Source organism: Oceanicaulis sp. MMSF_3324 (assembly GCF_030733545.1).
Taxonomy (GTDB): domain Bacteria; phylum Pseudomonadota; class Alphaproteobacteria; order Caulobacterales; family Maricaulaceae; genus Oceanicaulis.
Window position 1 is genome coordinate 1 of sequence record NZ_JASHIU010000016.1, and the last position, 46,860, is coordinate 46,860.

Sequence of the window (46,860 nt, forward strand, 5' to 3'; positions counted from 1 at the left end):
CGCCGCCTCCGGCGCCGGAATGTGAAGACGCCGGCTTCGTGGTGTACTTCGCTTGGGACCGTTCTGAGATCTCCAGCCAGGCGGCTGCCGTGATCAACCAAGCGGTCAACCAGGCTCGCGAATGCGGTGTGGCTTCCGTGAACATTGACGGTCACGCTGACCGTTCGGGCGCTGCCGCCTACAATGTGGGCCTGTCCGAACGCCGCGCCCGCGCGGTTCGCGACGAAATGGTGCGCCTGGGCGTGCCGGCGTCCGCCATCTCTCTCGACGCCTTCGGTGAAAGCCGTCCGGCCGTCGAAACTCCGGATGGCGTGCGTGAGCCGCTCAACCGTCGCGCTGAAGTGCTGATCGACCTGAACTAGGTCTGTCGCACTGGCGAAAGATTGCGGCCCGGGGCGTCATGCCCCGGGCCGTTTTCGTTTCAGGGCTTGCGCGATTTCTCGCAAGGTGAGGCGAGCTGCGGTGCAGCAGGCTTTGAGCAGGCGCCGCAGGGCTGGCATGACCGGGGCCGGGCGGGTTGACCGCGCCGCGCCCGCATCGCAAGTACCTGCCATCACCGACTTACATTTTAACGCCCGCCCGGTCCCGGCAGGGCGTTCTGAACAAGGACCTGGCCGATGAGCAAGCCGGATACTCCCTATCGCAAACGCGCGCTGGGCGACCGCGCGCTGAGCCCTGAAACCCTGATGATGAGCTATGGCTTTGACGCCAAGATGTCTGAAGGGTCCATCAAGCCGCCGGTCTTTCTGACCTCGACCTTCGCCTTCGCCACTGCGGAAGAGGGCGCCGCCTATTTCCGCATCATGGGCGGCAAGAAGGAAGCGGGCGATCCTGAAACCGCCGGCCTTCTGTATTCGCGTTTCAACAACCCGAACATGGAAGTGCTCGAAGACCGCCTGGCGGTTTTTGAAGGCTCTGAAGACGCGCTGGTCTTCTCTTCGGGCATGGGCGCCATCTCGACCGTTCTGATGGCGCACTCCAAGGCGGGCGACGTCATTCTGCAATCCACGCCGCTCTATGGCGGGACCGAAACGCTGATCCGCTCCATCTTGCCGCAATACGGCATCGACAGTGCGGACTTCTTCGCTGGCGCCTCGGAGGCGGAAATTCGCGAAGTTGTGGACGCGGCGATGAAAAAGGGCCGGATCTCGGTTCTGTATTGCGAGACCCCGACCAACCCCACCAATGAAGTGGTCGATCTGCAGCTCATGGCGAAACTGGCCGATGAAATCGGCGAGCGCCAGGGCCATCGTCCCCCCGTGGTCGTGGACAACACCATTCTGGGCCCGATCGGTCACAAGCCGCTCGAGCTGGGCGGCGACATCGTGGTCTATTCGCTGACCAAGTATATCGGCGGGCATTCCGATCTCATCGGCGGCGCCGCGCTGGGCAAGTCCGACCAGATGCTGCCGGTGCGCAAGCTGCGTTCGGGCATGGGCACCAATCTGGACCCGCACACCTGCTGGATGCTCGCGCGGTCGCTGGAGACGGTGACCCTGCGCATGCGCGCCGCCTTTGAGGGCGCGCGCAAGGTGGCGGAATACCTGCGCGATCATCCCAAGGTGAAGAAGGTCCGTTATCTGGGCTTCCTCGAAGAGGGATCGCGTGACCATGAGGTGCACAAGCGTCAGTCCGGCGACATGCACGGCTCCACCTTCGCCTTTGACGTCGAGGGCGGTCAGGATGCGGCCTTCCGCATGCTCAATGCGCTGAAAGTCGCCAAGCTCGCCGTGTCCCTGGGCGGCACCGAAACCCTGATCTGCCACCCGGGCAGCACCACCCATGCGGCGGTGGATCGCGAGCTTCAGGAGCGTCTGGGCTTTGATCCGGGCATGGTGCGCGTGTCGATCGGGGTCGAGAACCCCGATGATCTGATCGCGGACTTTGAACAAGCGCTCAAAGAAGCCTGAACAAGAAAGACTTCCATGACTGACATCTCCCTCGACCATGACGAACGCAAGGTGCTCGATTGGGTTGAAAGCCGGGGCGATCACATGATCGAGACGGTGAAGACCTGGTCGACCATCAATTCGGGCAGCCGCAATGCGGAGGGCCTGGAGACCATGCGCTCCGCCCTGTCTGATGCGTTCGCCGAACTTGAGGGCGATGTCAGCGCGGTCGAGCTCAAGCCGTCCACGACGGTCGAGCTCGACGGCGAGATCAAGGACGTGCCCTATACGCCGTCCATGAAGGTGTCCAAACGGCCCGACGCGCCTGTGCGCATCGTGCTGACCGGCCACCATGACACCGTCTTTCCCAAGGATAGCGGGTTCCAGGATTGGCGCCTGCTTGATGACGACACGATCAACGGGCCGGGCGTCGCCGACATGAAAGGCGGACTTCTCGTCATGCTGCACGCCCTTCTGGCGCTAGAGCGCAGCCCGTGGGCCGATCAGATCGGTTACGATGTTCTCGTGAGCCCGGATGAAGAGATCGGCTCGCTGGGCTCCGGCCCCGTACTGATGGAGCTGGGCTCCAAGGCGCATGTGGGCATGACCTATGAGCCGGCCTTGGCGGATGGCTCGCTGGCGGGCGCGCGCAAGGGTTCGGGCAATTTCTCGCTGCGCTGTCTGGGACGCGCCGCCCATGCGGGACGTGAACACCATCTGGGGCGGAACGCCATCGTCGCGGCGGCTGATTTCGCCCGGTCGCTGGATCTGCTCAATGGCCAGCGTCCCGATGTGACGTTCAATGTCTCGCGCATTGATGGGGGCGGGGCGCCCAATGTGGTGCCGGATCTGGGGATTTGCCGCTTCAATGTGCGGGTGAAGACCGAAGAGGACGCCATCTGGGCCAAGTCCGAGATGGAAAAGCTGGTGCGGGCCGCCGATGCGCGGGACGGCATCACCGCAGACCTTCACGGCGGTTTCACACGTCCGCCCAAGCCGATGAGCCCCGCCAACCAGCGCATGTTCGACTGGACGCGGACGGCGGGTCAGGCCATAGGTTTGGACATAAAGTGGGCCGATACCGGCGGCGTCTGCGAAGGCAATAATCTGTGGGCGTCCGGTTGTCCCAATGTGGACACGCTGGGTGTGCGCGGCGCCGACATCCACTCTGACCGCGAGATCGCGAAGCTGTCGAGCTTTGTCGAACGCGCCCAGTTGTCAGCGGTGATGTTGATGCAATTCGCGCGCGGACGGTTCAATGCGCAGGATGCCCGGGCTCTGTCAGAGGCCGGTTAGAACAAGGGGGACGCGCCATGCTCGTGGTGCGCGCCGCACGGTCTGATGACCATGCCGCATTCGTAGAACTCGCGCGGGCTGCGGGTCCGGGTTTCACCAGCCTGTCGCTGGATGACGAAGCCCTGCACGCCAAGCTCATGCGCTCGGAGCAGGCCTTTGAAGGCGTGCTGCAGGACCGTTCGGACTGCGTCTATCAGCTGATGCTGGAAGACTCTGTCACCGGGCAGGTTTACGGCACCGCGGCGGTGAAGGCCGAAGTCGGGGTTAAGAAGCCCTATTTCGATTTCAAGATCTTCACCATCGCCCAGTCGTCCCAGGAAGCGGACCGCCGTTTCGACATGGACGCCATGTTGCTGGTGAACGATTTCGCCGGCTGCACCGAAGTGGGCTCCTTGTTTGTGAGTGACGCCCTGCGCGGTTCGGGCGCCGGGCGCCTGACCTCTCAATGCCGCTACATGCTGGTCGCGGCGGATCGCTCCCGTTTTGGTCATCGCATGCTGTCTGAATTGCGCGGCGTCGTGGATGAAAAGGGCGAGTCCGTCTTTTACGAGCACGTCACGCGTCCCTTCTTCCGCATGTCGTTCCAGGAAGCGGATTCCCTGTCCGCCGCCACCGACAACCAGTTCATTCTGGACCTTATGCCGCGCTCGGCGATCTTTCTGGATCTCCTGCCCAGTGAGGTTCAGGCCGTCATCGGCAAGACCCACCCGCACGGCGCCAACGCCTTGCGCCTGCTGGAAGATGAGGGCTTCCGGTATGATCGCTATGTGGACATTTTCGATGGCGGGCCCCTGGTCAGCTGTGAAACCGACGATGTGCGCACGATCAAGGACAGCCGCCTGATGACCGTGGCGGACGGCGCGCCCGACAGCGAACGGATCCGCGCCCTGGTCTCGAACAATCAGATGCCCGACTTTAGATGTGTGCATGCAGAGGTGAGCGTCACCGGAGACGCCGTCTCGCTGGATGCCGACGCCGCCCGCGCGCTGAATATCAGCGCGGGAGACACCGTACGCCTGTGGACCAAGGAGCTTAGCTGATGGCGCATTCCGCTTATATCTCGGGACAATGGGTTTCTGGCGGCGGCGCCGCGATGAGCTCCACCGATCCGGCGACCGGCGATACGGTCTGGACCGGCAAGAGCGCCACGCCTGACATCGTCAAGGAAGCCTTCGGGTCGTCTCGCGCAGCCTTCGGCGAATGGGCGCTGACTCCGTATGAAGAGCGCCGGGCGGTGGTTGAGGCCTATGGCGAGATCGTCAAGGCGGAAGCGGATCATATCGCCCAGCTGATCAGCCGCGAGACCGGCAAGCCGCTTTGGGAAACCAAGGGCGAGGCGGGCGCCATGGCCGCCAAGGTGGGCGTGTCGATCGCCGCCCATGATGAGCGGGCGGGCCGGAAAGTCACCGAAACCGAGTTCGGTGAAGCCGTGCTTGATCACAAGCCGCTGGGCGTGATGTTCGTCCTCGGCCCGTACAACTTCCCCGGACACTTGCCGAACGGGCATATCATTCCCGCGCTGCTGGCGGGCAACACTGTGGTGTTCAAGCCGTCCGAGCTGACCCCGGCCGTGGGTGAATTCATGGCTCAATGCTGGGAGAAGGCAGGCTTGCCCGCCGGCGTGCTGAACCTGGTGCAGGGCGCGCGTGAAACCGGCGCTGCGGCGCTGGACGATCCCCAGCTTGACGGCGTGCTCTTTACGGGCAGCTGGAACACCGGTTCCTTCATTCACAAGAAGTTCGCAGGTCGCACGGGCGTGCAGCTGGCGCTGGAGATGGGCGGCAACAATCCGCTCGTGGTCTGGGACGCCGCCGACGCCGAAGCCGCTGCGCGCATCGCGGTGCTGTCGAGCTATATCACCGCGGGCCAGCGCTGTTCGTGCGCGCGCCGTCTGATCCTGCCGCAAGGCGCTCAGGGCGACGCTGTCGTGGACCAGCTGGTCGGGATGATCGGCAAGCTCAGCGTCAATGTCTGGAACGCCGACCCCGAGCCCTTCATGGGCCCGCTGGTTTCCGCCCAGGCGGCGAGCCATGTCCTGAAGGCGCAGGATGACCTGATCGCCCTGGGCGCCAAGCCCATCGTCAAATCCGAAGCCATGGCGCTGGGCGACGCCTTTGTCAGCCCCGGGCTTCTGGATGTGGATGGCGTGGACACGCCGGACGAGGAAGTCTTTGGTCCGCTCCTGCAGGTGCGCCGGGCGGACAGTTTCGAAGCCGCGCTCAAGGAAGCCAACAACACCGCCTATGGCCTGTCGGCCGGGCTGGTGTCTGACAGCGAGGACTTGTGGAAGCAATTCTGGGCAGGCAGCCGCGCCGGCATCGTGAACCGCAACCGTCCGACCCCGGGCGCGGCGTCCACCATGCCGTTTGGCGGGCCGGGCCAGTCGGGCAATCTGCGTCCGAGCGCGTACTATGCGGCGGACTATGTCGCCTATCCGGTGGCGACCCAGGCGGCGTCCAAGGTTGAGAAGATGCCGGTGAAAGGGCTTTAGGCATGAGCGCGGTGGAAGCCAATTTCGACGGCCTTGTCGGACCGACCCATAATTATGGCGGCCTTGCGCCGGGCAATCTGGCGAGCGCGAAGAACTCAGGCTCCATCGCCGCGCCGCGTGCGGGCGTTCTCGAAGGTCTGGCCAAGGTCAAAAGTCTGGCCGATGCCGGTCTGGTCCAGGGCGTGCTGCCGCCGCAGGAGCGCCCGTATATCCCGCACCTCAAAGCGCTGGGGTTCTCCGGCGCGAGCGACGGCGCGATCTGGGAAGCGGCGTATAAGGCCCATCCGGCCCTGGCGCTGAACATGCTGTCCGCCAGCTCAATGTGGGCGGCCAATGCCGCCACGGTCAGCCCCAGCGCCGATACGCAAGACGGACGCCTTCATTTCACGCCGGCCAATTTGCTGACCGCGCTTCACCGCTCCATCGAGGGTGAGCAGACCCGTCGCGCCCTGTCGGCGATCTTTCCCGATCCTGCGCGCTTTGCGGTGCATGACACGCTGCCTTATCAGTCCGCATTCGCCGACGAGGGAGCCGCCAACCATGTGCGCCTGTGCGCCGAGCATGGCGCGGAGGGCGTGGAGATCTTCGTTCATGGTCGTGATGCGTTTGAAGCCTGGGACGGGAAGTTTCCCGCGCGTCAGACCTTGCAGGCCTGTGAGGCGGTCGAACGTCGCCATGGCCTGAAATCCGCGCGCACCGTGCATATCCGCCAGTCGCGCAAGGCGATCGAGGCGGGCGCCTTCCACAATGATGTGGTCTGCGTCGGGACCGGTCCGGTGCTGTTCTTCCATGAGCATGCCTTTGAGGACAAGGCCGAGGCGCTGGACGCCATCCGCCGGGCGGCGGACGGTTTGTTCGAACCGGTCTTTGTGGAAGTGCCCGACGCCGAGGTGCCGCTGGCGGACGCCATCACATCCTATCTGTTCAACTCCCAGCTCCTGGTCTGGCCCGGTGAGGTGCGTCAGGTGTTGGTGGCGCCCAAGGAGACCGAGGAAACCGCCTCCACGAACGCCTATTGCCAGCGTCTGGTCGAGGGCAATTCCCCCATCGGCGCGGTCAAATTCGCCGATGTGCGCCAGTCCATGCGCAATGGCGGCGGGCCGGCCTGCTTGCGCTTGCGGGTGGTTCTGACAGAGGCCGAGCGGCAAGCCGTCAATCCCAAGGTGATGATGGATGATGCGCTGTATGCGCAGCTGACCGACTGGGCGAACACCCATTATCGCGAAGCGCTGAGCCCTGATGATCTGGGCGATCCCGCACTGGTGGATGAAAGCCGTCGCGCCCTTGATGCGCTGACGTCCATTCTGGGGCTGGGATCTGATTTCTATCCCTTCCAGCGACAGGGCGCCTGACCGCGTATCACGTCTGAAAGTAAAAACCCCGGCGCGCGCGCCGGGGTTTTCTTTTGGATGCCCGTGCGTTTAGCGCACGCAGAGCACGTCCACGAGGGCTTCATTGCCGCGCACGGGGCGGCGTTCACCCAGCGACCAGACCGAGCCCCGGGCCCGCTCCACGCCGTAATGAATGGCGCGGCCCAGTCCGCTGGCGCGGCACAGCCGGTCCGCCTCCTGCTCGCCGCACCGGCCATAGCTGCGGCCGTCACAGGCGGCGATCGCATACCCGTTCGTGGTGGGGCGGGCGAAGAACACCGATTGCACGCCGTTCACACCGCCCTCGATGCGGTCAGAGCCGTAGCCGGGACGCCCGGGATAGCCGTAATCATCATCATCACGGGGGCGGCGCTGATTGGTCGCCGAGCTGATCTCGCGATTGAGGTTGTAGGCGTTGAGATTGCGGACATCGCGATCAATCTCCACGCAGCGCCCGCCGTAATCGGCATGGCGGCAGAAAGTCCAGTTGCCCGAATGCACTTCGATGGACTGGGCGGCGTCGTTGAAACCCAGCCGGTTCAGATTGTCGACGGGCTCGATCAGCGTGACGCTGCGCCCGGTGAAGTTCGGGCCCGACCAGAGCGTGACGCCATTGTCCCGCGTGCGGCCCCGGCGGCCGCGGTCATGGACCGGACGGATCGAGCTGATGCGGTCATTGAACGCCCATTGGGTCATGTTCGGCAGATCGGAGTCGATCACCTGGCACGAGCCGCGATAGCTCGCATCCACGCAGACTTCCCATTGTCCGCCGCTGATCCGGATGGAGCTGGCCATGTCGTTGAAGTTCAGCCAGTCCAGATTCTCGGCATCGGTCTCGATGACCACCGAGCGTCCCTGATAATTGGGCTGGTCATACAGGGTAATGGATGCGTCGCGACCACGTCCGTGACGTTGGGCCTCGGCGAAGTCCGCAGTGACAACGAGACCGGCCAGGGCAGCGAGCAAAACAGGGGCGAAACGCATATCAGTCTCCTTACACTCAGATCAGACTATGAGCTTGCTTATGAAGCGTCCAACCTGAACCGGGACTGAAAGCGAAATCGCCCCTGTGTTCATCACAAGGCTTTAATAGCCTTGCGCGTTTCCGTCCTTGCGCATCTCACTGGCGCCATAGAGCACGCCGGTTTCGCGATCCCGCCAGATGGCCTGATAGCCGCCAAAACCGCCATCGGACTCCCCGATGACATGGCCGCGCGCTTCGAGCCCTTCGCGCACCTCGCCGGGCACGCCGCTTTCCAGATGCACCACGCCGACACCGGCGGTCTCGCCGGCTTCGCCGGTTTCCGAGGTCGAGCCTTCATGGCGCCAGCGTGCGGCGTCGCCCGCCTCCTGAACGTTGAGGCCGAAGTCGATGATGTTGGTGACGATCTGCACATGGCCTTGCGGCTGCATGCTACCGCCCATCAGGCCAAAGCTCATCACGCCCTCGCCCTCCTGAGTGATCATGGCCGGAATGATGGTGTGGAAGGGACGCTTGCCCGGCGCGTAGACATTGGGATGGTCCGGATCAAGGCTGAACAGCTCGCCCCGGTCCTGGAACATGAAGCCGAGACCATCCGGGACCAGGCCCGAGCCCATGCCGCGGAAATTGGACTGGATCAGCGAGACCATCATGCCGTTGCCGTCCGCAACGGTCAGATAGGTGGTGTCGCCATCCTCGAGGATCGCCGGATCGCCATGGGTGACGCTCTCCATGGCCGCGTCCATGGAGATGAGCGCGCGACGACGGTCCGCGTACTCTTCGCTCAAAAGGGCCTCGACAGGCGCCGGCGCAAAGTCGGGGTCCGCGTAGAACCGCGCCCGGTCTTCGAAGGCGAGGCGCTTGGCCTCGATCTGCACGTGCAGGGCTTCCGGGCTCATGAAGCCCATGGAGGCAAGGTCATACTCTTCAAGGATCTGCAGCATTTGCAGGGCGGCGATGCCCTGACCCTGCGGCGGCAGCTCCCACACGTCATAGCCGCGATAGTTCACGCTGACCGGGTCCACCCATTCAGATTGGTGATTGGCGAGATCCTCATAGCGGATCCAGCCGCCGATGCGCTGCATGTAGGCGTCGATCGTGCGCGCGATCTCGCCCTCATAGAAGGCGTCGCGACCGCCCTCGGCGATCTGGCGCAGCGTGTTGGCGAGGTCGGGATTGGTGAAGACCTCACCCTCGCGCGGGGCATCGCCATCTGCGGTCAGATAGGTGGCGCGGGCATTGTCGAACTCCTCGAACCCGCCCTGTTCAAAGCGGTCTGCGAGGATGGTCATGTTGCGATCCCAGTAATAGGCGATCGTCTCGGTGAGGGGAAAACCTTCCTCGGCATAGCGGATGGTGGGCGCCAGGACCTCGTCCATCGGCATCTCGCCAAACCGGTCATGCAGGGTGAACCAGCCATCCACCGTGCCCGGCACGGAGACGGGCATCGCGCCCAGCGGCGGGATGGCGCCGTCTTCACCGACGGTCTCGACAACCTCGTCATAGCTCAGCCCCATGGGCGAGCGCCCGGCGCCGTTCAGGCCATAGACCTGTCGGGTCTCGGGATCATAGACGATGACGAAGATATCCCCGCCAATGCCGTTGCCGGTCGGCTCCATCAGGCCCAGCGCCGCATTGGCGGCGATGGCGGCGTCCACGGCGTTGCCGCCGGACTTGAGTACATCCAGCGCCACCTGGGTCGCCAGCGGATGGGCGGTCGCGGCCATGCCCTGGGTGGCGGTCACCGGTGAGCGCGTGGCGAAATGATCGCCGCTGACCCGGTCGCCGGGATAGAAGGTCTGCGCGCCTGCTGACGCGCCGAATTCACTAAAAGCCATGGCGGCCACCATGCCCGCTGCTGCGATCTTGTTCATAGGCTTGCTCCCCTGGTGAGGGGCGGACGTCGAGGCCCGCCCGTTCGGAGCAAGTAGATAAGCCGCAGCGCCTGTGATCAAGGCCTAGTTGGGCTGTTCGCCGCCATCCTCCTCGTCCGGCGTCTCCTCGGAGCTGTCGCGCGAATTGTTCAGCAATTGCCCGAACAGGCCGCGCACGACATCCTCGGGCGTGGCGGGGCTCTCGTCTTCTGCTTCGCCATCGCCGGACTGACGCAGCAAGCGTCCGGCCTTCTGGCTCAGCAGATTGCGCGCGACGGCTTCAAAGTCGATGCGAGCGGAGACATTGTTGAAACCGCCCTCAAGCCGCACCGGAACTTCCAGACCCTGAAGGTCCAGCTGGCCGCCCTGACCGGTCAGGGACTGAACCGCACGCGGGGTCAGCCGATAGTCGATGCTCTGGGCCCCGAGATCGATTTGGCCATTGCCGAGCACGCGCAGCAGCGGGCTGAGCATTTGAAGGTCCTGATTGCTGACCACGCCATTGGTGACGGTGAAGCTGCCGCCCAGGGTGGAGAAATCGGTTTGCTCGGACTCAGCGAATGCGGTGGGCAGGGCGCGGTTCTGCAGCGCGGTCTGAACCGTGCGGATCATCTGGGCGAGATTGACGCCCTGAATGGCGCCGTCATTGAATTCGAACCGGCCCGTGCCCGAGAGCGAGTTCATGATGGCCGCCGGGCTGGCGCCATTAGCGGTCAGGTCCATGGTGAACCCACCATCGCCAATCAGCCGGTCAAACTGGGCGGCGGCCAGCAAGAAGGGCTGGGCCTGCAGGGAATCAAGGTTAGCGTTGAACGAGAAGCTGGGCGTATTGCCGCGCGCATTGATCACCGCGACCGCTTCGCCGGCGCCGCCATACAGCTGGAAGCGGTTCAAACGCGCCGTCAGCCGGCCCTGGTCCAGCGTGGTCAGGGCGGTCACATCGCTGACTTCGATGTCGCGGGCCTTGAGCTCATCTGCGCGAATGGTGATTTCGGTGTCCACGGTGCGCAGGGGGGCGAGATCCATCGGCTCGTCGCTCCACTCGGAAATCCCAGAGCCGCCAGAGCGGTTCGCGTCAGGCGCGCTCTCCGCCGGTATGTACGGCGTCAGGTCCAGAAGGGCTGTGCTCAGCTCGCCCGTAATGCGCGGACGTGCGCCCGAATAGTTCAGGGTCATGCCGCCACGGGCGTTGATGTCGTCAAAGCTGATGCGGGCATCGTTCAGGCGCACCAGGCCCGGCTCGCCCGAAACGGCCGAGCGTGCGCTGAACTGGCGGAAGATGTCGCCATCAGGCAGGTCGGCGCCCAGATACCGCGCCAGAGCGCGCAAGGGCAGGGTAACGTCCATTTCGCCGTCAAAGGCCAGCTCGGCGCTTTCAAGAAACCGTCCGTCCAGGGTGAGATCTGCGAGCGGGCCGTTCAACGTGGTGGAGAAGGCGGTTTCCTGGCCTTCGAAGAAGCCGCGCAACGAGCCCAGCTCGGCATTGAAATCCATGGGGCGGCCATCCGCTTCGAACGAGCCGCGCAGGCGCACGGGTTGATCCACGGACGGCAGGTCAATGGACAGGTCAAGCGCGTCGAAGCGCCGGGTCTGGACGCCGTCATCAAAGATCACCGCGCCGTTCTCGATGCGGACATCGCCAAAGCTGGCTTCAAAGGGCAGGGCGCCGGGGCGGCGCTGGAAGCCATCCTCCCCATTGGCCTGCGCTTCGGCTTCGGCATTGTCCCCGAAGGTCCAGTTGTTGCCGCTCGTATTGCTCTGAAGGCGGATGACCGGATCGACGAGCACGAATTCCTCGATTTCGATCTGACGCTGCAAGAGCGGGATCAGCGCGACGGAGACCCGCATCTCCTGCATCTGGGCGAAGGGCTCCTCGCCAAAGCCGGGGGCGTTGGCGATCCGAGCGTCCTGGGCGCGGACCTGAAGTTGGGGGAGAACCTGAAGCCGAATGTCGCTGGCGAGGATGACGTCCCGTCCGAGCGCGTCTGTCGCTGCGGTTTCCGTGCGCTCTCGGATCACATCGGTCGGGATAAGGGCCGGCGCCACAAAGGCGACGCCGATCACGAGGATAACCAGGGCCAGAAGGGCGATGAGCAAGCGGCGCATGAAGTAACTCCCCGAGAGCGCTTTTGGGCGGCGTCGATCAGGCTGAGCTTGCGGAATTCCCGCGATCAGCGACAATGATTTACCATATCGCTCAACCTGACCCCAGCCGGTAAGGGGTGGTGTGGGCGATTTCATGGCGAAAGCGCCTGAAATCAGGAATAGGGGACATGTAATGACCGAAGACGAACTCAACGCCCTGCCACGGGTCAATATGGGCCGTCGTGAATTGCTGGTGGGGCTGGCCGCCGGCACCGTGTTTCCTCTGGCCGGGTGCGCCACCGATGGCGGTTTCGGCGCGGCCCTGGTGTCTGACGCTCAGATCATGCAGGCCTCCCAAGCCGCCTGGGAGCAGGCTCGCCAGCAAGAACGCATCAGCCAGGACCGGACGCTGAACAATAGGGTGCGGCGCGTGGGCCAGCGCATCGTCCCGGTCTCGGGCCTGACCCAGTATCAATGGGAGTTCGTGGTCTTTGACTCCGACCAGCAGAACGCCTGGGTGCTGCCCGGCGGCAAGGTCGCCTTCTATCGCGGCATTCTTGAAACCATGCAGAATGATGACCAGGTCGCGACCGTGATGGGCCATGAGGTGGCGCATCTGAGCCGCAATCACGCCGCGCAGCGCGCCCGCCAGCAGGCGGCGGCCGGGCTCGGGCTCGCCGTGGTGAACGCCGGGCTCGGCGCCGCCAATGTCGAGAATGTCGATACGTGGGCCGGCATTCTGGGCACTGGCGTGACCTATGGGGTGCTGTTGCCTTATTCGCGCCAGCATGAGCTGGAAGCGGACATTCTGGGCGTCGATTACATGGCGCGCGCCGGGTATCGCCCGTCCGAGGCATTGGAGTTCTGGCAGGCCAAGGCGGCCCAGAACGCCCGTCGTCCGGTGGAGCTCATGTCGACCCACCCCTCGGACTCCACACGCATTGAAAACCTGCAGCGCCATATCGCCGAACAGGGCTATGCGTAAGGCGCTGATCACGGGTGCGCAAAGCGCAGAAACGGGTCTTGCGCCCCGCCGCGCCCGGCGCTAGTTTCCGCGCCCTGTCGTGAGGGCTCAGCCCCGACAGGGCGCAAAGCGTGCCGCCTTAGCTCAGTTGGTTAGAGCGCTAGATTGTGGATCTAGAGGTCCCCCGTTCGAACCGGGGAGGCGGTACCATTTCTTCTCGGAACCCGATCAAAACCGCTGGCAGTGGCGCCTTAGCCTCACAGGCGAATTGTGATTCTCAAGCCTCTGTTTTTGGAGGCTCAATCAAGGTCTTCCACAGCTTCCGCCCAAATCGTTAACGCGAAGTCTTGTGCCTGCGCAGAATTGAGACACCATATTTTCCAGCGCGAATCTCTAGTTGTGAGGCGGATATGGGACGGTTGAGTGCAGGCGGCGCCCAGTTTGTCATCATCGAGAGCGACCCGATTTATTCGGATGCGGCTCTGGATCGGATCTGTACGCGTCACGACATCGCCGCCAATAAACGCGGCGCGCTCAAGCGCGTTCTTGAGGAGGCCGGACAGGTCTATCTGGACCAGATGCAGCTTAGCGGTCGACCGACTCAGACCATCCGCTTGCGCCAGGATCTGCGCAAGGGGCTGTGCCTGCTGTCGGAATTGATGGAGCTCGTGCCCGACATGCATGAAGCCGGGCCGAGCGGCGCGGACTCTGCTCACGCCGCCGCCTTGCGTGAAGGCGATCGTCAGGTGAAGTCCGCCGCGACGCGCTCGCTGGGCTTGCTCGCGGATGCGCCTTCGACCCTGGGTTATCTCAAGGATGTGTACGAGGCGGCGCTGGAAAGCGCGGCGCGCGGCGCTCGCGGGGCGCCCGAGCGGGCTCGCACGATTGATCGCTGGCGCAGCCCGGTCATCGAGTTCTACACGCGCACGCTGGGGCGGGCCTGGATGGATACCGGCACCGAACATGATGGTGAACGCTTCATTCGCGACTGTCTCGCCGTTCTGGAAGATGGCGCGGCAAAAGCGGAACAGGATGAAGCGGCCTCCGAAGTCGCCAGCTGAGCCGTCAGGCTTTCTTCAAGGGCGACAAGGCCGCTATCTTTCGCTTGGCGTGTCCTGGCCTGAGCGTTCAGCGATCAAGGCCCGCGCCATCTCTGCGTTCTCCACTTCCTCAATCGACTCGATGCGGCAGCGTCCGCCATCTGGGACGACGACGTATTCCATGCTGGCGTTGCAGATGCGCGTGCGGTTCGGGAAGCTGAGCCCGACCTGCATGCCGTGTTCAAGTCCGTAACAGGAACGTCGCGTCGTCACGAGGTAATGGCGACTGGCGCCGCTATTGAGCAGCAGGTGCTGGTCATCCAGCGATGAATAGCCGTTGATGTTGAGGATGCGAACGCATTCGCGCGCCGGCTCTTCGGTCGCCTGGGCCTGAGCCGGGCCGGAAACCATCATCCCGGCTGCGAGCGCCGCCACTCCAAACAGGGTCGAAACGGTTGCAGCTTGCGCCATGGCTATGCCTTTCTTGTCGGAGTACATCAGACGCGCTGATGTCTTCTCGCCCAACGGGATCACCCGCCCCATGCCCATGCGCAGTCTAGCTCAAAATCTGCCCGATCACACCCTGATCGTCGGAGGCGGGGCGGTCGGACTGGCGTGCGCCTGGGCTTTGGTCCGGGCGGGCGCACAGGTGAGCCTCGTTGACGCCCAAAGGGTTGGACAAGGCGCGGTCTGGGCCTCTGGCGGCATGCTGGCGGCAGGTTTCGAGGCCTGTTTTGAACTGGAGCCCGAGCATCCGTTGGCGGAACCCTATGCAGCCTTCCTGCGCAGCTCACAACGGCTTTGGCGTGATTGGGCGCCAGAAGTACAGGCGTTGAGCCGCCAGTCTCTGGGCTATGAACAGCAAGGCTCGCTGACCCCGGCGTTCCAGGCGAGCGATAGGGCGCGTCTGGATCAAGGCGAGGCTCTGGCCAAGCGCTTCGGCGTGCTGACAGAGCGCGTGGATGCGCGCACGCTGGCCCAGATCGAACCGAGCCTCGCGCGCGGACACGGCGCCCTCGTGTTCCCGCAAGATGGTCAGATCGACAATCGGGCCATGGGGGGTGTGTTCGCCGACGCCATCAAGGCGAAAGGCGGCGAGCTGATTGAACAGGCGCGAGTGAAAACGCTCTTGCGTCAGGCCGGGCGTGTCTGCGGTGTAATTCTGGAAGACGGGCGGGAACTCCAGGCCGATTGCGTTGTGCTGGCGACGGGCGCGGAACGGTTCGCAGATCTGCCCGATTTTGCCCGCATGACGCCGGTCAAGGGTCAGATGATCCGCTTTGAACGCGCCCGTCATGCGGCCCCGAAGCGTGTGGTGCGCGCCTTGTCGATTTATCTTGCGGCCAAGTCGGGCGATCGACTGATCGCAGGGGCCAGCAGTGAAGCGGGGCTGTCCAGTCTGGACACCGATGAGGAGACGGTTTTGCGCCTGGCCCGCGCCGCGCAGGCAGCTCTCCCAGGGCTGGAAGGGGCAAGTGTTGTGGAGCAATGGGCCGGGCTTCGTCCTCAATCACATGACGCCATGCCGATCGTGGGCGCGCTGGAGCCCGGACTTCAGCTGGCGCTCGGGGCGTATCGGAACGGTGTTCTGGCGGCGCCGGCCATGGCGGTGATGTTGCTGGAGGCGCTGGGGGCGACGTCACGGACTGCGGCGACGGATTATTTCTCACCCGAGCGCCTCGCGCTGAGGTGTTAACGAATGTTTACCACATGGATGGCACTGTGAATGCCTAACGATTCGCGGTGGTCGCCATGTCAAACCCCATCAATCCAGCCGGCGCCAATGCCGTCTCTCCGTCCCGCCTCATTGCGCAGGCGGCCGAACGGACAGGGGCGGATTTCGACTTCCTGATGCGCACCGCCTCGCGCGAGAGCGGCTTTGATGCTGGCGCGCGCGCCGCCACATCGAGCGCAGCCGGTATGTTCCAGTTCATCGAACAGACCTGGTTCGCCATGGTGGCGCGCTATGGCGACCAGCATGGCATGGCCGAAGAGGCCGCCGCGATCCAGCAGAACGCCGATGGCCGGTTCCATATCGCCGATCCGGCGCGCCGTGACGCCGTGCTCAATCTGCGTTTTGATCCGCAGGCCGCGTCTTACATGGCGGGCGAACTGGCGGCCGAGAACGCGTCGCGTATTGAAAGCGCCATCGGGCGCTCCCCCAGCAGTGGAGAGCTCTATGCGGCGCACTTCCTGGGCGCGGGCGGGGCGATCCGTCTGATCGAGGGTGTGCAAGAGAACCCGCAACAGCGCGCCGATCAGCTCTTCCCCAACGCCGCCGCGGCGAACCGGCCTGTCTTCTATGACAATGGCCGGGCGCTGAATGCGGCCGAGCTGATGGAGAAGCTGACCGGAGAGGCGGCGACGCTGACCCGTGAAGTGGCGCAGGTGCAAGAGCCGAGCTCCCCCGTGACGGCCATGGCGTCGTCCTGGGCGCGGTTCGCACAAACGGGCTATGGCGCGGCGCGGATCGGTGATGGCGTGCTCTCGCCATCCGTTGTCGAGATCCTCGCCTCTCTCAAAGTACCGGAACGCTCGTCATCCGATTCATAAAAACAGTGATAACTCGCGCAACAGGTCGTTAACTTCTTGTTGAGACGCTAGGGGCGCGAACAGACCCAATATGAGGCTCGTAGTGCCATGACTGTTCAGACCCTGCGTGCGCGGCTGACCCGCGATGACATTCAGCGCCTGTCAAACGCCACTGATACCGAGGGCCGCGCCCTGGCGGCGCGCAAATTCTGCGCCCGCTTCGCTTCCGTCGATCTGAGCGAGGATGAGCGCGCCATCGGTTCCGAAGTCGTCCGTCTGCTGGCGGATGACGCCGCTGAAATGGTCCGACGTTCCCTGTCGGTGACCCTGCAACGCTCCACGCATTTGCCGTCCGATGTGGCGCGTAAGCTGGCTGAAGATGTGGACTCGATCGCCTTGCCGGTGATCGCCGGCTCGCCGGTGCTCAGTGACGAGGATCTTGTGCAGATCGTGCGCTCCTCATCCTCGCGTCGCCAGGCGGCGGTCGCCGCCCGCGCGTCAGTCTCGGAAAGCGTTGTTCACGAGATCGTCGAAGTGGGCGACCGGGAGGCGGTCAAGATCCTGGCGTCCAATAATGGCGCGCGTTTTGATGAACGCGGCTATGCCTCGACCCTGAATCGGTTTGATGGCGATGCTGATGTGCTGGACCAGTTTGTCCTGCGCGATGCGCTACCGGTGAACATCACAGAAAAGCTGATCGCTCATATCTCCGATCAGGCGATGCAGAAACTCGTCAACCGTCACGCCCTGCCGGCTCAGCTTGCTGTCGAGCTGGCGGAAGGCGCGCGTGAGCGTGCGACGGTTGATCTTGTGGAGCAGGCGGGCCTGTCGGATGAACCGCGCCGTTTCGTGCAGCAGCTGCAACTCAACGGACGCCTGACGCCGTCACTGATCCTGCGCTCGCTGTTCCGCGGTCATATGAGCTTCTTTGAGCATTGTATGGCCGAGCTGAGCGGTTTGGGCCATGAGAAGGCTTGGCTGCTGGTGCACGATGCGGGCAATCTCGGGCTTGAGACCCTGTTCAAACGCGCGGGCATGCCTGCGCGCATCCTGCCCGTGGCGCGGGCGGCGGTGTCGGCCTGGCATTCGCTGGAAATCGGCCCGAACGGCACGCCGGACATTGTCCGCTTCCGTCGTCTGCTGGCCGAGCGCATCCTGACCCAGTTCCAGGGCGTGCCTCAGGCCGAGCTCGACTACATCATGGATCGTCTGGACGCGGACGAGACCGAGCTCAATCGCACCGCCATGGCTGTCGCCAGCTAGGGCGCGAAGCGACCTTCGTACAATATGTGAGGAATGGGTCGGCGCGGATTAATCCGCGCCGACCAGTGCTACGACCTGGGTTTCCAGCTCTTCGGCGAGCTGTCGGCCGACCGGGTCATCTTCAGACCGGATATTCTGGATCAGGGCGGCGCGGATTGAGCTCGCATGGGCGCGCACCAGCGCGACCGGAGCGATCGAGCGGCGCTGTTTGGTCTCGATCAGCTTGGCGAGCGAACCGGAAATGCGCGAAATGATCGGAAATTCGTAGGTTGCGCCCAGGCCGCGCAGATCGTGCGCGCAGGTGAACAGCATTTCCCCACTCTCGCCCAGCAGGCCATCCTGGCTCACTGAATCCATGAGCGCTTCCATCTTGGTGACCTCTTCGGCCAGCCAGTCCTGGAACTGGTGCTTGATCTGGCCCAGGGCCATTTCCGCACGTTCAATCGCCGCCTGGTCGGCCGGAGGCAGCTTGCCGCCAACCTTGGCCTTGAGCATGTTCGGCGGATTAATGATCTCAACCGATTTGTCAGGTTTTGCCATGCTTAGGAGGCTCCGCTTCCTATCTCAACTCTTGACCCCGTAACGCACGCGACGGTCATCGTCGACATGCGTATCGAGCTTGCGGCGCCGGTCCGGTCCGAAAAAGCTCTTCGAATCCACAAAACGCCTCGGTTTTCTAAACATCGACGAAATGTGTTGGTAAATGCTTTCCGGACTGAACGGTTTCACCATGAATTCGGTCACGCCAGCATCGCGCGCTATTTTCACGCGCTCAGCGTCAGCATAACAGGTCAGCATCAGAATGGGCAGGGTGGGGCACGGACTTTTCGACGGATTGCGAACCCAGCGCACGAGCGCGAGGCCATCAACGGGTTTCATCTTCCAGTCGCAGATGAGCAGATCGATATGCTCGTGCTGAAGCACGTCGAGCGCTGTCCGGACATCGCCGGCTTCATAGATGCGAGCTGCGCCCATCGCATTCAGGATCGTGCGCAGAATGCCGCGCATCGCCGCATTGTCGTCGACAATGCAGACCGTCATCCGATCCAGGGTCAGATAGGCGTCGCTGGGCTTCACGCGCGGCTCCCTGCCAGTACGGTCGAGACGCTAGCAATCAGTCTTTAATGCGCAGTAAGCCAACGGGTCAGGTGGCGAACTGTTCCAGCAAGATGCGTTCGTCCAGAGCGCGGCCCTTGTCAAACAGCATGGTCAGGGTGTGCCCGGGCGCCTGGCAGATGGTCACCGTCTCTGCGTCGCGGAATTCCTTGTTGTCCGCCACAACCGCAACAGGACGTTTGCGCGGCTCGAGAATATCGAAACGCACCATGGATGACTGTCGCAACAACGCGCCGCGCCAGCGACGCGGGCGAAAGGCGCTGATCGGAGTGAGCGCCAGCAAGGTGGCGTCCAGCGGCAGGATCGGGCCATGTGCAGAGAAGTTGTAGGCTGTCGATCCGGCGGGCGTCGCCACTAGAACGCCGTCCGCGGCCAGCTCCTCCAGCCGGGTCTTGCCATCCACGCTGACGCGGATCTTCGCCGTCTGACGCGTTTCGCGCAGCAAGGAGACTTCGTTGATCGCAAGCGCTTCAAAGGTTTGTCCGCGCGTATCGCGGACAATGGCCCGCAGCGGATGGATTTCGGCGCGTTCGGCCTGGTCGAGCCTTTCGATCAGGTCGCCCACGCAGGGTTCATTCATCAAGAAGCCCACGGAGCCGAAATTCATGCCGAAGACGGGGATTTTCCGCCCCATGACCGAGTGCAGGGCGTCCAGCATCACACCGTCACCCCCGAGGGCGATCAGCACATCGGCGTCCAGAAGGTCGACTTCGCCATAGCGCTCGACCAGTTCGGCTCTGGCGGCTTGGGCGTCATCGCGATCGGAGGCGTGGTAAGCCAGGCGCATGGCGGATCCTGTCTGCTCGCCCTGAAAGCGGAAGGGAGGGGAGGGCTTAGTGGATTGAACCGTCTGCACTCATCCGGTGCAAGGCCTGACGTGCGCTGTCGCGGGAGTATTGCTGATAAAGCTCGCCCACGGCCCGTTTCGCCGAATTGGTCGGCAGGGGATGTGCTCGTCCCTGGTTGCAGAGCGCTTCGTAGAACAGGTGGGCGTGATCAATGTTCATCGCCATGGCGCGGGCGGCCAGGAGCGACACGCGCACCGGTGAGCGGCGCAGAGCCTGCCGCCAGTCGGCCGGCTCCAGGCCCGTCAGGCGGGCGATAGCGTGATCGGAAATGTCGGTGCGCCCATTCTGCGTGGCGCGCAGTACATCCTCGGCGTTCAGCGCTTCATGCTCTTGAAGCTGACGGCTGAGTGAATGACCGAGACCGTCAAGATCTTCCCCATCGTCATCTTTTTCCAATCCGGAGAGTCTGGGCAGCACTTCGGGACACACATCAGAAAGCAGACCATGAACAGCGTCACCGGCTAGAGCGTAAAGGGTTTGTGCAAACTCGACTTCAAGCTTGCCGCGCCCGGACAGGGCGTCCTGAAGCAGGCTGTCAGCCTTGATGAGGTCTGCGGTCTGCTCTGCACAATGCGCGTTCAGGTCTGCGCCCATATTGGCGAACAGTCTGGAGAGGCAGGCTGGCTCGCGAAAACTGCTGAGACGTTCTGCGAGCGCTTCGCTAATCGCTGAACGTTTCGCCAGGCTCATGCGTTGTTGAGGTCCCAGGCCCGCAAGGGCCATCAGATCCTGTTCCTTCAACCGCTCGGACTGTTCCAGAATGGGCGTCGAAATTTCAAAGGCGTCAAACGCCAGCGCCCGTATCGCCTCCAGTGGCGCCCAGGGGCATTGCGACAGCTTCAAGGCGGCGCGGGTTCGCACTCGCGCTTCGGCGGCGCGTAAAAAGCGCGTGAGGTGCGTGTCGATTTCACTGAGAACAGGTTCAGGCAGGGGACGAAGCGTGCAAAGGTCAGTGAGAGCCAACGCTTTACGCCCCGCCCGTTCAGAAGGCAGGGTTTGTCCTGTCAAAGGGTCTGAGGTCGAACGCAGCATTAACCCCTCATGCGATGTCGGCCTGACCGTACGATTCGTAATCGCCAGAATGACTGAATCTTAGTTAGTGAATCATTAGCAACGGCGGAGATCGATGTGCCTAAAGATATGAATGCAGTTGCTTTTAACGTTCTCAAGGAGCGCTTTAAGGGGGTTCGGTCTCAAACCGAGGCCCTGGCGGCAGTGTTTTCTGCAGAAGATCTGTGTGTCCAGACGATGCCGGACGTGTCGCCGGGCAAATGGCATCTGGCGCATGTGAGCTGGTTCTGGGAAACCTTTTTGCTCCAGCCGGCGCTGAGCGATTACACGCCCTTTGATCCGCGCTTCAATTATCTTTTCAACTCCTATTATGAAGCGGTTGGCGAGCGTCATGCCCGACCGGAACGGGGCTTTCTGACCCGGCCGGGCCTGGACGCCGTACTCGCCTATCGGGCCCATGTGGACCAGGCGGTCTGTGACTGGTTCGATCAGGCCGACGCGGCAACGGTGGATGACTTTCGCGCCGTGATCGAGACCGGCTTTGCCCATGAGGAACAGCATCAGGAATTGTTCCTGACCGATATCAAGCATGTCTTGTCGCGCAGCAGCTTTCCCGAAGCCGGATATCCGCGCGACGATGAAACGCCGCCGCAGATAGCTCCCGAGCAGCCCGATCCGGTCTGGATCGCGTATGAAGGCGGATTGTACGAGTTCGGTCATGAGGGCGACGGATTCGCGTTCGATAATGAGGGACCGCGTCACAAGAGCTGGCTTGAGCCCTTCGCGCTCGCCAGCCGTCCCGTCACCAACGCCCAGTATCTCGCCTTCATTGAGGCGGGCGGATACGAGCAGGCCCAGCATTGGTTATCTGAAGGCTGGGAGCGGATGCAGGCTGAAGGACGCCGCCATCCGTTCTACTGGCGTCACGGTGAGAGCGGTTGGAGCCAGTTCACTCTGCACGGCGAACGGCCTTTGCATCCTGATGCGCCGGTCTGTCATCTCGACTATTATGAAGCCAGCGCCTTTGCGAGCTGGGCGGGGTGTCGCCTGCCTGAAGAACGCGAGTGGGAATATGCGGCGCGCGAACTGGATCCGGGCCATGGGCGCTGGGCAGACCCGAAAGGCCTGCTGGAGCCGGCCGCGATGAAAAAGGGGTCCAGCCTGCAAGCCATGTATGGCGAGGTCTGGGAATGGACGCGCTCGGCCTATTCCGCCTATCCCGGATATGAACCGGCGGAAGGCGCAATTGGCGAATACAATGGCAAATTCATGTGCGGCCAGTTTGTCCTGCGTGGCGGCTCTTGTCTGACGCCGCCTAACCATGCGCGGCCGACCTATCGCAACTTTTTCCCGCCGGATGCGCAATGGCAGATGACCGGCCTGCGCCTGGCCAAGGACATCGCGCCGCGCTGAGCCTTGTAGAGAAGGCATGGGCAGAGGCCGGAAAATGCGGTAAACAGTGTTTACAAAACCGCCGAAGAGCGGACGCCGCCATCAGAGGGAGGAGCGTTATGGACGACGCCAGCCATATCTCAGTCAAGGATCAGGTCAGCGAGGACGAATGGAAGGCGCGGTGCGATCTGGCAGCGCTTTACCGCCTCGTACGCATGCATAAATGGGATGACCTCTTCTTCACCCATATTTCCATGCGCGTGCCCGGGCCTGACGAGCATTTCCTGATCAATCCGTTCGGTCTGCTGTTCGAGGATGTCACAGCATCCAATCTCGTGAAGGTGGACATTGACGGCAATGTCCTGCCGCCGTCGCGCTACGGCATCAATCCGGCAGGGTTCACCATTCACTCTGCGATCCACCATGCGCGCCCGGATGTGAAGGTGGCCATGCACCTGCACACCGATCAGGGCGTTGCGGTGTCGGCCCAGAAGCGCGGCCTTTTGCCGATCTCCCAGCTGGCCATGAACGTGATGAAGGATGTGACCTATCACGACTATGAAGGCATTGCGCTGGACGCTGACGAGAAAGAACGTCTCGTGGGGGATCTGGGTGAGAACAATCTGATGATCCTGCGCAATCACGGCACGCTGACGGTGGGGGACCATCCGTTCAATTGCTATTTGCGCATGTATCTTCTGGAGCGCGCCTGTTCGATCCAGACCAAGGCCCAGGGGTCGGGCGCGGAGCTGATCGAATGGGACGACGCCATGCAGACCCGCGTCTTCAAACAGGGCGAGGAGGGGGTCACCAATGAGCTCTTCCTGGAAATCGCCTGGCATGCCCTGCGCGGTCGGGTGGATCGCGAAAGCCCCGGCTATGATGTTTGACAATCCCCTCTGAGGGGAAAATTCTGGACCTTCCGCCACCTATGCGCTTGTATGCTCGCAAGGGAGAGGCGCGATGGGTGGCGGCGTCCAGCATCTGCAGACCTTAAGGCGCGTCTTCAAGGCGCTCGTGTGTCTGGCGGTTCTCACGCCCTTGATGACCATGCCGCCCGCCTGGGCGGGCGCGTGGACCCAACGGGCGGGCAAGGGCCTGCTGATTTCCTCCGCCAGTCACCACAGGTTTGACCTGCCTGACGCGGGATACGGCTACTCCAAGTTCGAAACCGCGCTTTATCTGGAATACGGCCTGACAGAGCACATGACGCTGCTGGGGCGACTGGCTCGCGAGACACGCTTTCATCAGGCGCCCTCGTCGACCGGCAAGTCCGGGTCACGTGCTGTCTTTTCCGTCCAGACCGTCAGCACGGCCCTGGGCGATAGCGAAATCGGACTGCGACGGCGATTGGCGTCCGGCGCGAACTGGACCGTGAGCGCTCAGACCGCCTTGGTGCGGTTCAGCGTCGAGCCCAATCCGCTTCTGAACGCGGAGGCGCGCTGGGGCGCCGATGTGCGCTTTCAGGTGGGCCGCAGTCTGGGGCAGGCCGCATTTGTGGATGTGCAATTGGGACGTCGTTCCGATTGGCGCGGAGACCGGCAGGAAACCCGGCTCGACCTCACGCTTGGCCTGCGCCCTCGGGACCGGTGGCTGGTCATGGCGCAAGTCTATTCAGCTTGGGGGGAGGCCGGATGGAGCGCCTATCGCCGTCCTTATGAAAGCCACAGGCTTCACCTTTCCGTGACTGCGCCTTTGAGCGAGAGGCTTTCCTTACAAATTGGTGCGACTAATTCAGCGTACAGCGACAGCTTGGCGCCCGAGAACGCGTATATGGTCTCTCTTTGGCGTGAATTCTAAATGCATTGAAATGTGCGATTGCCAAATCTCGCATTAAACCGAGCTGATCGGGCACACATGGGATTTCAGGAGACGGGGTTATGCAGCGTTGGCTTTTTCTAGCCGCCACCGGTGTGATCTTCGCGATCATGGCGATTGCGGTCACAATTCGCGCGCTCTCGGGCGGCGAGGAGCAAGGCGGCGGCTGGGGCGGCGGACAGACCCTGGTGTCGGCATACACCATTCAGTCTCAGGTCTTCGCCGACGTGGTCGAGGCGCTGGGAACCGCCGGCGCCAATGAATCCGTCAATGTCACGGCCAAGGTCTCTGACGTCATCGCCCGGCTCGACTTTGATTCCGGCGCGCAGGTGGAAGAGGGCGATATTCTGGTCGAGCTGGCCGATGCAGAGGAAGCCGCCGGTCTCAGCGAGGCGCGCGCCACCTTGCGCGAGACCCAGCGCGACATTAACCGGATCCAGGACCTGACCGATCGCGGCGTCGCATCCCGCACGCGCCTGGATGAAGCCCAGGCCGCCTATGACCGCGCTCAGGCCCGGGTGGAAGCGATTGAAGCGCGTGTGGCCGATCGGATCATTCGCGCGCCGTTCTCCGGCGTGATCGGTCTGCGCAATGTCAGCGTGGGTGAGCTTGTGGGACCGGGCGATGTGATCGCCCAACTCGACGACACCTCAACGATCAAGCTCGATTTCACTGTGCCCGAACGCTTCCTGTCCGTTATCGAGACCGGGCAGACGGTTCGCGCGCGCAGCTCGGCCTTCCCCGATGAGGTCTTCGCCGGCGAAGTCAGCCAGGTCGACAGCCGGATCGATCCAGCCACACGGACCGTCACGGTTCGCGCGCTTATCGACAACGAGGCCGGGCGTTTGCGTCCGGGCATGCTGATGACGGTCGAGCTGCGTCGGGATGAACGCACCAGCCCCGCCATTCCCGGGTCATCCATTGTCCGTTTTGACGAGCAGACCTTCGTTTATCTGATCGAGGAACGGGAGAGCGGCGTCGTGGCCGTGCGTCGCGATATCGAGCTGGGACTGCGCGATGCAGGCATGGTTGAGGTGCGCCGGGGGCTCTCCGTGGGCGATCGCATCGTCTCTGAAGGCGTCCATCGTGTGCGTGAAGGCGCTCCCCTGCAGATCGCCAATGCGCCATCTCAGGGCGGCGGCGGTCTTGAGATCCAGACCGGGGAGGCCGCGCAATGACCCTGACAGACGTCGCTGTTCGTCGCCCCGTACTGGCTTTTGTGGCCAGCGCTCTGATTATTGTTTTCGGTTTTATGGGCCTGAGGGACTTGCCGCTGCGCGAAATGCCGGATGTCGACCGGCCCATCGTTTCGGTCAGTGCGAACTATCCCGGCGCCAATGCCGAGGTCATGGAGAACCGGGTCACCCAGGTGATCGAGGACAGCCTGTCCGGCATTGAAGGGGTGGACACCATCACCTCCTCGTCCCGTGACGGCTCTTCGCGCGTCACCATCACCTTCACCCTCGAGCGCGATATCGAAGCGGCCGCCAATGATGTTCGCGACGCCGTGTCGCGTATCCGTGACCGCATGCCCGAGGATGTGCAGGAACTGGAGGTGTCAAAGCAGGACAGCGATGCACGTCCTTTCCTCTGGTACATGCTCAGCTCGGACCGGATGAGTGCCGAAGAACTCACCGATTATGCCGATCGCACCATCGTGGATCGCTTCACAGTGCTGGATGGCGTCGCCAATGTGCGCATTGGCGGCCAGCGCCGTTATGCCATGCGCATCTGGCTGGATCCTTATGAAATGGCGGCCCGCTCCATCACAGTGGCTGACATTGAAAACGCCCTGCGGACCGAGAATGTGGAAGCGCCGGGCGGGGCGGTGGAAACCACCGACACCCAGCTCTTCGTTCGTGTGGAACGGTTGTTTGCGGATGAGCAGGCTTTTGCCCGCATGCCAATCCGGGTGGCGGAGGATGGCCATGTCATCCGCCTGGGCGAAGTGGCCGATGTGGAGCTGGCGGCGGAAGAGCACCGCGCTTTGTTCCGCGGCAATGGCGAGAACATGGTCGGTCTGGGTTTTGTGCGTCAGAGCAAGGCCAACTCGGTCGCCGTGGCTGAAGAGATCAACACCGCCATCGAGCGCCTGCGTCCGCAATTGCCCGAAGGCATGCAGATCGTCGCCGGGTCTGACGATACGATCTTCATCAAGGAATCCATCAAGGAAGTCTGGCGCACCTTCGCGGTGGCCGCCACACTGGTGGTGCTGGTGATCTACCTGTTCCTGGGCAGTTTCCGCGCCGCCATCGTGCCGGCGGCCGTCGTGCCGGTGTGCATGATCGGCACTTTCGCCATCCTCGCGGCAGGGGGCTTTTCCATCAACATCCTGACCTTGCTGGCTTTGGTTCTGGCGATTGGCTTGGTGGTGGATGACTCCATCGTCGTGCTGGAAAACATCCAGCGCCGCGTGGATCTGGGAGAGCCGCCCATGCTGGCCAGTGAACGCGGGGGGCGCCAGGTCTTCTTCGCGGTCATTGCGACAACCGCCACGCTGGTCGCGGTGTTCATGCCGCTCATCTTCCTGCCCGGCCTGATCGGTCGCGTCTTCTCTGAACTGGCGGTGACGATTACAGGCGCCGTGGTCTTGTCCAGCTTTGTCGCGCTGACCCTGTCGCCCATGATGACCTCCAAGCTGCTCAAGCCCAGCACGCAGCTGCGCGGACCGGCGAAATGGGTCAATGACGGCCTGGACAAGGTTCAGAACTCTTATCGCCAGAGCCTCAAGCTGATCCTGGGCGTGCCCTGGATCGTGGCGCCGCTGATCATCGTCGCGGTGGCGGGGTCGGCTTTCATGTTCTCGCGTCTGCCCGGCGAACTGACGCCGCCTTCTGACCGCGGCAGTTTCTTCGGATTCGTCCAGGCCCATCAGGGCGCCAGCTTTGACTATATGTCGGGCCAGATGATGCAGGCCGAGGAGATCGTGACCAGCTATGTGGAGACCGGTGAACTGCGCCGGGTTCTGGTGGTGTCGCCGGGCTGGGGCGGGTCGGGCTATAACTCCGGCATCGTCATTGGCAGCATGACCGATTGGGATGAGCGTCGTCCGGGTGATGAGATCGTCAACGAGATCAATGCGCGCCTGGGCCAATTGCCTGGCGTGCGGGCCTTTGTCTCCATGCGGTCGCCGCTGGGCGGCGGCGGGGGCGGGGACGACATCCAGTTCGTCCTGCAAGGTCCCGATTACGACATGCTCAATCTGGAAGCGGATCGCCTGATTGCAGACATTTCCGAGAACAATCCCAACCTGATCCGGGCGCGCAAGGACTATCAGCCCACAGCGCCGCGGCTTCTGGTGGATATTGACCGCGAGCGCGCGGCTGCGCTGGGCGTGTCGGTGTCTGACATCAGCCGGACGCTGCAGACCCATCTCGGCTCGCGTCGTGTGGGCCAGTTCATTGATCGCGGAGAAGCCTACAACGTGATCCTGGAAAACCGTCAGGCGGACCGGTCCAGCCAGAATGATCTGGAAACCCTGTTCGTGCGTTCGGGCTCGGGGGATCTCATTCCCTTGTCCAGCCTGGTGGATTTGCGCGAGGTCGGCGAGGCCCCGAGCCGATCGCGCATCGATCGCCAGCGCGCCGTGACGGTCTCGGCGACCATTCAGGGCGATTACACCATCGGGCAGGCCGTGGAATGGCTCGATCAGTGGGCGGCGAACACCTTGCCGCCGGAAGTGGGGACCACCTATACGGGCGAAGTGCGCGAATTCCTGCGGTCCAACAATGCGATCTACTTCGCCTTTGGTTTGGCGCTGCTGATCGTGTTCCTGGTGCTGGCGGCGCAGTTCGAGAGCTTCATCCAGCCCGCCGTGATCATGCTCACCGTTCCGCTCGCGGTCGCGGGCGGCCTGTTCGGCCTCTATATGGGCGGGTCCAGCCTGAACATCTTCTCCCAGATCGGATTGATCATCCTGATCGGTCTGGCGGCGAAGAACGGCATCCTGATCGTGGAATTCGCCAACCAGCTGCGCGAGGAAGGCTTGAGCCTGTCCGAAGCCACGCTGGAAGCAGCGGCGACGCGTCTGCGTCCCATCCTGATGACCGGGGTTTCCACTGCCATTGGCGCCTTCCCGCTGGTCATCGCCACGGGGCCCGGCTCGGAAACGCGGGTGACCATCGGTCTGGTCATTTTCACCGGCGTGATGGTGGCGACGCTGTTCACGCTGTTCGTGGTCCCGGCCGTGTACGGTGTGCTCGGGCGGTTCACAAAGACGCCGAACTGGGTGTCCCGCCAGCTTGAAAAGGAAGCGCGCGATGTGCGCGGGGCCGATCCGGTCGATCCGCCTGCGGCGCCGGCTGAGTAGAGCGGCCTCCAGCTTAAAGCGCGGGAGCCCTTGGCTCCCGCGCTTTTTAAAATCCCCTCTTGCGGGAATTGCCAGTGCGTATCCGGGCTGCCAGTCTGACGGCATGAAGCACCATGCCGTCATCTTCGCGCTCGCCCTGTCGTTGTGTCTCGCTCTGGGCCTGTCGGCGCCGGTCCGGGCGCAAGAACAAGGCATATTGCACATCGAGGCGGCTGCGGGGGAGCCGCCCGTTCTCACGGTCGAGATCAACGATCAGCCTGTGCGATTGCTGCTGGCGCCGGATGCGCCCCGCTTCATCCTGCTCAATCCTGGCGTGGCCGAGCGGCTCGGCCTCAGGGCCAATCCCTTGCTCTCCCTGGGCGTGCGTCTGGATATTCAGGGGGATGTGTCCCGCGGGCGCACCGGACGGGCCAGCGTCACCCTTCCCGATGGCGAGCGCTTTCGTCAGCGCGTGGTCTGGATGGAGGATATCGCCTTCTCAGATGAGGCGGACGGCGTCATTGGCGTGACGGCGCTGGGCGCGCTTGATCGATTGATTGTGCAGATCGAGGATCCAGACCGGGCGCCTGATGTCGCCATGACCCATGTGCGCCTGAGCGGAGACCGCGGGCTGGAATGGACCTTTCAGGCCGCGCAATCCGGTCTCCCTCTTGAGCTTCGCTTGAGCTTTTCCCGCCCCTCCAGTCTTGATGCCGACACCCGGATCGCATTTGAGAGCCGGGGATTGATTGCTCCAGCCGACGAAGAGCTGCGTTATGCCAGCTTCTGGTTTCTCGATCGGGCGCTCGCTTTCGAGCACGCCAATCTGGGGTTTGATGTCGAGGGGCTCGGCCCGAACCGCTTCTTGCGGTTTGCGCAGGCCGAGGATATCGCCGCTCATGAAGCCAGGCTGGAGTACGAGCGCGCCAACGGTCCGATTGAGACCATCACCGTACGCAGCACGACGCGACGTTCCCCGGATGCGCCCTATGGTCTGTCCCTGGGCGTGGATGTCCTGATGGCGTGCTGGCGGATCGAGTTCGATTTCGCCACGGAGGGCGCCTTCTTGCGATGCCCGCTCCGGGATGAGGCGTCATGAGAAAACCCCGGAGCGCGGCTCCGGGGTTTCTTCATTCGGTTCGTGACCGTCCTAGTGCGTATTCACCGCGAGCCAGGCGATCAGATCATTGCGATCTTCCTCATCGCGCAGGCCTGCAAAGCTCATCCGGTTGCGCGGGATGTATTCACGCGGATTGGTCAGATAGGCGTCGAGCGTTTCGGTGTCCCAGACAATGCCGGACTCGGCCATGGCCGGAGAATAGCGGAAATCGTCCTTGAAACCGGCTTCACGGCCGAACACGCCGTGCAGGTTCGGGCCGACCATGTTGCGACCGCCTTCTTCCACGGTGTGGCAGGCCTGGCAGCGACGGAAAATCCGGGCGCCGTTCTCGATGTTCGCACTGACATAGGGCTCGCCCAGCTCGGACAGGATGGCGGTCTGGGCGTCATCCTGCGCCTGCGCAGCACTGGTCAGGGCGAGGGCGGCGAAGCCGGCGAAAATCATACGCATGGGCGCTTACTCCTGTTGTACTCAGGTCCTGAATGGCATCTAGCGCGCCTGTCCGCGACCGGCAAATGCGCCAAGAGTCGCAGGGTGTGCGCAAACGCATTCTTCACGCCTACAGATAGGGCAAACCGTGACAAAAATCAGGCCGGAGGCGCAGTCTGCAGCGCCGCATGATGATGCTGATCAATCGCAATCGGGGAGGGGAAAGCCTGGCGCCGGCTGAGGGACTCGAACCCCCGACCTTCGGTTTACAAAACCGCTGCTCTACCAGCTGAGCTAAGCCGGCGCGACGGGGCTATCTACGCGTGACGCGCGGGTTTGGGCAAGCGTTGATGGAGTACGGATTGCAGACAGCCGGCTGAGTTGCTGAACCGGGCTGGTTTCCCTTTGCTCCGCGCTTGGGTAAGAGTGCGCCTTTAATCCTGTGGCAGACCGGATCGACCCTCATGGCCCGCATTCTCATCACCAGCGCCCTGCCGTATATCAACGGCGTCAAGCACCTCGGCAATCTGGCCGGATCCATGCTGCCGGCCGATGTCTATGCGCGCTTCATGCGCCTGCAAGGTCATGATGTGCTCGCGATCTGCGCAACCGATGAGCATGGCACGCCAGCTGAACTGGCCGCAGCCGCCGCAGGCCAGGACGTGCGCGCCTATTGCGATGAGCAGCACGAGATCCAGAAGTCCATTGGCGAGCAGTTCGGGTTGAGCTGGGATTATTTCGGCCGCACGTCGTCACCGCAGAACGCCGAGCTGACCCAGCATTTCGCCGAGACGCTGGAAAAAAATGGACTGATCGCCGAAGTCGTTGAGCAACAGGTCTATTCCATCGACGATGGTCGCTTCCTGCCGGACCGGTATGTGGAGGGGACCTGCCCCAATTGCGGTTTTGAGAAAGCCCGTGGCGACCAGTGCGATAATTGCGGCAAGCTGCTCGATCCCATTGAATTGATCGAGCCGTATTCGGCGGTGTCCGGCTCGAAGAATCTTGAAGTGCGCGACACCAAGCACCTCCAGCTCAAGCAGACGGTGATGGAAGAGCGCATTCGCGCCTGGGTCGATGGTGCGGACGGCTGGCCGAGCTTCGCCAAGTCCATCGCCTATAAATGGCTCGATGAGGGGCTGCGCGATCGCACCATCACCCGCGACCTGAAATGGGGTGTGCCGGTCACCAAGGACGGCCAGCCGCGTGAAGGCTTTGAGGACAAGGTCTTCTACGTCTGGTTTGACGCGCCCATCGGCTACATCTCCGCGACCCGGGAATGGGCCGAGGAGACCGGCGGGGACTGGGAAAGCTGGTGGCGCACCGACAAGGGCGCCGACGATGTCCGCTATGTCGAATTCATGGGCAAGGACAATGTGGCCTTCCACACGGTCAGCTTCCCCGCGACGCTGCTGGGCTCTGAAGAGCCGTGGAAGACGGTGGATGCGCTCAAGGCGTTCAACTGGCTGACCTGGTATGGCGGCAAGTTCTCCACCTCCAACAAGCGCGGCGTCTTCATGGACCAGGCGCTGGAACTGCTGCCAGCTGATTACTGGCGCTGGTATCTGACCGCCTATGGGCCAGAGGGCTCGGACGCCCAATTCACCTGGGATCATTTCCAGTCGAGCGTGAACAAGGACCTGGCCGACGTTCTGGGCAATTTCGTCAACCGCATCCTCAAATTCGGCGCCAGCCGCTTTGACGGCGTGATCCCTGAAGGCGGAACGCCGGGTGAAGCGGAAGCCTGGCTTGAAAGTGAAGTCTCCACCCGGCTTGCGAACATTGCCAGCCATTACGAAGCGATGGAGTTCCGCAAGGCCGCTGCGGAAACGCGCGCGCTCTGGGCGGCGGGCAATGAATACCTGACCCGCGCCGAGCCCTGGGTGCATTTCAAGACCGACAAGGATCAGGCCGCGCTGGGCGTGCGCACGGGCATCAACCTGGTGCGCCTGTGCGCCATTACCGCCCAGCCGGTCATCCCGGATGCGGCCGGTAAAATCCTGGCCGCTCTTGGTCTTGAGGGCGCAGCGGACTGGCCTCAGGGTGACGCCAAGGCGATGCTGTCAGCCTTGGGGCCTGGGCGCAGCTTTGCACCGGCTGACATCCTGTTTGCGAAGATCGAGGACGATCAGGTCGCCGAGTGGACAGAACGCTTTGGCGGCGCCGCCTAGAGGCGATTTCCGGCAGTGGAATTCCCACATTACGGTTAGTCTTTCGTTTAGGCTGACTTGGCATTGTCAGCGCCTGACTGGACGATGGGATTGGCCATGAGCGAAGCGGCGACCTTGGGCGAGGGCGTGCTGTCAGCGGATGCGCTGAAGGCCGCCAACGTGCATCCCGACACCGGGTTGGCGACCGATTACCTCAATCATTTCAATGAGGTCGTCATGCTTCTTGAGATGTTGCCCGACATGCCCGACTTCGCGGATGAGGTGCTGGCCTGGGAGCCGGTGCCTTATGAGGAACATTTCGAGCGCACCAATTATGTGGGCAAGGAAACCGTGATTGCGGCCTATGCAGCCGTGGATCATGCGCTCAAGGCGCATCTCGAGACGATCGTCGCAGTGTTGAATGCCGAGCTCAAGCGGGCTCAGGCTAAGGTGCGCGACGGGGATATGGCGGGGGCCTCCGCCATGGCCGGCAGCGAGATCGAATCCCTTCTGGCCGCGGCCCGCGCCGCCGTTCAGGGCCGCATTGAGGGCGAAGGCATCGATGACAGCGCCGCCGCCCAGGCTGCCGCGGACGCCCTGTTTGACTAGTCTCTAGTCAGGGCTGATCAATCGTGCGGGTCTGAAGCGGCTTCGCATGCGTCAACGGATCAGAATGAAGGCGGACGAGCCGTCCGGGTTCTCCATTATGCGTTGACCTCCCCGAACAGTCGGTCTGCAATGCCGCCAAGAAAAAGGGGAGTCGTACGATGCGTCATATGTTCATGGCCGCCGCCGCAGGGCTGGCGCTGTCTGCACCATCCTTTGCGCAGGATGATCTGCGCACCGCGATCAGCACCGATTGGGACAACCATCTCGAAGCGCTCTACGAGCACTTTCACGAGAATCCCGAGCTGTCCTTCATGGAAACCGAAACCGCAGCGCGTCTGGCGCAGGAGCTGCGCACGGCCGGGTTTGAGGTGACTGAAGGCGTCGGGCGGACAGGCGTCGTCGCGGTCATGGAGAACGGCGAAGGGCCGACTATCATGCTGCGGGCCGACATGGACGGCCTGCCCGTGCGGGAAGATACGCCGGTCGATTATGCGTCTGAAGTGATGGGCGAGGACCGGATGGGCAACACCTTCCCGGTCATGCATGCCTGCGCCCACGACACCCACATGACCTCGCTGGTCGCAGCCGCACGCTATATGAGCGAGAACCGCGATGCCTGGTCGGGCACGCTGGTGCTGATCGGCCAGCCCGCCGAAGAAGTGGGGCTGGGCGCGCTCGCTATGTTGTCAGACGGTCTGTATGAGCGCTTCCCCACACCGGACGCCGTCGTCTCCTACCACACCTGGGGCTACATGCCCGCAGGCGTGATCCGCTATGCGCCCGGGTGGGCCATGGCCAATGTGGATTCGGTTGATCTTTATGTCCGCGGTATCGGCGCTCATGGCGCTTCTCCGCATCTGGGCAAGGATCCGGTGGTGATCGCCAGCCAGATCGTCACCAACCTGCAGACGCTGGTCAGCCGCGAGCTGTCGCCGTTCGAAACTGGCGTTGTCACGGTGGGCGCCTTCAATGCGGGCACCAAGCACAACATCATTTCCGACGAGGCCCATCTTCAGCTCACGGTGCGGTCCTATACCGACGAAGTCCGCGAGCGCCTGATCAGCGGCATTGAGCGGGTTGCGCGCGGTCAGGCGATGGCGGCTGGTCTGCCCGAGGAGCTGATGCCGGTGATGGAGGTCGAGGAGACCTATACGCCGGCGCTTTATAATGATCCGGCCCTGTCCGATCAGGCCGGTTCGGTCCTGACGGCCCGATTTGGCGAGGAGGCCGTGGCCACGGCGGACCCGGTGACGGGCGGCGAGGATTTCTCTCGCTATGGCCGTACTGAAGAAGACGTGCCTGTTTTCATGTTCTGGGTGGGCGGCGCCCCGCAATCGGTCTGGGAAGAGTATCAGGCGCAGGGTGAAACGCCGCCTGCCAACCACTCGCCCTTCTTCTATCCCGACGCAGAAGGCGCCGTGACGGTGTCATCTGAAGGCATGGTCGCCATCGCCCTGGATCTGTTCGCGAACGGCGTGTCCGAGGGCGCGGAGTGATGAACGAGTCCCGCAATGACATCCAGCGCGTCACGTCCGGGGCGCCCTGGGAAGAGCTGGTCGCCTATCGACGCGCTGTGCGTGTCGGCCATCAGGTTTTCGTGGCGGGGACCGTCTCGGTTGATGATGACGGTCAGCCCTTCGGCCTCGGCGATGCTGAAGCCCAGACCTCACGCTGTCTTGAAATCATTGCGCAAGCGCTGGACAAGGCGGGCTCCCATATCTCTCACGTGGTGCGCACGCGCCTGTTCGTGACCGATATGCGGGTCGAGACCCAGAGAGCGGTTGGCGCGGCGCATCGCAAGGTGTTCGCCGCCCATCCGCCGGCCTGTTCCATGATCGGGGTGGCGGCGCTCGCCAGCCCTGATTTCATTGTAGAGATTGAAGCCGATGCGGTGATCCCGCCCGGCGCTTAAAGACCCAGGACCCCGACATGGATGCTTCCCTGATCCCCGCCGACAACAATTTTGCGGTGATGGCGGGCCTGACCGCGATCGCAGCCGCCGGCTTCCTGCTTGAAAAGACCAAGTTCGGCGCGTTGCTGACCGGCACGGTCTGGACGATCCTTCTGGCGATCCTGGCGTCGAACCTGCGCATCCTGCCCTTTGATGCGCCGGCCTATGGCTTTGTTTTCAGTTATGCCGTGCCGGTGCTGATCCCGCTTTTCCTGATGAAGGCGGACCTCAAGCGCATCTTCTTTGAAACCACGCGCATGACCGGGGCGTTTTTGATCGCCTCGGTCGCCACGCTTGTGGGCGTGTTCGCAGCGGTTACGCTGGTGCCGCTGGGCGAATGGGAGCCCGCCGTCGCCTCATCCCTGACAGGGTCCTATGTGGGCGGCTCGGTGAACTTCGCCCCGCTGACCGAAATGACCGGCTTGGCTGAAGGCGCGCCCAGCCTGGTCTCCGCCATCGTGGCGGCGGACCATCTGGCGAGCGCGGCCTATCTCGGGGTTCTGGCCATTCTGCCCGGCATCGCCTGGGTGGCGAAGCGCTTCATCACGCGTGATCATACCCAGGACCATACCGACACGGTGGAAGAAGGCAGTGAGGGCGCGACCACGCCGCTCTCCCTGGCGTTGACGCTGGCCTACGCCCTGACGGTGGTCGCGCTGGGCAGCTGGCTGGCGTTCCTGGGCGACGGCCTGGTCGCGCCTGAGGCCATGCGTGATGCGATCGGCGTATCGTTCGGCGATCTCAAATACGTATTCATCACGCTTCTGGCCCTGATCCTGCCCACGGCGATCCCCGGACAGATGGCCAAGCTCAATGGCGGCTTCGAGCTCGGCGTGGTTCTGGCCTTCTTGTTCTTTGGCGCCATCGCGGCGGGGGCGAACGTGGCGCAATTGCTGTCGGACGCTCCGCTGATCATGCTGTTCATCGCCATTCTGGTGAGCGTGCATGGCGTTGTGGCGCTGGTGCTGGCCAAGTTCTGCAAGCTGTCCCTGCCCGAAATCCTCATCGCCTCGAACGCCGCCATTCTGGGCGCGACCACAGCGCCGGCGCTGGCGGCGGCCAAGGGCTGGCGCGATCTGGTGACGCCGGGCGTGCTTGTGGGCGTGCTGGGCTATGCGCTGGGCACAGTGCTGGGCACGGTCGTGTTTGGTCTGCTGACTTAGACATGCGCTTCGGGGAGATGGGCGTGACACGTCGCGAGGGGCGCTTTCGTCGCCCCCTTGCATCTTCGGGAAAATCCAGTCACTGCTAAGGACGAATGCAGCAATTGAAAGGAGGTGATCCGATGTCGAGTGTTTCACATCTAGGACTGTCCGCCCGACGCGGTCAGGTGGTGTCGGAGCAGCCTCAGGCCCGCCTCGTCTAGCGTATCGGCTTGGCCAGGGATGGATTGTCCTGGTTGAACACGGAAAGACCCCGCCAAGGCGGGGTCTTTTTTTGTTGGCGGACGTCTTTCGTTTGAGCGCTTGTCGGCTCTGCTAGCGCCAGTCTCTTCGGGCCAGCCAGATAGAGGCCAGGGCAAACAGGAGGACGCCGCCCGCCGATCCGGTCAGGAGGGCTTGCTGGGCGCGTTCGGGGCTGCTCGCGAGCATGTTCACCGGCAGCAGCCAGGGAAAGAACACGCCATATTCTGACGAGGTTGCGACCACGGAGACGAACACCCCGCCAATGCCGACAATGACAGGCGTCGCAAAATTGGAGACGGCGTGCGCCACGGTGAACTGGATCGCCGTCATCAGCAGGCTGGCAAGCCACATCTTCGCCATCAGGCCCGCCATCATGGCGTAGGGCGGGGCGCCTTCCATCACGATTGAACCGTCAATCAACAGGGCGATATGTCCGGCGAGCAGGATGCTGACGCCGACGCCCAGCGTGATCAGGGCGGTCACGCCGAGCGTCACGAGCGCCTTGGCCAGAAAGACGGTGACCTTGGGCGTGGGCTGCGCCAGGCTCCATGTCCAGCCCGAACACCCATGTTCAATCCCCGCCATGAGCGCGGTCAGGGCGGTCACGGTCAATGGCATCAGCAGATAGGCCCAGATGGCCGCGCCGCTGAGCGCCATCTGGTCCCAGCGGTCGGCGCTGTTGCCGGTGAGGATCACCATCAGGATCATCAGCCCGAGCATTGCAGGCGGCGCCGCCGCCAGCAGCAGAACGAGCGAGCGATTGAGTTTCATGCTCTCAGCAAGAAGAGCGCGCAGCAACTGGATCATGTGTTGGCCCCCCGACCATCGCCGGTCAGTCCAAGGAACAGGCTTTCCAGTGTGGGCTTTTCCTGATGCAGGCCGGAAACGCCGATCCCCTCCTGCACAAGCGCCCGGACGAGATCCTGGCGTTCCTGCGCTGAGAGGCTGAGCGGGATGCGCACGAGGTCCTGCTCGCGTTCCGCCGGGATGTCCTGCCTGGCGAAGTGCTGGGCCAGGGCGTCAGGCGCATCGGTCTCGATCACAAGCCTGGCGGGCGCAGCGTCGGACAGTTTCTCCAGACGATCCTGAAACACCAGACGCCCCTGGTCGAGCAAGGCGCAATGGGTCGCCATGAGCTCGATCTCGCTCAGAAGGTGACTGGACAGGAAGACGGTGGCGCCCAGCGTCTTGGGCAGTGAACAGATCAGTGCGCGCATGTCTGCGATCCCGGCCGGGTCGAGCCCGTTGGTGGGTTCGTCCAGGATCAGAAGGCGCGGGCTGCCCATCATGGCGCGGGCCAGGGCGAGCCGCTGGCGCATGCCCAGCGAATAGCCCGAGACCTTGCGGTCCATGGCGCCCACGAGGCTGACGTGTTCAAGCGCGTCCAGACCTTGCTTGACCGGGCGACCGGACAGCCTGGCCGCAAGGGTGAGGATTTCCCGTCCCGTCAGGTTGGGATAGAGCGCCGGGCTTTCCACAATGGCGCCCACGCCGGACAGCGCTTCAGACCGGCTCCGGGACAGATCATGACCATTGAGATGGATATCTCCTGCGTCCGGCGCGATCAGGCCGAGCAGCATCCTTATGGATGTGGTCTTGCCCGCCCCATTGGGGCCCAGAAACCCGAAGACCGAGCCTTCCGGCACAGCCAGATCCAGCCTGTCGACAGCGGTTACGCCTTTGAAGGTTCGCCGCAAATTGTGTGTTTGTATGGCAAAGGACATGACCGGAACGATCACGGCTTGTGTCGTCCCGGTCAGCTTAAATTTCGTTTAGTTCGCAAGCCGGGCGCGATTGATCAGCCATTCATGATCGATGGCGGCTTCTCCGGCGCCCAGAGAGGTCGGATTCTCTGCGATCCGGCGGGCAATATAGGCGTCTGCCGCAGGTTCGAGGCCGGCCCGGATGAGGCTGCTGGCGGTCAGGGCGGTCGCCGCCCATTCGGCAAAGCGTCGTGCGTCAGCCTCGCCAATGCCGCCAGAGGCCATCTTGGTCAGGGCGTTCAGGCGCGCATCCAGCGCCGGGTGTTTGCCGAAGGCCGGCGCCAGCTCGGCGGCAAGCGCGTCACGCGCGGCCTCGTCCCGCGCCAGGGCGCGCAGCACGTCCAGCGCGATGACATTGCCTGATCCCTCCCATATGGCGTTCAGAGGGCTTTGGCGGAACATCCGGGGCAGGGGATGTTCCTCCACATAGCCAGCGCCGCCATGGGCCTCCATGGCTTCATAGCTCAGATAGGGCGCCCGCTTGCAGATCCAGTATTTCGCAATCGGGGTGAGCAGGCGCGCCAGCGCCGCCTCGTCCGGATCGCTCTCGGCCTTGTCAAAGCTTTCGGCCACCCGGAAGGCGAGCGCTAGGGCGGCTTCGGCCTCCATGGACAATTCACCGAGCACTTCGCGCATCAGGGGCTGATCGATCAGGCGTCGCTGAAAGGCGCTGCGGCGGTCGGCGTGCCAGACCGCGTAGGCGGCGCCATTGCGGATCAGGCCCGCCGATCCCGCCAGACAATCGAGCCGGGTGTGATTGACCATCTCGATAATGGTGCGCACGCCGCGACCGGGTTCGCCCACACGGCGCGCCCAGGCCTCTTTGTATTCGATCTCGGAGCTGGCGTTCGACTTGTCGCCGAGCTTGTCCTTCAGGCGCTGGATCTCGATGGAGTTGCGCTCGCCATCGGGCTTCCAGCGCGGCACGAGGAAGCAGCTCAGCTGGGCGTTATCGCCCTCGCCTTCATAAGCGAGGGTCAGGAAGCCGTCGCTCATGGGGGCGGAGCAGAACCATTTGTGTCCGGTCAGGGTGACGATGTCGCCCTCATCGCTTTCGGCCCTCGTGGCGTTGGCGCGCACATCCGAGCCGCCCTGCTTTTCGGTCATCGCCATGCCCAGGGTCAGGCCCACCTTGTCCTCGGGCGGCAGGAAGCGCGGGTCATAGCGACCAGAGGTGACGCCCTGGATCCACGGGCCGGTCCAGTCCGCCTTCTTCAGCGCCGGAACGCTGGCATAGGTCATTGATTGCGGGCAGCACACCCCGGCGTCCGCCGTCCCCATCAGCATCAGCAAGGCGGAATGAAGCGAATGGGGCGCCGCATCGACCGTCCAGGCCGCAGACGAGACCCCATGGCTCAGCCCCAGCTCCATCAGGGCGTGATAGGCGGGGTGGAACTCAACCTCGTCAATGCGATGACCAAAGCGGTCGAAGGGTTTGAATTTGGGCGGATTTTCATTGGCGACCCGGCCCAGGTCCTGAATGCCGTCAGAGCCCACTTCGGCGCCCATGGAGGTCAGCCGGTCGGCGTGCACATCGGCGCCGTTGCGGGACAAGGCATCGCGCAGCATGGCGTCATCTGAATACCAGTTCACGCCGACAAGCGGCTCTGACTGGTTCTCTACGGTGTGGGTGGAAAGCTCGGTGCGGGGGGCGTGATGTCTCATGACGTTTATCAAATCGTGATGCGAAGTCTGTGTCGAGCGCCGCAACATGGAGAAAAGTTTAGAGCCCGGCAATGTTGTCGTGGGGTCTGTTCGTTCAGCATGCCTTCAGTATCGGCGACTGGGGGAACATCCGGGGTCGATCTGACAAAAACACTCAAGCAATGAGGGTCGAAATGACGGTCATGGTTCTGGCGCTGGCGACAGCGATGCAAGCGGGCGGCGCTCCGGTTGTGGAGATTGAAAACTTCATCGGCACAGTCCGCGTGGTTGAAGGCGATACGCTGGACGCCCGGTTCGAGCGCACCGGAGATGCCCAACCCGACATCCAGTTCGTCAACGGCGAGCTGGATATCGATGGCGGAGAGCGCATGCGCCGCGTCCAGTGCTATGGCGGCTGGCGCGAAGAGCGTGTGGGCCGCAATCGGCGCAATGCGCAATCGTTTGACGAGTTGCCGGTTCTGATCGTGACGACGCCGTCGCCGGCGACAGTCGAGCTGGGCGATTCTGTTGTACGTGCTGAAATGGGCGACGCCGCGTCGTTGTATGTGGAGCTGTCTCATTGTTCGACGCTCAGCGCCGGCGATGTGGCGGGCAATGCCCGTTTGGCGATCCGGGGCTCGGGCAATATGCGCGTGGGTCAGATTGGCGGCGCCCTGGATGCAGCGCTGTCCGGCTCGGGCGCGCTCAGCACGCGTGATATCGGCGAGGACGTTGAGCTCGCAGTGTCCGGCTCCGGCGATGTCGAGCTCGGCGATGTCGGTGGGGATATGGAAGTGGGGATTTCCGGATCCGGCCATGTCCGCGCCGGTCATGTGGCCAGCCTGGACGCCAGCGTTTCAGGCTCGGGCAATGTCGAAGTGGGCAATGCCATCAATGGCGTGCGCTACGCAGCATCGGGCAGCGGTGATCTCAGCGTGGGCGCGACGACCGATGTCTATGTCCGCAGCTCAGGCTCGTCCAACCTCCAGGTCGCCAGCATGGACGGCGAACTGAACATCTCCAGCGGCGGTTCGGGCGATGTGCGCATCGAGCAGGGCCGCGCCAGCCTCGTGGAAGCGGTGCTGGCGGGCTCGTCCGATCTGTGGTTCGGCGGCACGGCGCAGGATGTCGACATCCGCGTCAGCGGCGGCTCTGACGCCTATATCCGCACCGTCACGGGCCAGCGCAACATCCACACCTCCGGCGGCGGCGATTTTAGCACCGGCCGCTAGGCTCATTCCGGTTTCGGATTGATCCGGGGATCATGGCGGGAAGCCTCATACAGCGCGATCGCAGCCGCGTTCGACACATTGAGGCTTTCCGCTTTCGGTCCCATAGGAATGCGCGCCAGCGTCGAGCAATGCTCCGCCACGCGCGGTCGAAGGCCTGAGCCTTCCGCACCCAGCACCAGCACCAGGCCGGGCCCGGCATGGGCGGCGATCTCATCGCCCAGGCTCGCTTCGGCTTCGCCGGCGAGCCCGACCACATGGCGCCCGGCCTTCCCAAGCTCGATCAGCGTGTCGGCGATATTGGTCACCTGCACATGGGGAATCGTTTCCGCCGTGCCCACGGCGGTCTTGCACAGGGCGCCGAAGAAGGGCGGGGACTTGCGATCCTGGCAGATCACGGCGCGCACGCCGAACGCCGCGCAGGAGCGCAGAATGGCGCCCACATTGTGCGGGTCGGTGATCTGATCGAGCACCACCAGCAGGCCATGGGTCGGATCTAGCACCGCATTGAGCGATTCTGTGGGCGGGGCGCTGGTTTTCAGGGCAAACCCCTGGTGCACGGCGCCGTCCGGCAGACGCGAGGTGATCTGACCGGGTTGCTCGATCTCCGCGAGCTTCTGGAACGGGGCGTCCAGCTCGGCCGCGGCATTGCGCGTGACATGCAAAGAGATGTGTTTTCTCTTGGGGTTGGCCAGAGCGGCCAGGACCGCATGGCGGCCCCAGATCCAGCCCTGATCGGGGCTGTCTCGGCGGGCTGCATTTCGCGCTGCAGAACCCTTTTTATCGGTGTTGCGCCGTTGAAAAGCCATGACTATAGTCCGCGCTCCAAATCGGGGAGCGGCCTCGTTAAAGCCCTTGGCGCTTCGGCGCAATCGGTTGATGCGGTAGATCCTCGAAATGGCCCGGCGGCTGAGCTCCCAATCAGTCGTCGCCGCGGATGCGGACCCTGTGGAGGGGTGGGAGAGTGGTTAAATCCAGCAGACTGTAAATCTGCCCGCTTCGGCGTACGCTGGTTCGAATCCAGCCCCCTCCACCATCCTTCGCTCGCTGCGCGAGCTTCGGCTGGGCAAGCCCAAACCTTCGCCTTCAAGTGCATCTGCAATCGGACCGCCTGTGCCGTCTCGACAAGGGCAGGGCGGACACGCTATCTAATCAGACCCGGCGCGGGTGTAGTTCAATGGTAGAACGGCAGCCTTCCAAGCTGCATACGTGGGTTCGATTCCCATCACCCGCTCCAGCCTCTCTTTCATTTGACGGCCTCTGAACGTGCAGCGCCTTAGTGCGGGGCATCGCTGTATTACCAATGCTTCACTAGGGTTTATCGTCGGTCTCGGCTCTGCTGGCCTTAGCGCCAGCCTGATGGAGACCGTTTCAAATGCCCTTGCCGCTCAGCACGCTCGCCCTGACCGTCGCCCTCAACGCCTGTACCGGCGCGACGTGTCTGGAGCCACGGACCTGGCCCGCGCCCATGCGCGGGGTCGACGGTGCCAGCCTGTCTTCGCCCTACCAGCCCGACGCCCGCATCCGTGTGCCCGACGAGGCGGTTTATATCGGGGCGCAGCGCTGGGCGCTTTATGACGCCGTGGACGCGGAGTTGCATCTGTTTGTCGAGGCGGGTGAGGACCGGATCGTGGACCGGCTCTACTGGATTCAGTTCGAAGCCTATCTGCCGAGCTTGCCTAATGCAGAGTACGACTTTCATCGCTCCGATCTGGAGCGACGCCCGCTGGGGGGCGCCGACTTTTTCGTCCGGGCGCGCTTTGGCGAAGGCGACAGCGATGAGCCCGAGCCGGGCTCGGACAACGCCATGATGCGCGCCGTACTGGCCGAGGCGGGCTACGCCTTGCCAGCCGAAACCATCAACGCGACCATGAAGCATATTCTCGATCCCGATGACCCGCGCGAAGAGCTGATGATCATCTATATCGAGGACCTCGAGCCCACGGGTTCAACCATGAACGAGATCATCGAAACCCGCCTGGAGGGCCCGCTCTGGGCCGGCCTGTCCCAGGGCGTGCTCGATCGCGCCCAGGCGCGGATCAGTGTGGAGGCGGGGGAGTAAGCGCTACGCCCCCCGATTGCACATCTCGCCCGAAGCGCGGCATGCTGACCTTTCACGGGGCAGCCGGGTCGGAGAGGGCGTTTCATGTCACGCATACTGGTCTATTTCGCCCATCCCGGACGGCGCTATTCGCGGGCCAATCTGGGCATGGCGGACACGGTCAGTCATCTGGCCGGGGTGACCTATATCGACCTGTACGAGCATTATCCGCGCCACGATATCGATATCGAGACCGAGCAGGACCGGCTCCTGGAGCATGACGTCATCGTCTTCCAGTTCCCGCTGTTCTGGTATTCCACGCCGTCCTTGCTCAAGGACTGGATCGATCTGGTGCTGGAACACGGCTTTGCCTATGGCGAGGGCGGAGAGCAGCTCAGGGACAAGGCGCTGTTATGCGCGATCACCTGCTCATCCTCTGAAGAGGCGTATTCGTCTGAGGGGTTCCAGCACTACCCGCTGCGCACCTTCCTGACCCCGCTCGAACAGACCGCGCGCCTGTGCCAGATGCGCTTTCTGCCGCCCTATGTGCTCTATGACTCGCTCAAGGCGTCCGAGGATGAGCGCCTGGGCCATCATGAGCTGGGCTATAAGCGCCTGATGATCGGCTTGCGCGAAGGCGATTTCGATTACGAGCGCGCGCGGGAGATCGATATTCTCAAAGCGGACGGGCTCGACGCCGTCCTGCCCGCGGCGGAGGCGAGCCATGGGTGATTTCCTGCTTCTGGCGACGCTGTTTCTGGGCGCGGGCGTGATCGCCGTCCCCCTGGCCACCCGTCTGGGGCTGGGCTCGGTGCTGGGCTATCTGCTGGCGGGGATCGCGCTGAGCCCGATCCTGGGGCTTCTGCATGTGGACGTGATCGCCATCCAGCATTTCGCCGAGTTCGGCGTGGTGATGATGCTGTTCATTGTCGGGCTGGAGCTCGAGCCGCGGCGCCTGTGGGAGATGCGCGGGCGCCTTCTGGGGCTGGGCGGATTGCAAGTGGGGATCACCGCGGCGGTGGTGATCGCGATCTGCCTGTCCTTTGGCATGCCCTGGCGACAGGGCGTGGCGGTGGGCTTCATCATCGCCTTGTCCTCCACCGCGATTGTCCTTCAGACCCTGACCGAACGCGGGTTGATGAATTCTGATGGCGGGCGCAGCAGCTTTTCCGTGCTGTTGTTCCAGGACATCGCCGTCATCTTCATGCTGGCGCTGTTTCCGCTCCTGTCGGCGCCGGACCTCTTTGGCTCGACCGTGACCCATGGGGGCGAAAGCGCGAGCGGACATGGCGGCGGGGGAGATCTTACGCCCTTCACCGGGCTGCCGGGCTGGGGGCAGGGGCTGGTCAGCCTCGCCGCCATCGCCATCGTCGTGGGGATTGGCAGCTATCTGACCCGGCCCTTGTTCCGCTTTATCGCCATGGCGCGCCTGCGCGAGCTGTTCACCGCTGCCGCCCTGATGCTGGTGGTGGGGATCGCCCTGTTGATGACGCTGGCGGGCCTGTCTCCAGCGCTGGGCGCGTTTCTGGCGGGCGTGGTGCTGGCGAATTCGGAATACCGGCACGAGCTTGAAAGCCATATCGACCCGTTCCGGGGGCTCCTGCTGGGCCTGTTCTTCATCACCGTGGGCGCGGCGGTGGACTTCCAGCTTCTGGCTGATCAGTTCTGGTCAACCCTAGGGATGACGCTGGGCGTCATCGTGATCAAGGCGCTGATCCTGTTCGCGCTCAGTCTTGTCTTCCGTATTGGCGGCTCGGACCGCTGGCTGTTCACGCTGGGGCTGGCGCAGGCGGGCGAGTTCGGCTTCGTGCTGCTGACCCTGACCGTGTCGGAGAACATTCTGCCCACAGCGGTGTCGAGCCAGCTCTTGCTGGTGGTGGCGCTCTCCATGCTGCTCACCCCGGGCCTGTTCGTGCTCTATGACCGGATCTGCGTGATCATGGCGAAGCGCCGGGAGCCGGCTGAGGCGGACGAGATCGACTCTACCGCGGACATCATCATCGCCGGACACGGACGGGTGGGCGGCATCGTCAACCGCATGCTGCGCGCCTATGGCCATGAGACGACCGTGCTCGACTATTCCTCCAGCCAGCTCGAGGCGCTGCGCGCCTTCGGCTTCAAGGTGTTCTTCGGCGACGCCAGCCGCCCCGACCTCCTTCATGCGGCCGGGATCGAGAACGCCAAGCTCTTGATCGTGGCGCTCGACAATCGCGACCAGATTACCGAGCTGGTCCGGTATGTCTGCAAGCACCATCCCCATGTTCATGTCATCGCGCGGGCGACCTCGCGCGAGCATGTCTATGACCTGTACGCCGTGGGCTGCCGGGACATGATTCGCGAAACCTTTGATTCCAGCGTCCGGATCGGGCGCAGCGCTTTTGAGGCGTTGGGCGCGCACGCCTTTGACGCGGAACAGATGTCCCGGGCGTTTGTTCAGGAAGATCGCAAGATGCTGCGGGAAATGGCCGAGGTCTATGACCCTGACATTCCCAATCACAAGAACCCGGCCTTTGTGACCCGGGCGCGTGAAGTGCTGGCGCGGCAGCAGGACGAGCTGAGCGGCGGCGGTCGGGTATTGGGCGCCATGAACGACCGGCGCTGGTCGCCCCCGACGCCCAAGGATGTGCGGGTGGAGCGCGACCAGGCGCGCTCCGACCCCGATGCGCCGGATTAGGCGGCTTTCACATGCATCATGGCGTCGCCAATGCTGTCCTCGCCCTCTGAAAGCTCGAACACGGCGCCGGAGGCTTCGGGCACGCTGACGCAGCGTTCCAGAACTTCCGCGACGTCTTCACGGGACACTTCAGAGCCGCTGACATGGTCCGCGGACACTTCGACACAGCCCGTGCCCGGATCATTGGTCAGGGAGACGGGACGGACGATGGCGTAATCAATCCCGGCGGTTTCCAGGTGTTCGTCCGCCGCCTTCTTGGCCTCAAGATAATGACGCAGACCTTCGGGCCCCTTGTCCGGATTGTCGGCGCCGACCGAGCTGAGCATGACGAAGCGGCGGACGCCGGCGCGCTTGGCCTTCTCGATCAGGGAAATGGCGCCGTCACGGTCAATGGCCTCGGTCTGGGAGGCCGGCGTGTCGCCGCCGGAGCCGGCGGCGAAAATCACCGCATCCATGCCCTGGGCCACATCATCGGGCAGGTTTGCGAGGTCCGCCGTCTGCGTCTGAACGCCTTCGGGCAGCACGCTCAGGTCTGAGCTCTCGCGCACTAGGGCGATCGGGGTGCGGCCCGACTGCTGGATTTTCTCGGTCAGTTTGCGACCGGTCAGGCCGGTCGCGCCGGCGATGAGAATACGCATGGTGTTCTCCTGTTTCTGCTCAGCATCGGGAACATCCCGGGCTTGGTTCAGAAACGGGCCGAGGAGGGGGATTGTTCCGGTCGGGCTGCGAACACAGGGCCAGAGCGTCACTGGCAAGCGGGTCTTATCTGCAGAAGCCTGCGTTCAAGACGCTTTCTCCCTTGCCTTGGAGCAGAACGGGCGCTATGCCCCGCGCAATCGCCCTGGCGCATCGGTCAGCAGTCGGACCGTCGGCTGATGCAAGCGCCGCAAATCCATGTTCCAGCTTGAGGGTCCACGACAATGGCCAAGGAAAAGTTTGAGCGTACGAAACCGCATGCCAACATCGGCACGATTGGTCACGTTGACCACGGCAAGACGACGCTGACCGCCGCGATCACCAAATACTTTGGTGACTTCCGCGCGTACGACCAGATTGACGGCGCCCCTGAAGAGAAGGCGCGCGGCATCACGATTTCGACGGCGCACGTTGAGTATGAGACGGATGCCCGTCACTACGCTCACGTGGACTGCCCGGGCCACGCCGACTACGTGAAGAACATGATCACGGGTGCGGCTCAGATGGACGGCGCGATCCTGGTTGTGAACGCGGCGGACGGCCCGATGCCGCAGACGCGCGAGCACATCCTCCTGGCTCGCCAGGTCGGCGTGCCGGCTCTGGTGGTGTTCATGAACAAGGTCGACCAGGTTGACGACGAGGAGCTTCTGGAGCTCGTCGAGATGGAAGTTCGCGAACTTCTGTCCTCCTACGACTTCCCGGGCGACGACATTCCGATCATCGCGGGCTCTGCGCTGGCGGCGATGGAAGGCCGTGATCCGGAAATCGGCGAGAACAAGATCAAGGAACTGATGGCGGCTGTGGATGAGTATATCCCGACCCCGGAACGTCCGAAGGATCAGGACTTCCTGATGCCGATCGAAGACGTGTTCTCGATCTCCGGCCGCGG

Annotated in this window: 41 protein-coding genes and 4 tRNA genes; 30 read left to right on the plus strand and 15 right to left on the minus strand. The window is 63.3% G+C overall.

What is annotated here, in order from left to right; translation table 11 throughout:
- The 6 genes from RBA95_RS13450 to astB form a co-directional block, all read left to right on the plus strand.
- On the plus strand, positions 1–362 hold a 362-nt coding region (locus tag RBA95_RS13450; RefSeq protein WP_306017390.1), incomplete at its 5' end, for an OmpA family protein.
- Between the two features lie 255 nt (positions 363–617).
- Complete coding sequence (locus RBA95_RS13455; RefSeq protein ID WP_306017391.1) at positions 618–1,910, plus strand: cystathionine gamma-synthase family protein; 1,293 nt, start codon at positions 618–620, stop codon at positions 1,908–1,910.
- A 15-nt stretch (positions 1,911–1,925) separates the two neighbouring features.
- Complete coding sequence (locus tag RBA95_RS13460; protein WP_306017392.1) at positions 1,926–3,185, plus strand: hydrolase; 1,260 nt, start codon at positions 1,926–1,928, stop codon at positions 3,183–3,185.
- A gap of 17 nt (positions 3,186–3,202) precedes the next feature.
- Complete coding sequence (locus RBA95_RS13465) at positions 3,203–4,225, plus strand: arginine N-succinyltransferase (protein ID WP_306017393.1); 1,023 nt, start codon at positions 3,203–3,205, stop codon at positions 4,223–4,225.
- The gene (astD, locus tag RBA95_RS13470) at positions 4,225–5,676 is read left to right on the plus strand and encodes a succinylglutamate-semialdehyde dehydrogenase (RefSeq protein WP_306017394.1); all 1,452 of its coding nucleotides are present in this window, start codon (positions 4,225–4,227) and stop codon (positions 5,674–5,676) included. Before RBA95_RS13465 ends, astD begins: the two co-directional genes overlap by 1 nt.
- Before the next feature lie 2 nt (positions 5,677–5,678).
- On the plus strand, positions 5,679–7,028 hold the full coding sequence (gene astB, locus RBA95_RS13475; RefSeq protein ID WP_306017395.1) for an N-succinylarginine dihydrolase: 1,350 nt from the start codon (positions 5,679–5,681) through the stop codon (positions 7,026–7,028).
- 69 nt (positions 7,029–7,097) lie between these two features.
- Here astB and RBA95_RS13480 read toward each other — a convergent pair whose 3' ends face one another.
- The 3 genes from RBA95_RS13480 to RBA95_RS13490 form a co-directional block, all read right to left on the minus strand.
- Entirely contained in the window at positions 7,098–8,030 is a 933-nt protein-coding gene (locus RBA95_RS13480) for a beta/gamma crystallin-related protein (protein ID WP_306017396.1), read from the minus strand.
- 102 nt (positions 8,031–8,132) lie between these two features.
- Positions 8,133–9,902 (minus strand): gamma-glutamyltransferase, encoded by a 1,770-nt coding sequence (gene ggt / locus RBA95_RS13485; protein ID WP_306017397.1) that lies wholly within the window; start codon positions 9,900–9,902, stop codon positions 8,133–8,135.
- Positions 9,903–9,986: 84 nt separating this feature from the next.
- Positions 9,987–12,008 (minus strand): AsmA family protein, encoded by a 2,022-nt coding sequence (locus RBA95_RS13490; RefSeq protein WP_306017398.1) that lies wholly within the window; start codon positions 12,006–12,008, stop codon positions 9,987–9,989.
- Between the two features lie 172 nt (positions 12,009–12,180).
- Here RBA95_RS13490 and RBA95_RS13495 point away from each other — a divergent pair, with 172 nt between their 5' ends.
- The 3 genes from RBA95_RS13495 (at position 12,181) to RBA95_RS13505 (ending at position 14,012) form a co-directional block, all read left to right on the plus strand.
- A complete protein-coding gene (locus tag RBA95_RS13495; protein WP_306017399.1) occupies positions 12,181–12,972 on the plus strand; it encodes a M48 family metallopeptidase in 792 nt (263 codons plus the stop codon).
- A gap of 112 nt (positions 12,973–13,084) precedes the next feature.
- Positions 13,085–13,161, plus strand: a tRNA-His gene (locus RBA95_RS13500).
- A gap of 200 nt (positions 13,162–13,361) precedes the next feature.
- A complete protein-coding gene (locus RBA95_RS13505) occupies positions 13,362–14,012 on the plus strand; it encodes a hypothetical protein (protein ID WP_306017400.1) in 651 nt (216 codons plus the stop codon).
- 33 nt (positions 14,013–14,045) lie between these two features.
- Here RBA95_RS13505 and RBA95_RS13510 read toward each other — a convergent pair whose 3' ends face one another.
- Positions 14,046–14,462, minus strand: a complete 417-nt coding sequence (locus tag RBA95_RS13510; RefSeq protein WP_306017401.1) for a DUF6491 family protein — start codon at positions 14,460–14,462, stop codon at positions 14,046–14,048.
- Between RBA95_RS13510 and RBA95_RS13515 the strand changes: the two genes are divergently transcribed.
- The 3 genes from RBA95_RS13515 to RBA95_RS13525 all read left to right on the plus strand — a co-directional run bounded on the left by RBA95_RS13515 (position 14,461) and on the right by RBA95_RS13525 (position 17,786).
- Positions 14,461–15,687, plus strand: a complete 1,227-nt coding sequence (locus RBA95_RS13515; protein WP_306017402.1) for an FAD-binding oxidoreductase — start codon at positions 14,461–14,463, stop codon at positions 15,685–15,687. The two genes, RBA95_RS13510 and RBA95_RS13515, sit on opposite strands and share 2 nt — an antisense overlap.
- Positions 15,688–15,743: 56 nt before the next feature.
- A complete protein-coding gene (locus RBA95_RS13520) occupies positions 15,744–16,544 on the plus strand; it encodes a hypothetical protein (RefSeq protein WP_306017403.1) in 801 nt (266 codons plus the stop codon).
- Positions 16,545–16,631: 87 nt separating this feature from the next.
- Complete coding sequence (locus RBA95_RS13525; RefSeq protein WP_306017404.1) at positions 16,632–17,786, plus strand: DUF2336 domain-containing protein; 1,155 nt, start codon at positions 16,632–16,634, stop codon at positions 17,784–17,786.
- 48 nt (positions 17,787–17,834) lie between these two features.
- Here the strand turns inward: RBA95_RS13525 and RBA95_RS13530 are convergent, their stop codons facing one another.
- The 4 genes from RBA95_RS13530 to RBA95_RS13545 all read right to left on the minus strand — a co-directional run bounded on the left by RBA95_RS13530 (position 17,835) and on the right by RBA95_RS13545 (position 20,611).
- Entirely contained in the window at positions 17,835–18,326 is a 492-nt protein-coding gene (locus RBA95_RS13530) for an Hpt domain-containing protein (RefSeq protein WP_306017405.1), read from the minus strand.
- A 24-nt stretch (positions 18,327–18,350) separates the two neighbouring features.
- Positions 18,351–18,863: a response regulator gene (locus RBA95_RS13535; protein WP_306017406.1), complete on the minus strand. Its 513-nt coding sequence runs from the start codon at positions 18,861–18,863 to the stop codon at positions 18,351–18,353.
- A 67-nt stretch (positions 18,864–18,930) separates the two neighbouring features.
- On the minus strand, positions 18,931–19,689 hold the full coding sequence (locus RBA95_RS13540; RefSeq protein WP_306017407.1) for an NAD kinase: 759 nt from the start codon (positions 19,687–19,689) through the stop codon (positions 18,931–18,933).
- Between the two features lie 46 nt (positions 19,690–19,735).
- Positions 19,736–20,611, minus strand: coding sequence for a DUF2336 domain-containing protein (locus RBA95_RS13545; protein WP_306017408.1), 876 nt, complete (start codon positions 20,609–20,611; stop codon positions 19,736–19,738).
- Between the two features lie 279 nt (positions 20,612–20,890).
- Here RBA95_RS13545 and egtB point away from each other — a divergent pair, with 279 nt between their 5' ends.
- The 6 genes from egtB (at position 20,891) to RBA95_RS13575 (ending at position 29,358) form a co-directional block, all read left to right on the plus strand.
- Entirely contained in the window at positions 20,891–22,174 is a 1,284-nt protein-coding gene (gene egtB / locus RBA95_RS13550) for an ergothioneine biosynthesis protein EgtB (protein WP_306017409.1), read from the plus strand.
- A gap of 98 nt (positions 22,175–22,272) precedes the next feature.
- On the plus strand, positions 22,273–23,043 hold the full coding sequence (locus RBA95_RS13555; protein ID WP_306017410.1) for a class II aldolase/adducin family protein: 771 nt from the start codon (positions 22,273–22,275) through the stop codon (positions 23,041–23,043).
- 73 nt (positions 23,044–23,116) lie between these two features.
- Entirely contained in the window at positions 23,117–23,953 is an 837-nt protein-coding gene (locus RBA95_RS13560) for a hypothetical protein (protein ID WP_306017411.1), read from the plus strand.
- Positions 23,954–24,033: 80 nt separating this feature from the next.
- A complete protein-coding gene (locus RBA95_RS13565) occupies positions 24,034–25,149 on the plus strand; it encodes an efflux RND transporter periplasmic adaptor subunit (RefSeq protein ID WP_306017412.1) in 1,116 nt (371 codons plus the stop codon).
- Positions 25,146–28,280 (plus strand): efflux RND transporter permease subunit, encoded by a 3,135-nt coding sequence (locus RBA95_RS13570; protein WP_306017413.1) that lies wholly within the window; start codon positions 25,146–25,148, stop codon positions 28,278–28,280. The genes RBA95_RS13565 and RBA95_RS13570 overlap by 4 nt, the downstream gene beginning before the upstream one ends.
- Positions 28,281–28,383: 103 nt before the next feature.
- A complete protein-coding gene (locus tag RBA95_RS13575) occupies positions 28,384–29,358 on the plus strand; it encodes a hypothetical protein (protein WP_306017414.1) in 975 nt (324 codons plus the stop codon).
- Between the two features lie 51 nt (positions 29,359–29,409).
- Here the strand turns inward: RBA95_RS13575 and RBA95_RS13580 are convergent, their stop codons facing one another.
- Together RBA95_RS13580 and RBA95_RS13585 are read right to left on the minus strand one after the other, a co-directional pair.
- Positions 29,410–29,829 carry a cytochrome c family protein gene (locus RBA95_RS13580; RefSeq protein WP_306017415.1) on the minus strand — a complete coding sequence of 140 codons (420 nt, stop codon included), beginning with the start codon at positions 29,827–29,829 and terminating at the stop codon, positions 29,410–29,412.
- 207 nt (positions 29,830–30,036) lie between these two features.
- Positions 30,037–30,112 (minus strand) — tRNA-Thr (locus tag RBA95_RS13585).
- Positions 30,113–30,272: 160 nt separating this feature from the next.
- On the opposite strand from RBA95_RS13585, the gene metG reads away from it, so the two are divergent.
- The 5 genes from metG (at position 30,273) to RBA95_RS13610 (ending at position 35,681) form a co-directional block, all read left to right on the plus strand.
- A complete protein-coding gene (gene metG, locus RBA95_RS13590; RefSeq protein WP_306017416.1) occupies positions 30,273–31,979 on the plus strand; it encodes a methionine--tRNA ligase in 1,707 nt (568 codons plus the stop codon).
- A 96-nt stretch (positions 31,980–32,075) separates the two neighbouring features.
- Complete coding sequence (locus tag RBA95_RS13595) at positions 32,076–32,567, plus strand: hypothetical protein (RefSeq protein ID WP_306017417.1); 492 nt, start codon at positions 32,076–32,078, stop codon at positions 32,565–32,567.
- 158 nt (positions 32,568–32,725) lie between these two features.
- Positions 32,726–34,063, plus strand: a complete 1,338-nt coding sequence (locus RBA95_RS13600; RefSeq protein WP_306017418.1) for an amidohydrolase — start codon at positions 32,726–32,728, stop codon at positions 34,061–34,063.
- Positions 34,063–34,479, plus strand: coding sequence for a RidA family protein (locus RBA95_RS13605; protein WP_306017419.1), 417 nt, complete (start codon positions 34,063–34,065; stop codon positions 34,477–34,479). Before RBA95_RS13600 ends, RBA95_RS13605 begins: the two co-directional genes overlap by 1 nt.
- 17 nt (positions 34,480–34,496) lie before the next feature.
- Positions 34,497–35,681 (plus strand): DUF819 domain-containing protein, encoded by a 1,185-nt coding sequence (locus RBA95_RS13610; protein ID WP_306017420.1) that lies wholly within the window; start codon positions 34,497–34,499, stop codon positions 35,679–35,681.
- Between the two features lie 315 nt (positions 35,682–35,996).
- Here the strand turns inward: RBA95_RS13610 and RBA95_RS13615 are convergent, their stop codons facing one another.
- From RBA95_RS13615 to RBA95_RS13625, 3 genes are read right to left on the minus strand one after another with little or no spacing between them, the layout of a single operon-like run.
- Complete coding sequence (locus RBA95_RS13615) at positions 35,997–36,731, minus strand: ABC transporter permease (RefSeq protein ID WP_306017421.1); 735 nt, start codon at positions 36,729–36,731, stop codon at positions 35,997–35,999.
- Positions 36,728–37,648 carry an ABC transporter ATP-binding protein gene (locus tag RBA95_RS13620; protein WP_306017422.1) on the minus strand — a complete coding sequence of 307 codons (921 nt, stop codon included), beginning with the start codon at positions 37,646–37,648 and terminating at the stop codon, positions 36,728–36,730. Before RBA95_RS13620 ends, RBA95_RS13615 begins: the two co-directional genes overlap by 4 nt.
- A gap of 48 nt (positions 37,649–37,696) precedes the next feature.
- Complete coding sequence (locus tag RBA95_RS13625) at positions 37,697–39,352, minus strand: acyl-CoA dehydrogenase family protein (protein WP_306017423.1); 1,656 nt, start codon at positions 39,350–39,352, stop codon at positions 37,697–37,699.
- Between the two features lie 173 nt (positions 39,353–39,525).
- Between RBA95_RS13625 and RBA95_RS13630 the strand changes: the two genes are divergently transcribed.
- Positions 39,526–40,563, plus strand: coding sequence for a GIN domain-containing protein (locus tag RBA95_RS13630; RefSeq protein WP_306017424.1), 1,038 nt, complete (start codon positions 39,526–39,528; stop codon positions 40,561–40,563).
- A 2-nt stretch (positions 40,564–40,565) separates the two neighbouring features.
- Here RBA95_RS13630 and RBA95_RS13635 read toward each other — a convergent pair whose 3' ends face one another.
- Entirely contained in the window at positions 40,566–41,369 is an 804-nt protein-coding gene (locus RBA95_RS13635) for an RNA methyltransferase (protein ID WP_306017425.1), read from the minus strand.
- A 141-nt stretch (positions 41,370–41,510) separates the two neighbouring features.
- Between RBA95_RS13635 and RBA95_RS13640 the strand changes: the two genes are divergently transcribed.
- The 5 genes from RBA95_RS13640 (at position 41,511) to RBA95_RS13660 (ending at position 45,275) form a co-directional block, all read left to right on the plus strand.
- Positions 41,511–41,596 (plus strand) — tRNA-Tyr (locus RBA95_RS13640).
- Between the two features lie 127 nt (positions 41,597–41,723).
- A tRNA-Gly gene (locus RBA95_RS13645) sits at positions 41,724–41,797 on the plus strand.
- Between the two features lie 138 nt (positions 41,798–41,935).
- Complete coding sequence (locus RBA95_RS13650) at positions 41,936–42,622, plus strand: hypothetical protein (RefSeq protein WP_306017426.1); 687 nt, start codon at positions 41,936–41,938, stop codon at positions 42,620–42,622.
- A gap of 84 nt (positions 42,623–42,706) precedes the next feature.
- The gene (locus tag RBA95_RS13655) at positions 42,707–43,333 is read left to right on the plus strand and encodes an NAD(P)H-dependent oxidoreductase (RefSeq protein ID WP_306017427.1); all 627 of its coding nucleotides are present in this window, start codon (positions 42,707–42,709) and stop codon (positions 43,331–43,333) included.
- Positions 43,326–45,275, plus strand: a complete 1,950-nt coding sequence (locus RBA95_RS13660; protein WP_306017428.1) for a cation:proton antiporter — start codon at positions 43,326–43,328, stop codon at positions 45,273–45,275. Before RBA95_RS13655 ends, RBA95_RS13660 begins: the two co-directional genes overlap by 8 nt.
- Here the strand turns inward: RBA95_RS13660 and RBA95_RS13665 are convergent.
- Entirely contained in the window at positions 45,272–45,913 is a 642-nt protein-coding gene (locus RBA95_RS13665; protein ID WP_306017429.1) for an SDR family oxidoreductase, read from the minus strand. The two genes, RBA95_RS13660 and RBA95_RS13665, sit on opposite strands and share 4 nt — an antisense overlap.
- 282 nt (positions 45,914–46,195) lie before the next feature.
- On the opposite strand from RBA95_RS13665, the gene RBA95_RS13670 reads away from it, so the two are divergent.
- A partial coding sequence (locus tag RBA95_RS13670) for a GTP-binding protein (protein WP_306017430.1) occupies positions 46,196–46,860 on the plus strand: 665 nt, incomplete at its 3' end.

Coding starts and splice junctions, on each gene's coding strand:
- RBA95_RS13575 (WP_306017414.1), top strand. CDS start 28,384: ATGAAGCACCATGCCGTCATCTTCGCGCTCGCCCTGTCGTTGTGTCTC.
- RBA95_RS13480 (WP_306017396.1), bottom strand. CDS start 8,030: ATGCGTTTCGCCCCTGTTTTGCTCGCTGCCCTGGCCGGTCTCGTTGTC.
- RBA95_RS13655 (WP_306017427.1), top strand. CDS start 42,707: ATGTCACGCATACTGGTCTATTTCGCCCATCCCGGACGGCGCTATTCG.
- RBA95_RS13650 (WP_306017426.1), top strand. CDS start 41,936: ATGCCCTTGCCGCTCAGCACGCTCGCCCTGACCGTCGCCCTCAACGCC.
- RBA95_RS13620 (WP_306017422.1), bottom strand. CDS start 37,648: ATGTCCTTTGCCATACAAACACACAATTTGCGGCGAACCTTCAAAGGC.
- RBA95_RS13495 (WP_306017399.1), top strand. CDS start 12,181: ATGACCGAAGACGAACTCAACGCCCTGCCACGGGTCAATATGGGCCGT.
- RBA95_RS13570 (WP_306017413.1), top strand. CDS start 25,146: ATGACCCTGACAGACGTCGCTGTTCGTCGCCCCGTACTGGCTTTTGTG.
- RBA95_RS13540 (WP_306017407.1), bottom strand. CDS start 19,689: ATGCGCCTGGCTTACCACGCCTCCGATCGCGATGACGCCCAAGCCGCC.
- astD (WP_306017394.1), top strand. CDS start 4,225: ATGGCGCATTCCGCTTATATCTCGGGACAATGGGTTTCTGGCGGCGGC.
- RBA95_RS13665 (WP_306017429.1), bottom strand. CDS start 45,913: ATGCGTATTCTCATCGCCGGCGCGACCGGCCTGACCGGTCGCAAACTG.
- metG (WP_306017416.1), top strand. CDS start 30,273: ATGGCCCGCATTCTCATCACCAGCGCCCTGCCGTATATCAACGGCGTC.
- egtB (WP_306017409.1), top strand. CDS start 20,891: ATGAATGCAGTTGCTTTTAACGTTCTCAAGGAGCGCTTTAAGGGGGTT.
- RBA95_RS13460 (WP_306017392.1), top strand. CDS start 1,926: ATGACTGACATCTCCCTCGACCATGACGAACGCAAGGTGCTCGATTGG.
- RBA95_RS13515 (WP_306017402.1), top strand. CDS start 14,461: ATGGCTATGCCTTTCTTGTCGGAGTACATCAGACGCGCTGATGTCTTC.
- RBA95_RS13625 (WP_306017423.1), bottom strand. CDS start 39,352: ATGAGACATCACGCCCCCCGCACCGAGCTTTCCACCCACACCGTAGAG.
- RBA95_RS13530 (WP_306017405.1), bottom strand. CDS start 18,326: ATGGCAAAACCTGACAAATCGGTTGAGATCATTAATCCGCCGAACATG.
- RBA95_RS13490 (WP_306017398.1), bottom strand. CDS start 12,008: ATGCGCCGCTTGCTCATCGCCCTTCTGGCCCTGGTTATCCTCGTGATC.
- RBA95_RS13560 (WP_306017411.1), top strand. CDS start 23,117: ATGGGTGGCGGCGTCCAGCATCTGCAGACCTTAAGGCGCGTCTTCAAG.
- RBA95_RS13555 (WP_306017410.1), top strand. CDS start 22,273: ATGGACGACGCCAGCCATATCTCAGTCAAGGATCAGGTCAGCGAGGAC.
- RBA95_RS13455 (WP_306017391.1), top strand. CDS start 618: ATGAGCAAGCCGGATACTCCCTATCGCAAACGCGCGCTGGGCGACCGC.
- RBA95_RS13580 (WP_306017415.1), bottom strand. CDS start 29,829: ATGCGTATGATTTTCGCCGGCTTCGCCGCCCTCGCCCTGACCAGTGCT.
- RBA95_RS13635 (WP_306017425.1), bottom strand. CDS start 41,369: ATGGCTTTTCAACGGCGCAACACCGATAAAAAGGGTTCTGCAGCGCGA.
- RBA95_RS13510 (WP_306017401.1), bottom strand. CDS start 14,462: ATGGCGCAAGCTGCAACCGTTTCGACCCTGTTTGGAGTGGCGGCGCTC.
- RBA95_RS13605 (WP_306017419.1), top strand. CDS start 34,063: ATGAACGAGTCCCGCAATGACATCCAGCGCGTCACGTCCGGGGCGCCC.
- RBA95_RS13465 (WP_306017393.1), top strand. CDS start 3,203: ATGCTCGTGGTGCGCGCCGCACGGTCTGATGACCATGCCGCATTCGTA.
- RBA95_RS13525 (WP_306017404.1), top strand. CDS start 16,632: ATGACTGTTCAGACCCTGCGTGCGCGGCTGACCCGCGATGACATTCAG.
- astB (WP_306017395.1), top strand. CDS start 5,679: ATGAGCGCGGTGGAAGCCAATTTCGACGGCCTTGTCGGACCGACCCAT.
- RBA95_RS13595 (WP_306017417.1), top strand. CDS start 32,076: ATGAGCGAAGCGGCGACCTTGGGCGAGGGCGTGCTGTCAGCGGATGCG.
- RBA95_RS13610 (WP_306017420.1), top strand. CDS start 34,497: ATGGATGCTTCCCTGATCCCCGCCGACAACAATTTTGCGGTGATGGCG.
- RBA95_RS13660 (WP_306017428.1), top strand. CDS start 43,326: ATGGGTGATTTCCTGCTTCTGGCGACGCTGTTTCTGGGCGCGGGCGTG.
- ggt (WP_306017397.1), bottom strand. CDS start 9,902: ATGAACAAGATCGCAGCAGCGGGCATGGTGGCCGCCATGGCTTTTAGT.
- RBA95_RS13520 (WP_306017403.1), top strand. CDS start 15,744: ATGTCAAACCCCATCAATCCAGCCGGCGCCAATGCCGTCTCTCCGTCC.
- RBA95_RS13600 (WP_306017418.1), top strand. CDS start 32,726: ATGCGTCATATGTTCATGGCCGCCGCCGCAGGGCTGGCGCTGTCTGCA.
- RBA95_RS13615 (WP_306017421.1), bottom strand. CDS start 36,731: ATGATCCAGTTGCTGCGCGCTCTTCTTGCTGAGAGCATGAAACTCAAT.
- RBA95_RS13630 (WP_306017424.1), top strand. CDS start 39,526: ATGACGGTCATGGTTCTGGCGCTGGCGACAGCGATGCAAGCGGGCGGC.
- RBA95_RS13565 (WP_306017412.1), top strand. CDS start 24,034: ATGCAGCGTTGGCTTTTTCTAGCCGCCACCGGTGTGATCTTCGCGATC.
- RBA95_RS13505 (WP_306017400.1), top strand. CDS start 13,362: ATGGGACGGTTGAGTGCAGGCGGCGCCCAGTTTGTCATCATCGAGAGC.